Origin of the sequence: Aeromonas sp. V90_14 (genome assembly GCF_029967615.1) — a bacterium.
Taxonomy (GTDB): domain Bacteria; phylum Pseudomonadota; class Gammaproteobacteria; order Enterobacterales; family Aeromonadaceae; genus Aeromonas; species Aeromonas hydrophila.
This window is the reverse complement of the sequence record NZ_JASCAS010000004.1, coordinates 57,057-110,599: the sequence shown is the minus strand read 5'-3', so window position 1 is coordinate 110,599 and position 53,543 is coordinate 57,057. Positions and strand designations below refer to the sequence as shown.

The window sequence follows — 53,543 nt, the reverse complement described above, 5'->3', positions numbered from 1 at the left end:
TTGATATCCATCGGACTGCTGCCCACTTCGCTCGGGCCACGGCGTTGGTGAGCGAGACACTGATGCGCCGGGATATCCCCCAGGATGGGGCACCTCACCTTGTTGCCCATCAGTGCCCCCTCCACCAGGGTCTGTACCCTTGCCATATCACCGGGATACTTTTCGTTGCAGACCTGGCTGATGGTGGTGCGAGAGAGCCCGAGCTTCTCGGCTACCTGGGCCAGCGAACTGGCCGCCACTTCGGCCTGCAACACCTCAAGCCACGTTTCCATGTGCCTCCTCCTCCCGTTGGAACGGGTATAACTGCTGCTGGTTTTGATCCCAGCAACCATGGTCACGACACAGCGGGGCATAACGGCCTGTATCCCTGACCAGCTGATAACGTCCTGTCAGGCCGTGTCTGGCAGGTACAGGCAGCAAACTGTCAACTTTGAACAGCACCTTGACGTAACCGGCTTTCACCAACCTATCGGTGTAAAACCAGGCTTGTTTCTGACCCGTCTCTGCCGTCAACATCAGGTCTGTCAGGGTGAAGAAGCGGCTGATCTTCATGGTGTTCCACATTTTCTGTTGATTGGTTTTGCGCTTGTTCCGGCATTTAGGCCGCTTCTGGCCACTGCTTTTGCCAATCGGTGGCACGTATTGGGCGCTAACCACTTTGAAATAGGCCGGGCGGGATACCACGCCGTCCGGGTGTTTAATGAGGTGGCCAGCGGCCAACCAGTCACGCACGACCTTGTAGATATGTGCCTCCGACATTCCCGTCACGGCGATCACGTCCTTGATCAGAAACGTCTCTTGCTGGCACATCCATTCCCAGGCTTGCAACGTCATTAGCGTTGCTTTTGTATCAACCACTGGAATCCCTCCCGTGCTTTGTTTTTATTGGCTGTAGCCTGACGGCTAGCGGCTGCGACGCACGTCATGGAGCAGCTCGCTGGCGTCAACGTCCTCCAGCCGGATAATCCGGGCATCAGAGGCCATCGCCATTTTTTCAATCTTGTCGAGGGCCGAGACGATGGTGCGCACCACGCCGTTGGAACGCTTGCGGATCAGATCCAGCAGTGCATCGTCGATCTCCACATCCACCTCCAGCATTTCGCTGGCAATCAGGGACACGTCATCGAGATCGGCCGGTTTGAATTCGATCCACTGGGAGATGCGGTTAAACAGCTGCTTGCGCTGGCTGATGCGGCGGGCAATCTCTTCCATCCCGACCAGGATCAAGGGTTGTTCGGTGGCATCGTAGATATCGCGCAGGGTCTCCATGATGCGGGCATTGCCGACCACGTAATCGGCCTCGTCCACGAAGATGGCCAGCTCTTCGGCGCGCACAGATTCGATGATGCTATCGACCTGAGCGCGCAGGTTGTGGCGCTGGGGAATGCCGATTTCTTTGGCTATCTGCTCCAGCAGGCTGGTCACCGTGTCGGCCTTGTAGCAGCGGACATAGATGCCGTTCACTTCGTCCTGGTTGAACAGCCATTCCACGGCGGTGGTCTTGCCAAAGCCGGAGGGGCCGTGGATCAGGCCAATGCCCGGCACGATGCTGGAGCGGTTGAGCAAGTTGTCGAGCAGCTGCTCGGTCTTGATCATGTTTTTGACTTCAACGATCTTGTGTTTCATAGTGGGTTTGTCCTTTGTTTTTGGGCCTTTTCGGGCTACTCGCTAACCTTTGCCTGGGTGCGGCGGGTAGCCCGAACTTCATCCAGATGGCGGTTAATGCGTTTTGCCATCAGCTTGTGGCTGTAGAGGTATCGGGTCAGCCACTCCTTCTCCCGCTCTGTCAGCGGGGTATCCAGCTCCCGCTCTGCCAGATAGATGGCTTGCTCGTACTCGGTCTTGAGTGCTCTCGATTCCTGCCCTGCGGTAGCTTGCGCCCGCAGCGCTTTCGCTTCTCGTCTGGCTTCTATGGCGGCCAGCTCTGCCGCATTGAAACGGGCGGGTTCAGCGGGTGTTGAGACCCCGGTGAGCGCGGCCAATGCCGGGTTATCGAGGGTGAGATCACGACGGCTGAACGCTTCAATACCCTTGGCCTGGTCGACGAAGTGGCGCACCACATCCTGATGGAGCTGGTCGATGCCAAAGGTTTTGGCAAGGTTGCGCATCTCGCGGCGAAAACTGGCCAACGCCTTGGCATCGGCTTTTTTGGCCGCCCGGAAGGCATCGGGGCTGATGCCATTGCCCAGCAGGTCGATGTTGATGGCCTCGATCCGCTCGTTCCAATCGCCAGTGCGGTACAAGATGGCGCGGCCCACATCGCACGGATCGAGAAAGACGCTGACCCGCTGGCTCTTCCAGTTGTGCTCCAACAGTTCGGGGGCGCTGTATTTGAGACCACCGGCCTTGATAAAACCTTTGGAGACGGTCGCCTCACCGATATGGTTGAGCAGCAGATCCAGCGCAGCTTCATCGGGAATGGCGCGGCGCTGGTAACGAGCCAGCTGGTACTTTTCATTGGGACTGACCCCGAGGGCACTGTGCTTGCGGTTGTGGTAACGGGCATCGAGCCAGTTATCGAGCAGGGTTTGCAGTTCGGCGGCCGTCATGGCCAGCTCGTAAATCTCTTTTTGTGCATCCGGTTTGCGCTTCTCCTCCAGCCGCTGGGCAAAGCTCTTGCGCGCCTCGATCACCTGACGGTCTGCCACGCAGTGGCCGATATAGGAGGGCAACAGCTCGATCAGGCCGTGGCTCAAGGTGCGGAAAAAGCGCTCGATATGGGGTTTCTCCCACCCTGAATAGGCGTTGGAGCGGCTGACGTTCATACCAAGCAGAGTGCAGATGGACATGACCCGCTGGCTCACGTAATCAGAGCCGTTATCAGTGCGCATCACGCCGTTATCGTTGAGCGTGCCCCAGGCCAGCAGGGTCTTGCGCAGCAACAGGCAGATCCCCTCGCTCGATGAGCTCTTGGCTACAAGCAGACGGACGCGGCGGGTATACACATCGATCACCGCGATGATGCTGTGACGACCATCCACCAGCATCGCATCGACCGGAGTGCTATCGAACTCCCAGACGTCGTTGGGCTGGGCCATCCAGGGGTACATCTCCTCGATCGCGCTGCGGTATTTGTTGTTGTAGGCATCCGGGTTGGTGGTATAGGCAAACGCCACCTTGTTCTCTGCCAACCATTTCACCATCCAGCGACGCAAGGAGGATTGGCTGGGGATCTGCCATCCCAGCTGATTCATTTCGCTGTATTGGCTGGCCAGTTCGTGCAGTGCCCCCCACTTGTTGGCCAAATGGGGCTTGGTGGTGACCAAGGCGGTGAGAAACTGGGCCAGATCCGGGCTCTGTTCGACGGTTGATGGCCGCTCCCGCTGATAGTTGCCAGCCAGGGCTGCGGGGCCTTCATCCGCCAGCGCACTTTGCCAGCGGCGCAGGGTGATCAGACTGAATGGCTTTTGCCTTTCATAAACGCTGACAGGCAGGGCGAGAGTGCGGGCACGGTATGCCTCGATAAAGGCACGGCGACCCACCTCCCCTTGCTGGCAAGCGTAATAGGGGGCCAGGAAGATATCGGCAGCCTGCAGGATGAGCAGTCTGGCATCGACCTTCTGGCGAGGCCCCTCCCCCAATGTCAGCAATTTGCGGCCTGCCTCCGGTTTGACCGGCACCTCACGCGCCAGCAACTTGGCCATGGCCTTGCCACCCGCTGCATGGTCGGTCACTGCATGGCCTTGTGCGGCCACCGCTTGTTCTGCCAGGTAACGACGGGTTTCAATCGGCAGTGAGCCAATGTGGTATTCAGCCCCTTTGCCTTTCTCGCGCTTGCGGCTTTGCCACTCTTCACGCTCGGCCTTTTTGCGCACACCATCGGGGTAAGCGGGCATGCCGACCAATCCGGCCAGCGCCTGGGCGGTGTACCAGGTGCTCATTGGTCACCTCCCAGAAGATCGATCCCCAGCGACTCGGACAGCAGGGCCATGATGGCGCGGCTTTCCCGACGCTTGGGGCTAATCCCTCTGGCCGGAGCATAGTGTTTGATGCAACGCTGTACGGCTCGGGGGTGCAACCCTTTAGCGCGGGCCCAAGCAGCTTGGGAATATCCGCATTTTATGAGCTCAGCCCTGATCCACTCTGGTGTTTTCCCTGACATACTCACCCCGTTTCGGTATCATCAAGTGTCGCAGTGCGTATCTTTGTCATTCATAAAAGAATGATTTTATGTCGCAATGCGTCATATATGAATGATTGATCACCCCAAAAAGATTGACAAGTCTTTTTGTGCGGAATTTTTTGTCTATCGACTCACCAGCATCAGCTACTAGCCGAGAATTCCTTGTATGTCAGAGCGTTATGAAGAAAAACCACAAGCAGTACAAAAAGACGGTGAGGTATCTTTTCTGACGGCGGGAATGGATACTTTGAGTGACCGTCTGGATGAGCTGCGCGGGAGCTTGAGCTACAAGGCATTTGCCGAACTGGTGGGGATGAGTGAGTCGGGGATGCGCAAATACTTCCCCCCGTTTAATTCACTACCCACCATCGACAAGGCGCTGCGCATCGCGCGGACGTTCAATGTGAACCTGGAGTGGCTGGCCACCGGTCTGGGCCCGAAACACCCCGATGGAACGGCCGAGCAGATGGTGCAACGTGAGGAGTTTGATGAGGAGTACGCGCTGATTGATGGCTACCATGTCACCGTCAGTACCGGCCATGGTGCGTTTAATGATGATCATGAGGTTAAACGCAAGCTGGCCTTTCGCCGCAAGTGGCTCACGTTTCGCAAGTTAAACCCGGATAACCTGGTGGTGGTCTTCGCCAAAGGCGACAGCATGGAGCCCACCATCCACTCTGGTGACTCTATCCTGGTCGATATCAGCAAAAATCAGATCGAAGACGGATCCATCTTCGTGCTGCGCCTGGGGGAAGAGCTCTACGCCAAGCGCCTGCAGAAAAACTTCGATGGCGGGATCACCATCATCAGCGACAACCGCGATGATTACCCCCTGCAGGTCGTTCCAGCCAACCAGCTGGAGAACCTGGCCGTGATCGGCAAGGTAGTCTGGGCCGGGCACGACTTTTTTTAACTATAACTATCTGATTTTGTGATACCCCGCAGCTGATATTATCTGGCCAGTGATTGTTTAAATGGCTCTAGGCAGCAATCACTACATTTTTCATTTTCAGTGCATCGACTCGCTGCCTGACTCTAAAGTTTTCATTTTGCGGTTAAACGGCTTGGTTTAACCGCATCACGCCACAAGCCCCGCCATTCCTGAGTTTGTCCCGCCATCTCCCACTTGTTTTCACCAGCTCCCGGTTTTTCATTCTTGGTGATGGGTTACACAAACAGCATCAGCGGCACCGAGATCTGGCCGAGCAGAGAGGCGCTGGTCACCAGGTATTCGGGCAGCGGAATGTGCAGATTGGCCACCAGCAGGCCCGCCAGGGCGGCCCACAGCACAGGGCTTTTCAGCCAGAGCCAGCGGGAGGTGTTGGCCGAGAGGATGAACATGCCCACCGAGAAGTGAAGCAGGTTGGAGAGCACGAAGAGGATGATGATGGCACCCAGCTGCTGCTCGCCAAAGGCCAGCACCATCAGCGGAATGCCGAGGTTGCCGGTGTTGCGAAACATGGCGGGCAGGATCAGGGCCGGTCGGCTGATGCTGCTAAGCCTGAGCAGGGAGAGCAGCAACCCCGGCAGCAGGATCACCAGGGCCCCCGCCGCGATGAGCGAGAGGTGGGCCATCAGATCCAGCGGATATTTGACCAGCGCCGAGAACACCAGCGCCGGGGTAAACAGCTCGATATTGGCCCGGTTGACGTAACCCAGCGCGCCGCCCGGACGCAACCGGCCGTAGAGGGCGCCGAGCCCCACCACCGCAAACACCGGAATGACGATATTGAGCAGCGCGCTGAACATGGGCGAGTCCTTTACAGTTCGCGGGCGGGGGTTCCCATCAGCAGCAAAGGATCCAGGGTCACTTCCTGGCGGCCGTTGCTCACCCAGAGCTGGCCATCGGAGATGGTGCAGGTGAGCTGCATGGTGCGCTCCACCATCTCGGTCAGCGGCAGGGTCTGGCTGTCGGAGAGCTCAATCACGGTGAGGTTGTCGTGCAGGCCGAGTTTGCCCTGGTTCTGCTTCCACCAGACGCTGGTGCCACGGCCGCCGTAGAGGTAGAGCACCACATGACGGGAGCGGTTGCACGCCTTCTTGAGACGGCGCTCGTCAGGCTGACCGAGTTCGATCCAGAGTTCAATCTCGTCGGAATAGTTCTTGCGCCAGAGTTCCGGCTCGTCATCGGCAGAGAGGCCCTTGGTGAACTCCAGCCGCTCGGCGGCATGCCAGGCGAAGGCGGCCAGCCGGATCATCATCCGCTCGTCGGTCTCGGAGGGGTGACGGGCCAGGGTGAGAGAGAAGTCCTGATACAGATTGCGATCCATGTCGGACAGGCTGAGCTGAGCCTTGAATACGGTTGCCTTGAGAGCCATAGAAAACCTTGAATACCTTGGGAAGCGGGCCGAAACGAAAAACTGCGCGCCAGTGTAATCAAAATCGGCGGCCGGTTCGACCTCAAGCAGCACACATTTGGCCCCTGGAGCGCAGATAACTGCCTGCCAAGGCTCAAAAAACAAATGCCAGTCCGAAGACTGGCATTTGGCGGTATGAACGAAAGAAGCGGATCACTTCTCGGCGGACTTGACCCCGAAGGCATTGAGCAGCAGGCAGCAGGTCACTGCCACCGCCACAAACCCGCTCAGGAAGATAAAGGGCATGGCCCCGTATCCCAATACAGTCCAGATGGTTTGTTCAAGCAGACTCATTATGTGTCCTTCATCCAGTGAAATGGGTGTCCCTTTCGTGACGGGGTTATCCCCCCGTTCCTGATGATGCTATTTGACCCCAACCAGCGCCTGAGTCCTATGCCACCAAAGTAATAAATAGGGGGCTAGTTTGAGTTGGATCAACAATTTATCCCTTGCCGAGGAAAAATATGGACGGGATTCAACCAGTTGTCAGCCTACTGCCCCCGCATTTTCCATCTCGGCGCCAAAAAGAAGGAGGCGACCCCGGGGTCGCCTCCTTGTCGGTTGGCCAGTTGCCGCGAGCGGCGCATCCTCAATAGAAGCGCTGCTGCTCCGCCGCCATCGCCTTGAGGCGATCGCAAGGGGCGAAGCGGTCGCCATGGCGCTTCTGGTAGTGCTCAAGGCGCCCCACCAGGTGCTCGATGCCGAGGCTGTCCATGTAGCGGAACGGGCCGCCCAGGAACGGCGGGAAGCCGATGCCGAAGATGGCGCCGATGTCGCCGTCGCGAGCCGAGGCCACCACGCCGCTGTCCAGCGCCATGGCCGCTTCGTTGAGCATCATCAGCACGCAGCGCTCGGCCAGCTCCGCCTTGGCCAGCTTGGCCTGGGGCGAGATGCCGAGCACGCCGTAGACGCTCTCGTCCACTGTCTTCTTGCCCTCTTTGCCGGTGAGCTTGCTGCGCGGGGCCGCCTTGCCGTAGAGGTAGAAGCCCTTGCCGTTCTTGCGCCCCTTGCGATCGTTTTGCAGCAGCTTGTCAAAAGCGGCCGGGGCCTGGAACTGCTCGCCCCCCAGCTCTTTTTCGAGGATCGGGGAGATCTTGGCACCCACGTCGATGCCCACCTCGTCCAGCAAGGTGATGGGGCCCACCGGGAAGCCGAAATCGAGCAGGGCGCCGTCCAGCACCTCCACCGGTTCCCCTTCCAGCACCAGGCGCGCCGCCTCGTTCATGTAGGGGGCCAGGATGCGGTTGACATAGAAGCCCGCCTCGTCCTTGACCACGATGGGGGTCTTGCCCTGAGCACGAGCAAACGCCAGAGTGGTGGCGACCGTCTCGGCACTGGTGCCGGCGTGGGGGATGATCTCCGCCAGCGGCATCTTGTCCACCGGGCTGAAGTAGTGCAGCCCCACCACCCGCTCCGGGTGCGCCGCCGCCGAGGCGATCTGGTGGATCGGCAGAGATGAGGTGTTGGAGGCAAACACGGTGTGCTCGCCGCACTCGCGCTCCACGTCCTTCACCATCTGGTGCTTGAGGGAAAGATCTTCGAACACTGCTTCCACCACCATGTCGACCCGGTGGAAACCGGAGTAGTCGAGGGCGCCGGTGAGCAGGCTCATCTGCTTCTCAAGCTCGCTGCGCAGCAGTTGGCGACGCTTGAGCTTCTTGGCCAGAATGTCGTAGCTGTAGCGCATGGCATTGCCGATGCCGCTGCTGGCCACGTCCTTGATCCGCACCGGCACGCCCGCCTTGGTGGCGGTGACGAAGGCGATGCCGCCCCCCATCAGACCACCGCCCAGCACGGCGGCATGACCCACCTTGCGCGGTTCGGCCCCCTGATAGGTGACCTCCTTCTTCATCTCGGTGGTGGCAAAGAAGATGGAGCGCAGAGCGGCGGATTCGCTGGTCATCACCAGCTCGCCAAAGTGGCGGGATTCGGCGGCAAGACCGGCCTGCATCCCCTCTTCCACCCCGATGCGCACCACTTCCAGGATCAGATCCGGGGCCGGGTAGTTGCCGCGGGTCTTCGCCTTCACCCCTTTGCGGGCCTGATCGAACAGCACCTTGCGGCCCAGCTTGTTGGTTTCCAGCAGTTTGCCCTGCAGATCCCGCTTCAGCTCGTGACGGGGCTTGCCCTTCTTGGCCAACTTGATGGCGGCGTCCAGCAGGATGGAGGGCGGCACCACGTCGTCCACCAGCCCCAGTTTCTTGGCCTGCTTGGCCCGTACCTGCTTGCCGGTCAGCATCAGATCGAGCGCCTTGGCCACCCCGATGAGGCGCGGCAGACGCTGGGTCCCGCCGGAGCCCGGCAGCAAGCCCAGTTGCACCTCGGGCAGGCCGAGCACCGTCTTGCCGTGATCGGTGACCACCCGGCCATGGCAGGCCAGTGCCAGCTCCAGCCCACCGCCGAGGCAGGGGCCGTGAATGGCGGCGATCACCGGAATGGGCAGCGACTCGATCTCGGCGAAGATCACCTGCCCTTCCCGCGACAGCGTCTCGGCATCCTTGGCGCTGCTACAGGCCGCCAGCATGCTGATGTCGGCGCCGGCGATGAAGGAGTCCTTCTTGCCAGAGACCACCACCAGGCCGATCAGCTCTTTATTGGCTTTCACCTCGGCCAGCACCGCGCGGATCTCCTCCACGAAGGCGGCCTTGAGGGTATTCATGCTCTCGCCCGGCACATCCATGGTGAGAATGCCGATGCCATCCTGGCGCACTGCCAGGGAAAAAGTCTTCTCGCTCATCACTCTACCTCCAACACCATGGCCACGCCGAGACCACCCGCCGCACAGGCGGTGTTAAGCCCCAATCCCCCACCCCGGCGCCGCAGCTCATGCAGGGTCTGGGTGATCATGCGCGCACCGGTCGCGGCAAAGGGGTGACCAAAGGCCAGCGAGCCACCGAGGACGTTGAATTTGTCCATGTCCACCTCGCCGATGGCCTGATCGCGACCCAGCTTGCTCTGGGCAAATTCTTTGCTGGCAAACATCTTGAGGTTGGCCAGGGTCTGGGCGGCAAAAGCCTCGTGCATGTCGATCAGGGTCAGGTCGGCCAGCGTGATGCCGGCGCGATCCAGCGCCAGCGGGGTGGCGTAGGAGGGGCCCATCAGCATGTCCTGCCACACGTCGATGGCAGAAAATGCGAAACTGCGGATATAGCCGAGCGGCTCGAGGCCCAGCTCGCGGGCCCGCCCTTCGCGCATCAGCAGCACGGCGGCGGCGCCGTCGGTGAGCGGGGTGGCGTTGGCAGCGGTAACGGAGCCGTGTACCCGGTCAAACACCGGCTTGAGCTTGGCGTAGCTCGCCAGATCCGAGCTTTCGCGGATGTTGTTGTCTCGCTCCAGCGGCGCCTTGTAGGGAGGCACGTGGGCGGTAAACACCTCGCCACTGAGTTTGCCATCGGCCCAGGCCTGCGCGGCCAGGGTGTGGGAGCGGTGCGCCAGCGCATCTTGCGCCTCGCGGCTGATCTGGTGGCTCTTGGCCATCTGCTCGGCGGTCTGCCCCATGGAGAGGCCGGTGGAGTACTCGGCCACGGCGGGCGGCACCGGCAGCAGATCCTTGACCCGCAACTGACGCAGGATATTGAAACGCTGCTGCAGATTGCGCGCCTTGTTGAGATCCACCAGGGCGCGGGCCAGCTTCTTGCTCACCCCGATGGGCAGCACGGAGGAGGAGTCGGCGCCGCCGGCGATGGCGATGTCCACCGTGCCGGCCATGATGGATTCGGTGACGTTGGCGACGGCCTGGAAACTGGTGGCGCAGGCGCGCGACACGCTATAGGCATCGGTGCTGACGCTCATGCCGGTGCCGAGCACGATCTCGCGGGCAATGTTGGGGGCTTCCGGCATCTGTACCACCTGGCCGAACACCAGCTGGTCGATGAGCTTGGGATCGAGATCGGTGCGAGCGAGCATCTCGCTCACCACCAGCTTGCCCAGATCCACCGCAGGCACGCCGTGAAAGGCGGTGGCCTGCTTGGCAAAGGGAGTGCGCAAACCCGCCACGACGGCAATCCGTTCGCCCTGGCGAGTCGTCAGTTTCAATGGCTCTTTCATCCTGGCTCCTTGGTTAAACGAGAAGACTAAAGGGAGAGGTCTGACCTCATTGCGCCACATCTTAACAATCCACTCACAAATTTCATACGGCTGATTGAAACTAAATTGCCGCCATCTAGGCCCCCTCCCTCGCCCTTGTGCGCCAACTGGAGTATAAAAAGATCAACTTCTATGAAAACAACGGGTTTATTGCATGGCAGCGGCCGAGTTCAGAGCGCTTGGGGACTATCTGGGTAGTCAAATTCTGGGACAGGGCCCCCTCATCGAGGGGCTGCTGATCGCCCTGTTATGTGAAGGACATGTGTTGATCGAGGGGGCCCCCGGTCTTGCCAAGACCCGGGCCGTCAAGGCGCTGGCCGGCGCGGTGGAGGGGCGCTTTGCCCGCATCCAGTTCACCCCAGACCTGCTGCCCGCCGATCTCACCGGCAGCGAGGTGTTTCATCCCCAGGATGCCAGCTTCGTGTTTCAGCCCGGCCCTCTCTTCAACCACCTGGTGCTGGCAGACGAGATCAACCGGGCGCCGGCCAAGGTGCAGTCCGCCCTCTTGGAGGCGATGGCCGAGCATCAGATCACCGTGGGCAAGAAGAGCTGGCGCCTGCCGCCCCTCTTTATGGTGGCCGCCACGCAAAACCCCATAGAACAGGAAGGGACCTATCCCCTGCCGGAGGCCCAGCTCGATCGCTTCTTGCTCAAGCTGCTGGTGGACTACCCGAGCCCCGCCATGGAGCTGGCCATCCTCCAGCTCAACGCCCGCGGCGACACCCTGCCGACGCCACCGCTCACCCTGAGCCAGGCCGATCTGCTGGCGGCCCGCAGCGCGGTGCAGGCCGTGCAGATGCAGGGGCGCCTCGAGCACTATCTGGTGCAGCTGGTCTGTGCCACCCGGCCGGGCAGCGGCCTGTGTCCGGAACTCGAACCCCTGGTCGCGGTGGGCGCCAGCCCCAGGGCCAGCATAGGTCTGGCCAGAGCGGCTCGCGCCAGGGCCTGGCTGGCCGGACGGGATTTCGTGCTGCCCGAAGACATTCAGCAACTGGCGCCGGCCGTGCTGCGCCATCGCCTCATTCCCAGTTATCAGGCGCTGGCGGACAACCTCGACAACGAGGCGCTCATCACCCTGCTGCTGGATGCGATCCCATGCCCCTGAGCCCGCTCGTTTCCTCTGTGCGGGCCCTGTTGCCATGACACACGCCGTCAATCCCCTCGCCCATCCCGATATCACCCTGACGCTTGCCAGGCTGCTGGCGATCAGGCTGTGGGCCCGGCAAGGGCCGCGTTCGCGCATTCAACCGGTGGCGCAAGGGCGGCTTGGCCGCATGCCGGGGCTCACCTTTCGCGAGCTGCGCGCCTATCAGGCCGGCGACGAGGTGCGCCACATCGACTGGCGGGTGACCGCCCGCCTTGGTCGCCCCTATACCCGACTCTACAGCGAAGAGCAGGATCAGGCCCACTGGCTGCTGCTCGATCTCTCTCCGGCCATGTACTTTGGCTCTTGCCACCAGCTCAAGGCGCGTCTGGGCTGCGAGCTGGCCGCCGCCCTGCTCTGGCAAGGGGAAAAGCAGGCCAATACTCTGATCTGCCACGGCGTGGAGCCGCATCTTCAACACCAGCGCGGCCCCCTGGTGCCCTTGCTGGAGGCCCTCTGCCACCACTACCGGCTGGGGTTGGCGCGCACGCCGCCCCCCCACGCCCTGGCCCATACCCTGGCCCGGCTTAACCTGCCCCACGGCGCCAGACTGACTCTCATCACCGATCACAGCCCCCTCGACGAGGCGCTCTGCCGCCAGTTGCAACTGCTCGGCCGGCGCCACGACCTGCATTGCTGGCAAATTCGGGATCCGCTGGAGGCAGTCCTGCCCGCCCAGGGGCGCCTGGCGGTGCGCGCCGGCCAGCAGAGCGGCTGGCTCGAGGCCGGCGAACCGGGGTTCGCCTGGCGCTATCAAGAAGCTGCCGAACAGCTGGCCCGCCAGAGCCATCAGCAACTGCTGCCGCTGGTGCAGCGCCTCTACCGGCTCGACAACGGCCAGCCGCTGCAACGCCAGTGGCAGGAGGGGGCATGCCGCCAATTCTGAGCTGGCTCGCCAGCGCCGTGCCAGGCAGCAGCGTCCCCACTTCCTCGCTGGCGGCCCAGCTGCGCGACATTCACCCCGGCCCCCCGCTGCAGCTGGCCTCTGATCCCCGCCTGCTGGGCTGGTGGTGGCTACTGATCGCCCTGCTGGTCGGCGCCATGATCATCCTCGGCGTGCAGAGCCTGCTGCGTTATCGCCGCTGGCGGCGGCAGCTCGACTGGCAGGCCCCCGATCTGGTGCCCCAACTGCAAGATGTATTGCGCGAGGCCGTGCTGCCCCGTTGGCCCGAGGCGGCCGTACTGCAAGGAGAACCTTGGCTCGTCTTTCTTGATTCTCTGGGGCTCGATGCTCTGGGGAACAGCCGCTTTCGCGAGCTGGCCCCGCATTGGTCTGCCTGGCTCTACGGTGGTCAAATCCCGGATGCGCAGCAGCGCCAGACGCTGCGCCGGGCCTACCTCGCCTGGGGACGTCACTGCATCTGCCCGCCAGCCTGGTTGCTGGACCTGCGCACCCGCTGGCAGCGGGGGCGAACTCGCACCAGGGATGCGCACGCCGGGAGACGGCCATGATCCTCGCCTGGCCCTGGTTTGCCCTGGCGCTGGTGTTGCCGCTGCTGGTGCGCTTTGGTCTGCCGCCCCGCCACCGCAGCGCACATGATCCTGGCGTATTGACCCATGCCGGCTTTCCCCTGCTGCGCCCCCATGCCGGCCAGCCCCTGTGGCGAATGGCGCTGTGCTGGTGCGCCCTGGTGCTGGCGCTCTGCCGCCCCCAGTGGCAGGAGCCGCCTCAGGTGAGCTATCAGAGCAGCCGGGATCTCATCCTGGCGGTGGATCTTTCCGACAGCATGCGCACCCAGGACATGCTGGATCAAGGGGAGCAAAAAGACCGGCTCAGCGCGGTGCGCCAGCAGATAGACAGGCTCATCGCCGCCCGCCCCGGCGATCGCATCGCCCTCATCGTGTTCGCCGATCACGCCTATCTGCTCTCGCCCCTGACCCAGGAGACCGACGCCCTGCTCGGCCTGACCCGCGAGCTCGATTTCGAGCTGGTGGGACGCACCACCGCCCTCGGCGAGGCCATCCTGCTTGCTCGCCAGCACAAGGCCCCCGAACGCTCTACCGCCCTGTTGCTGGTCACCGACGGACGCAATACCGCCGGCAGCGCCGATCCCCTGCGCGAGGCCAAACAGGCCGCCGCCGCAGGTATTCGCCTCTATACCCTGGGCGTGGGCGCCGATCCGGATACCTTTGCCGAGGCGATGGCCCCCGCGCAGGCCCCGGCCCAGAGCGACCCCAGCGCCGAGCTGGACGAAGCCCTCTTGCAGCAGCTGGCCGAGGTGGGCCATGGCCGTTACTTTCGGGCGCGCACCCAGGGGGATCTCGAGGCCATCAATCAGGCGCTGGATACTCTGGAGCCCGTCGCCACCGCGCAGACCCGCTATCGTCCCAACCAGGAGCTCTACCCCTGGCCGCTGGCGCTGGCCTGGCTGCTGCTGAGCTGGCCCGCCCGGTTGCGCTGGCCGGCGCGGCTGAGCAGCAAAGCCACTGTGCCTGACAGCCCGTCCCGAGGCGCCCCATGATGGAGCTCACCCTGCTGCGCCCGCTCTGGTTGCTGGCCCTGCTGCCCTGGCTATGGCAGGGATGGCGCCGTCGTCGCCAGGCGCCGCTGCTGGCCCCCGCCATGCAGGCCTATCTGCTGCCGGGGCAGCGGCGCCACTTTCCCTGGCTCTGGCTGGCCTGCCTGCCGCTGATCCTGGCCTTGAGCGGCCCGGCGCTGCGCCAGCAGAGCCAGAGCATTCCGAGCCCGGCCCTCGACATCTGGCTGCTGGATCTCTCCCGCTCCATGCTGGCCACCGATCTGCTGCCGGACCGGGCCACCCGGGTGCGGGTGTTGCTGCAGGATCTGCTGGCTGACCGAGCGCAGCAGGAAGCGGCCCATCCCATCGCCCTCATCCTGTTTGCCGGGGATGCCTACCTTGCCATGCCATCGACCCGGGATCACCAGGCCCTCGCCCTGCTGCTGCCCGACCTGCGCCCGGCCATCATGCCAAGGCAAGGCAGCGCGCCCGAGCGCGCGGTGGCGCTGGCGCTCAAGCAGATCCCCGCCGGCCAGCAGGCCCGCTTGCTGTTGATCACCGATGACCTGACCGCCCGTCAGGCTGAGCGGATCAAGGCGGTGTGGCCCTGCCAGGGCAGCCTCTTTTGCCACGCCCAGGTGCAAGCGCGCCTCGACGTCTTGCTGGTCAACAGCGGCCAGGCCAGTCGCCTGCCCGCCACCATGGGCGGTGGCTTCGGCCGTACCCTGCCGGCCCCCGACGTGGCCACCCTGCAACAGCTGGCCGGCGATCTCGGCGGTCAACTGCAGTGGCTGCAACAGGGGGCGCCACGCTTTGCCCCCCTGCCCATGAGCCAGAGCACAGGCACGCACCAGGCCATGGATCTCGGCCCCTGGCTGCTGCTGCCCCTGCTGCCGCTGGCGCTGCTGGCCCGTATCGGCACCCTCTGGCTGGTGCTGGTGGGGGCGCTGCTGCTCGCCCCCCCCTCCCTGCAAGCCAGCCCGGCGCCAACGGCGATGCCGCCTGCTGCCCATGACAATCAGGCCTGGCAGGCCTTCTCGCAGAAGCGCTATCAGGAGGCCGCCCGCACCTTTGCGGATCCCGTCTGGCAGGGCAATGCCTGGTATCGGGTTGGCGACTACGCCAAGGCGGCCGCCGCCTATGGCCGGGCCAGCACGGCCACTGCCCACTACAACCGGGGCAATGCCCTGGTGCAGCTCGGTCAGCTGGCGGCCGCCGAGCAGGCCTATCTGGCGGCGCTGGCACTGGAACCCAGCCATCAGGATGCGCGCTACAACCTGACCTTGCTGCGCGCCCAGCCGCCCGAGGCAACCCCACAGGCGCAGGATCCCAAGCCCATCGATGCCCCCGAGCAGGCCGCTACCCCGGACGCTCCTCTGCCTCCGTCACCTCCCGTCCTGCTGCTGGAGCAGCGGCTGCGCAAGGAAGACCAGCGCAGGCGCGAGCAGGAGGCCGACCGTGGCCTCGCCCCTGGCAACCTGAAAGGAGAGGATCCCTGGTGAGCCGCCTCTTCACTCGTTGCCATACCCTGTGCCTGTTGCTGCTCTGGCTGATGACGGCGCAGGTTTTTGCCGCCCCGCCCCGGGCCGAGCTGCTGCCAGGGGCCGATCGCCGCGACTGGTTGCTGATCATCGAAGCGGACGGCGAGCGCCAGAGCAGTGAGCTTGCCATCACCCCTCTGCTGCGCCAGTTTGCGGTGGGCAAGGTGACCATGAGCCGGATCAGCGCCCCGCAGCAGAGCCTGACCCGGTGGCAGATCCCCCTGCACCTGCTGGATACCAGCCCGCAGCAGGTGCCGGCCCTGCCACTGGGGGCGGAGCAGACTCCATCCATCCCCTTTCCGCCACGCAGCGAAGCCGGCAACCTGGCGCCAACGCCTGCCATCTCCCCCATCGAACTGCAGGCCCGGGTGCTGCAACAGGGGCCGCTCTACCCCGGCCAGCCGTTTGTCTATCAGCTCAGCCTCTGGCTGCCGGCCAACATGGAGGCTCCCAACCTCACCGAGCCGGCCAGCGATGCCTTCACCATTCGCCGCCTCGGCAACGATCAGTGGCAGCCACCGGCAAGCCCCGGTCTGCCCGGCCGCCTGACCCGCAGCTGGCTGCTGCAGGCCAAAGAAGCGGGGCGCCATCCACTGGAATCCCCCCGCTTTCAGGGGCGCCTGCCGCAAGATGACGGTGGCAGTGACCCGCTCTCGGCCCGGGCGGCCACCCTGTTCGTGCAGATCGACGAGCCCCCGCTGCAACCGGTGGCGAGCCAGCTCACCCTGGGTCAGCGGCTGGATCCCCCGACGGCGGCCAGAGCGGGTGAGCCGGTGATCCGTACCCTGACCCTCACCCTGGAGGGGGGTGATGGCAACCGCCTCAATCTGGCACGCCTGCTCGGCTCATCCGGCCTGCCCGCCGGCATCAGGGCCAGGCCAGATGGGGAGCAGCAGCAGGAGCGCTATCTCGCCAAGGGGACGCTGCGCTTCGAGCGCGAGTGGCGCCAGGCCTTGACCGTGGACGAACCCGGTGACTACCTGCTGCCCGCCATCGAGCTGGCCTGGTTCAACACCCAGCGCGGGCGCATCGAATACGCTCGGCTGCCCGCCACGCCCCTGCACATCGCAGCAAGCACGCAGTCGCCGCCGGCGCAGGATGGGCCGAACGACGAGAGCCTGCTGTGGGTCATCTGGGCTCTGCTGCTGCGCGCCTGCTGGCGCCACGGGCCGCGCTGGCACGCCTTCTATCGCCTGCAACAGGCGCTGTGTCGGGCAGATGCCGAGCAGATCCGGGCCCGCTTGCTGGCGTGGGCCCGCCTGCGCTGGTCACTGCCCCATCCCCGCCTCGATACCCTGCCCTGTCGTCGCGATCCCGCCCTGGTGCCCCACTTTGCCGCCCTGGAGCGCGCGTGTTTTGCCGCCGCTTCCCCTGCTGAGAGCCACCCGCAAACCTGGGCGGACTTTGCCAGCGCCCTATGCGGCCACGAAACTTTTGCGATAGCCTATGGCCTCAGGCAACTGGCCAGGATCGGTTGATCCCGGCCTTCATTCAAATAAGGAAGCCCAGCGATGGCTTTAGGTTTTTTCAGAAAAAAAGGTGCCACGGTCGGAAAGGATCCCACGGCCTCCCCGGTCTATGGAGGCATGGCAGACAAACAAACCAAATACGAAGCCTTGGTACATGCCCTGCACGGGGACATCTACCGTTACGCCTACTGGCTGTGCCGGGATCCGCAAGTGGCGGAAGATCTGGTGCAGGAGACCTTTCTGCGCGCCTGGAAGAGCATCGACTCCCTGCTCGACGACAAGGCCGCCAAGGCCTGGCTCATCACCATACTGCGGCGGGAAAATGCACGCCGGTTCGAGCGCAAGCAGTTTGACCTCGTCGATCTCGACGAGCATCCCCAGAGCGATCAGGAGGCACTGCACAGCGAGCAGGAGATGGAGAACGAGTGGCTCAGACGCCACATCGCCCGCCTGCCGGCCGAATATCAGGAACCCCTGCTGCTGCAGGTGCTGGGGGGCTTTAGCGGCGACGAGATCGCCGCGCAGCTGGGGCTCAACAAGAACACCGTCATGACTCGCCTGTTTCGGGCCCGCAACCAGATAAAAGAGGCCATGGAGTCAACGACCCAACAGAGAGGACACACCAATGGATGAGCTGGAATTTCGCCGTCGGGCCATAGCCCATCCACAGGAGCAGGATCCCGCGTTTCTCGAGCAGGCCCAGCGCTCCCCCGCCAACCGCAAGCATCTGGACGAGATGAAGCAGCTCGATCGCAGCCTGCAGCAAGCCATGGAGGTCGAGGTGCCGGCCGGGCTGGCCGAGCGCATCCTGCTCAGACAGGCGCTGGAAGCCGATCAGCCGCAGGTGGTTCCCCTGCCGGTGCGCCCGCGCAGCAACTGGCGTGCGCTGGCCATGGCGGCCTCGGTCGCCTTCCTGCTCGGCATGAGCACTCGCTGGCTGAGCTGGCCGCTGGCCGCTCCCGACGAGCTCTCGCTGGCCCAGGTCGCCATGGCCCACGTCTATGGCGAGGAGCCCTTCATCAAGGATGTGGACGAGCAGGTGAGCCTGCGCACCATCAACGCCAAGATGGAGAAATATGGCGCGACCTTGATGGGCATGCAGGGGCTGAAGATCACCTATGTCAACCACTGCTCCTTCTATCAGGGGCCGGCGCTGCACATGGTATTGCAGGGCAAGATGGGCCCGGTCACCCTGTTCTTGGTACCCAAGCATGTGCCACTCACCCTGCAGCCCACCTTTGAAGATGGCCAGCTCAAGGGCGAGATCCTGCAACTCAAGGGGGCCAACATGGTGCTGATCGGTGAGATGGAAGAGCCGCTGGCGCCGGTGGCAGAGCAGCTGGAATCCCGGCTGCACTGGTCGATTTAACAGGCATTAACCCAATCTTGACTCGCCTCGAACCGGGTCAAGCCAACGGGCAGACCAATCAGGTTGGCTGCCCGTTTATCTCCTTTCCCGTCACGATTCTCCCCTATTCGCCACTCATTCCCTGCAAATACCCAAAAATATTTTTGTGATGCAGATCGCCGTATGTGAGTGTTTTTCATCCAATTAATGGTAAAAGAGACTATTTAAGCGGCGAATTCAAACAAATGATTAACACTCTGGAAACTTTTATGTATTCTGCTGTCACTGGTCTGATTTCTTACCTCCTACCAGATCCATAGAATCACGCCAGAATTGAATGGGAAGAAGCTGAAATAACAACAGATCTTGTCACATACAGAGGCAAAATAGCCCTGATGCCGACGGAAAATCTGCCTACAAGAGAGAACACTATGACAACTGCCTTTTTCAAAAAGAGCCTGATCGCTGCCGCCGTTACCCTGGCCAGTACCCAAACCTTCGCCGCCGCGTTCCAATTGAACGAACACTCAGCCTCCGGCCTGGGTCGTGCGTATGCAGGGGAAGCCGCCGTGGCGGACAACGCCTCCGTGTTGTCCCGCAACCCGGCAGCCATGACCCAGTTTGACAAGATGGCGTTCTCTGTCTCCGGTACCTATATCAAGCCGGACGTGGATGTAAATGGTGACATCTATGCAGGCTCCGCCAAGATGGCCGGTGCCAGCGAAAGCGGCATCGCGCCGAGCGCCTTCGTGCCTGCCACCTACTTCATCCAGCCGCTGAACGACCAGTGGGCCTGGGGTATCGGCCTGTTCTCCAACTACGGTCTGTCGACCGAGTACACCGAGAACTTCAACGGTGGCTCCATTGCCGGCAACACCGAACTGCTCACCTTCAACATCAACCCGAACATCGCCTACCGCGTCAACCAGCACTTCAGCGTCGGCGCCGGTCTGAACCTGGTCTATGCCAAGGCTGAACTGAACCGCCGCGCCGGTGTGCTGGCCGCCGTGCCGCCGCTGAGTGGCGTGCCGGGTATCGGCAAGGACACCATCGTCAGCCACCTGAAGGGCGACGACTGGGGTTACGGCTGGAACGTGGGCACCATGTATGAAGTGAACGAGAACAACCGCTTCGCGCTGACCTATCGCTCTCAGGTAGACCTGAAGTTCAAGGGTGACTACCAGGGCACCTCTTCCGGCTTCAAGACCGTCGGTGGCGAACTGCCGCTGGATCTGCCAGCCCAGGCCGAGTTCGCCGGTTACCACCGTCTGAACCAGCAGTTTGCCGTGCACTACTCCGTCAACTGGACCGACTGGAGCGCCTTCCAGGAGCTCAAGGCCACCAGCGGTCAGTGCAGCAGCACTGACGGTGCCGGCGTCTGCCTCTACAAGCCTGAGAAATTCAAGGATTCTACCCGCTACTCTCTGGGCGGTACCTGGTACGTCAACCCGTCCTGGGAAGCCCGTATCGGCTTTGCCTACGACAACACCCCGATCGAGCCGGAATACCGCAGCCTGAGCATCCCGGACTCCGACCGCGTATGGTATAGCGCTGGCGCCACCTACCACATCGACAAGGACATGAGCGTCGACTTCGGCATGGCCTATCTGGACGGCAAGAAAGTGGACGTCAACGAGAAGCTGGTCGAAAGCAACGAAGCCCTGCGCTGGAAAGGCACCTCCCACGGCAACGCCTTCCTCGCTTCCGCTCAGTTCAACATGAAGTTCTGATAATCAGCGAATTGACCAGAGCGCCTGCGGGCGCTCTTTTTTTATTCCGAATTCATGTTTCAGCGTACATCTGTAGTAAACAACTGTACGCTTTTCTTTTTTTATCAAGCTATTAGCAGTACATCCCCCAGCATTTAATCCCGTTTTCATCCCCTCGCCCCCACGCCCGTTGCCTTACTGGTCATACCATATAAAATCCTGCCTCCAACCATAAGAACGTTCGAACTCCAGGTTCATTTTCAAGGACAATGCAATGCACTCCATCATGAAGCCGTCTCTCATCGCCCTGCTGGTGCTGTCGAGCCAGGCCCAGGCGGCAGGTTTTCAGCTGGCCGAGCAATCCGCCACCGGCATGGGCCGCGCCTTCGCCGGCGAAGCCGCCATCGCCGACAATGCCAGCGTGCTCTCCCGCAACGCCGCCGCCATGACCCGTTTCGATACCATGGCCTTCTCCGGTGGCTTCATCTATGTGCGCCCCGACGTCAACATCGAGGGTACCACCCGGGTGCCGACTCCCAAGGGGCCGGTCAGCCTGGATGCGGCGGCCCACGACATCGCCGATGATGCCTGGGTGCCCAACGCCTACCTCATCGTGCCGCTCAACGACCAGTGGCGCCTGGGGCTGGCTGCCACCTCCTATTACGGGCTCGGCGTCAAGATGCCGGACAACTACAATGCCGGCCACTTCGGCAATGTCTCCGACATCAAGACCGTGGATCTGGGTGCGTCGCTGGCCTACCGCGTCAACCGCGTCTGGTCCGTCGGCGCTGGCCTCTCCGCCATTCAGGGCGAAGGGGAAGTGGGTGGCACCTTCCCGTCCAACAACCAGATCGCCAAGCACCTGAAAGGGGATGGCTGGGCCATGGGCTGGAACCTGGGCACCCTGCTGGAGCTGTCGGAGGCGACCCGCATCGGCCTATCCTACCGCCACGACGTCACCCTGAAGCTCTCCGGCGACGCCATCGGCATCGATCAGAACGGGCAGCCCTTCACCGATACCGGCAGCCTGGATCTGCCGCTGCCCGCCACCGCCGAGCTGGCCCTGTTCCATCAGCTGACGCCGGCGCTGGCGCTGCATTCGAGCATCAACTGGACCAACTGGAGCAAGTTCGTGCAGCTGGAATCCGAGCTCGATCACCACGGCGTCATGCACATCAAGGACGAGCACTGGGAAGACAGCTGGCGCTACGCGCTGGGCCTGACCTACCAGCTGGCCCCCCAATGGCAACTGCGCTCCGGCCTTGCCTATGATCGCAGCCCGGTCCCGGCGGATCGCCGCACCATCTCCATCCCCGACTCGGATCGGGTCTGGTACAGCGCCGGGGTGGGTTATCAGATCGATCGCAACCTTTCGCTGGATCTGGGGGTGACGCTGATCGACGGCAAGAAGGTGGACGTGAGCGAGACCATGCAGCTCAAACCCGGCATACCGCAAACCACCTCCACCTTCCAGGGCACCTCGGAAGGGGACGCCTGGCTGGCCGGTCTGCAGCTCAATTACCTGTTCTGACGCGGGCGGGCACCCTTGCCCGCCCATTCAAGCACTATGCCAGTTATTGACCGTTTCTGGCCTCCAAGCGCTGGCATAGTGGGCGGCTTCACAATAAAATCAATCCAGTACACACGCTGGAGAGATGCATGTATTCATACGTAGCAAGGCAGCCCATCCTGGATCGGGAGTTGAAGACCCACGCCTATGAGCTGCTGTTTCGCGACAGTCTGGATAACGTGTTTCCTCCCATCTCTTCCCAGCAAGCCACCGCCAGACTGGTGGTCGAACAGTTCCTGCAACAGAACATCGATCAGCTGCTCGGCGGTCGCCCCTGCTTCATCAACTTCCCTCACTCCCTCCTGCTGGAAGGGCTGGCCGAATGCCTGCCGCCGGAGAAGGTGGTGATCGAGATCCTGGAAGATGCCGATCCCGACGATGCGCTGCTGGCCAAGGTGAAGCAGTTGCACGGGCTGGGCTATCAGCTCGCTCTCGATGACTTCACCATGTCGCCGGACTGGGAGCGCTTCCTCCCCTACATCCACATCATCAAGTTCGATCTGCGCGCCACGTCGCTGCTGCAGATCAAGGTGTTCATCCAGCAGCATCAGCAGCTCAAGCTCACCTATCTTGCGGAGAAGGTGGAAGACAAGGCGGAGTTTGAACGGGTCAAGCGCCTTGGCATTGACCTGTTCCAGGGCTTCTTCTTCAGCCGGCCCGAAATGGTCAAGCAGGCGACCATGGAGCCGGCCCAGGTGGTGGTGATGCAGCTGCTCAACGTGGTCAACCAGCCCGAACCCGACCTCAACCGCATCGAGCAGCTACTGAGTCAGGACATCTCCCTGTCCCTCAAGCTGCTGCGTTATGTCAACCACCTCAAGAGCCACGCCAACCCCATCTCCTCCTTTCGCCAAGCCGCCGTCTATCTCGGCCACACCCAGCTCAAACGCTTCGTGACCCTGGTGGCTGCCACCAGCGCCGGCCACGGCAAGAGTGCCGAGCTCTATCAGATGTCGATGATCCGGGCCCGTTTCTGCGAGCTGCTGGCCCACACCCATGCACCAACTCAGGAAGCCCAGCAAGCCTTCATCACCGGCCTCTTCTCCCTGCTCGATGTGTTGATGGAACAGCCGATGGACAAGCTGCTCGGCACCATTCCACTGATCGAGGAGATCCGGGTCGCCCTGCTGGAACGCAAAGGCAACCTGGGGTTCTATCTATCGTTTTGCGAAGATTACGAGAGCGCGAACTGGCAGCGGATCACTGCCAGAACGGCCCGGCTCGGGCTCAATGAAGAGAAGGTCAGCCAGCTCTATCTGACCGCCACCGCCTGGGTCAACCAGCAGCTCCAGGCGATGGCGGAGACAGATTAACCCAGCTCGATGGCGACCGCCGTCGCCTCCCCGCCGCCGATACACAGACTGGCCACCCCACGTTTGAGACCGCGCTCGCGCAAGGCATGGATCAGGGTCACTAGGATCCTGGCACCACTCGCCCCCAGCGGATGACCGAGCGCGCAGGCGCCACCGTTCACATTGACCTTGTCATGAGGCAACTGGCAACCGGCCATCGCCAGCAGGCTGACCATGGCAAACGCCTCGTTGACCTCGAACAGATCCACTTCCTCCACCCGCCAACCCACCTTGGCCAGCAGGTCCTTGATGGCCCCGATCGGCGCGCTGGTAAACTCGGCGGGCAGGGCCGCGTGGCTCTGATAACCCACCAGTCGCGCCAGCACCGGCAGCCCCAGCTGCGCGGCAGTGTCGGAACGCATCAGGATCAGCGCCGCCGCCCCGTCCGAAATGGAGCTGGCATTGGCTGCCGTGATGGTGCCCGTCTTGCTGAAGGCCGGCTTGAGCTGGGGGATCTTTTCGGGCTTGGCCTTGGCAGGCTGCTCATCCTCGGCCAGCAGCAGGGTATCTCCGGCCCTCACCGGCGCCAGCTCCGCCGCAAAGGCCCCGCTGCGCTGGGCTGCCAGCGCCCGCTCCAGCGATGCGATGGCAAAGGCATCCATGTCGGCACGGGTCAACCCGGCGCGATCGGCGCTCAGCTGGGCATAATGCCCCATCAGCTGACCTTCGTAGGCATCCTGCAGTCCGTCGAGGAACATGTGATCGAGCACGCTCTGGTGCCCCATCCGAAAACCGCTGCGCGCCTTGTCGAGCAGATAGGGGGCGCGGCTCATGCTCTCCATCCCACCGGCGATCACCACGTTCGTATCGCCGAGCCGCAACCCATCGGCCGCCAGCATCACCGCCTTCATGCCGGAACCGCACACCTTGTTGACCGTGGTGCAGGGGATACTGTCCGGCAAGCCTGCCTTCAGTACCGCCTGGCGGGCGGGTGCTTGGCCAACCCCGGCGCTCAGCACGTTGCCCAGATAGGCTTCATCGATCTGCTCCCCCTTGAGCCCAGCTTCTGCCATGGCCGCGGTAATGGCACAGGCGCCAAGCTCGGGAGCCGTCAGGTTGGCCAGGGCCCCCTGGAAGGCCCCCATGGGGGTACGTTTGGCCGCAACAATCACGATATCCATCAATTGCACTCTCCTTGTTACATTGGAATAACATATGCTGCCACCGCTGAGGGAACAAGACTTGCGGGGCAGTTGACGTTTGGGTAAGGTGCCAGCCAGGATTGACAGCCAAGATAGCGCCATGAACCGAACCAAGGATGACACGCGGACCTACAGCATCAGCGAACTGGCCCGTGAATTTGATGTTACGACCCGAAGTATTCGTTTTTATGAAGATCAGGGACTTTTGAATCCTGCCCGGCAGGGACAGACCCGGATCTACAGTCGGCAGGACAGAGTGCGGCTCAAGCTGACCCTGCGCGGCAAGCGACTGGGCTTCAGCCTGGCGGATATCCGCGATCTGTTCGATCTCTACGATGCGGACAAGAGCAGCCGTACCCAGCTGCAGACCATGCTGGGGCTGGTGGCCGACAAACGGGAGACCCTGCAGCAGCAGCTCGAAGACATCAAGATGGTGCTGCTGGAGCTGGACGCCGCCGAGCAGCGCTGCCAGCAGGCACTCGCTCAGCTCGGCTGACGGTCACAACAACAAGCATAAAGAAAGGGGCCCGCGGGCCCCTTGTTCATTGCAGCTGGATTATTTGTTCCAGCGGTCCGGATCGTAATCCGGGCTGTAGCGGTCGACGATGACGGCGCAGGCCGCATCACCGGTGATGTTGAGGGCGGTACGGATCATGTCGAACAAACGATCCAGCGCAAACAACAGCGGCAGCCCTTCGATGGGGATCCCGGCTGCCAGCAGCACGGCGACCACCAGGAAGCTCGGGCCCGGCACGCCGGCCTGGCCGATGGCCCCCAGGGTGGCGGTCACTATGATGGCGGCCCAGGCACCCATGGAGAGATCGATCTGGTAGACCTGGGCGAAGAAGATGGCGACCAGGCCGTAATAGATGGCGTTGCCGCTCATGTTGATGGTGGCGCCCAGCGGCAGCACGAAAGAGGCCGTGGCATTGGTCACCTTCAGCTCCTCCTCGCAGGTCTCCATGTTGACCGGCAGGGTCGCCATGGAAGAGGCGGTGGAGAAGGCGACGATCTGCGGCTTCTTCATGGCAGACAGGTACTTGCGCACCGGCGTGTTGGAGAAGAGCACGATCAGCAGCGGATAGACCACGAAGGCGAAGATCAGGATGGCGGCCAGATAGACCACGAACAGCTTGAGCACCAGGGTCAGTACATCGAAACCGTAGGTGCCGATGGCATCGGCCATCAGGCCGAACACGCCGAGCGGCGCGATCAGCATCACCTTGTTGATCATCCAGACGAAGGCATCCACCAGGGTGTTGAGGCCATCCACCAGCGGCTTGGCCCGCTCGCGGGGTTGCTTGGCCAGGGCGATGCCGAGGAACATGCAGAACACCAGGATCTGCAGGATGTTGGCTTCGTTGAGCGACTGGAAGACGTTGGTCGGGATCATCCCGAGCAGGGTGGCGACCGCATCGGGCAGAGCGCCCTTGTCGGCATAGTCACCGGAGAACATGGAGGCCATGGAGCCGAACTCGACCCCGACACCGGGCTTGAAGATCTGCCCCATCACCAGGGCCAGCAGTACCGCCAGCGCCGAGGTACCGAGGAAGAAGGCCAGCGTGGTGACGCCAATCTTGCCCGCCGCCGGGCTGGCGCCGAGGTTGGCCGCCCCCGACAGGATGGCCACCGCCACCAGCGGGATCACCAGCATCTTGATCAGCTGGATGAAGAGAGTACCGAGCGGCGCAAATACGGTGGCTTGTTCACCCATGAACGCCCCTACCAGTGCCCCCAGCACCATGGCGACCACTACCTGGAAGCCAACGTTCTTAATGAGTCCTTTTGTTAACACAGAATGTTCCTTTAAGTAGCAAATATTCGCACTTTCCCAGTGCAATCAACCAAACAGGGGATGAACAGCTGTCCATTCCCCTGAGCGCGCGCTTTATCTCATATTTATTCGCTGTTTTAAATCGTCAAATCGTTAACGGGAGTTATTGATAAGTTTGCAACAAAGTAAAGATTCAAAAGGCTCACGGCGATTTTTCCCGCTTTATTCATGACAACTGGCAAAAGATTGTGCTACTTTGGCTGGGCAAACGTGCATACAGGGATGAAAACATGCTGAAAGTTAACGAGTATTTTGATGGAAATGTAAAATCCATCGGTTTCGAGCAAAAAGGCGACAAAGCCACCGTGGGTGTGATGGAAGCCGGTCACTACCAGTTCAATACCGCCGCCCCCGAGCGGATGACGGTGGTCAAGGGTGCGCTCACCATCCAGCTGGCCGACGAAGATGAATGGCATACCTATGAGCAGGGTCAATCCTTCGACGTGGCCGGCCACTCCTCCTTCAAGCTGGAAGTGAAAACCCCCACCGCCTATCTGTGCGAGTTTCTCGATTAAACCGCCGGCAACCCTTGCCTGAACACGCACAAAGGAGCAGCCCCCGGGCCGCTCCTTCTTTATTTGGCGCAAACTGCCCTCCTCTTTGCAGCCCATCCTTGCTTTCATTTGCGTGCCGCCATCACACCCCTCGGTTTTCCCGCTTTCCATCGACTACAAAAAATTTACAATATTTAGACGAAACCCATAATCGGAGTGGTGTCATGATCAGTGTCTTCGACCTGTTTTCCATCGGGATCGGTCCTTCTTCTTCTCATACCGTGGGGCCGATGCGCGCCTCCTACGCCTTTGTCACCGCGCTCAAGCAGCAAGGAGTGCTGCCCAGCACCGAACGGGTAGAAGTGGAGTGCTACGGTTCGCTCGGCCAGACCGGCAAGGGCCATGGCACCGGCAAGGCCATCATCCTGGGACTGGCCGGTTTCGAACCCGAGTCGGTGGACATCGAAGCCATCCCCGCTTTTTTGACCGAGGTGGAGCGCAGCCAGTCGCTGCTGCTGGCGGGTGAACAGCCGAGCCAGTTTGCCCGCAGCGGCGCCATCATCTTCAACCGGCGCAAGACCCTGCCCGCCCACTCCAACGGCATGACCCTGCGCGCCTTCGCCGGGGAACAGCTGCTGTTTAGCCAGACCTACTACTCCATCGGTGGCGGTTTCATCATCGAGGAGAGCCACTTCGCCAACGCCAAGGAGGAGGCCGCCCGCTTCGATGCGGCCCACCCCATCCCCTACCCGTTCGAGAGCGGCGCCCAGTTGCTGGCCCACTGCCAGGAGAGCGGCCTCTCCATCTCCGGCGTGATGCTGGCCAACGAGAAGGTGTTTCGCACCGAAGCCGAGATCAAGGCGGGCCTGCGCAAGATCTGGCAGGCCATGCAGGGCTGCGTCGAGCGTGGCTGCCGCAGCGAGGGGGTCCTGCCCGGCGGCCTCAAGGTGAAACGGCGAGCCCCGGCGCTCTATCGCCAGCTCAGCTGCGAGACCAATTTCAACAAGGATCCGCTGATGGTGATGGAGTGGGTGGATCTGTTCGCGCTGGCCGTCAACGAGGAGAACGCCGCCGGCGGCCGGGTGGTGACCGCCCCCACCAACGGCGCCGCCGGCATCATCCCCGCCGTGCTGCACTACTACGATCGCTTCGTGCGCAAGGTGGATGACGAGCTGCTGCTGAGCTACTTCCTCGCCGCCGCCGCCATCGGCATCCTCTACAAGAAGAACGCATCGCTCTCCGGCGCCGAGGTGGGCTGCCAGGGCGAGGTGGGCGTCGCCTGCTCCATGGCGGCGGGGGCGCTGACCGAGATCCTGGGCGGCAGCCCGGCGATTGTCGAAAACGCCGCCGAAATAGGCATGGAACACAACCTGGGGCTCACCTGCGATCCGGTGGGTGGTCAGGTGCAGGTGCCCTGCATCGAGCGCAACGCCATGGGCGCGGTCAAGGCGATCAACGCCGCGCGCCTGGCCCTGCGCGGTACCGGCGAGCACAAGGTGTCGCTGGACAAGGTGATCAAGACCATGTGGGAAACCGGCAACGACATGAAGACCAAATACAAGGAAACCGCCCGCGGTGGCCTGGCAGTTAACATTACCGAGTGTTAAAAATCGGTAACTTGCTCCATTTGGTTCCTAAATACCCGGCATTGTCGGGTATTTTTATGGGCAAACGCTTAACAAAATGGATAAGCATCAAAATAAATTTTATACTCGCCCGCTCTGATTCAACAAAAATAGATCTATTTCAACTTTTTTTGGGCTTTGAGCCGTTACACTGTGGTTATCTGGTTCATTGACCTCGGCGACGACGCCCTCGTCCCATGGATCACCCCGTTTCTGCGAGTGGGCATGGCGCCCCCTTCTATCCTGAGGTAATTGTTACATGATCAGCGTTTTTGATATCTTCAAAATCGGTGTTGGCCCCTCCTCTTCCCACACTGTCGGCCCGATGAAAGCAGCCAAACAGTTCGTGGATGAACTGCGTGCAGGCGGCAAGATCCGTGACATCACCCGGATCCAGGTCGATGTCTACGGCTCACTCTCCTGGACCGGCAAAGGTCACCACACCGATACCGCTATCATCATGGGTCTGGCGGGCAACCTGCCGGAAAATGTCGACATCGACGGCATCCCCGAGTTCATCTCCCGCGTCGAGCAGACCGGTCGTCTGCCCATCGGCCTGCACTGCCATACCGTCAGCTTCCCGCGCGACGCCATGGTGTTCCATGACGAAGCCCTGCCGCTGCATGAAAACGGCATGAAGCTGACCGCCTTCATCGAAGACGCAGCCGTCTACAGCAAGACCTACTACTCCATCGGCGGTGGCTTCATCGTTGATGAAGAGAACTTCGGCAAGGCCGACAGCGGCGACATGTCCGTCAGCTACCCGTTCAAGAGCGCGGCCGAGCTTATCGCCCACTGCAGCCAGACCGGCCTCTCCATCTCCGCCCTGATGATGGAGAACGAGAAGTGCTTCAATACCCCGGAAGAGATCTACAAGAAGCTTGGCAAGATCTGGACCACCATGCGTGAAGGGATCGAGCGCGGCTGCCGCACCGAAGGCGTTCTCGCCGGCCCGCTGCGCGTACCGCGCCGCGCCGCACCGCTCTATCGTCAGCTGACCACCAACGAGAACCTCTCCAACGACCCGATGAACATCGTGGACTGGGTCAACATGTTCGCCCTGGCGGTTAGCGAAGAGAACGCGGCCGGTGGCCGTGTAGTGACTGCGCCGACCAACGGTGCCGCCGGCATCATCCCGGCCGTGCTGGCCTACTACGACAAGTTCATCCAGCCGGTTGGCCGCGACGACTACACCCGCTTCTATCTGGCTGCGGCTGCCGTCGGCATGCTCTACAAGATGAACGCCTCCATCTCCGGCGCCGAAGTGGGCTGTCAGGGTGAAGTGGGCGTCTCCTGCTCCATGGCCGCCGCCGGTCTGACCGAGTTGATGGGCGGTAGCCCCGAGCACGTCTGTGAAGCCGCCGAGATCGGCATGGAACACAACCTGGGTCTGACCTGTGACCCGGTCGCCGGTCAGGTGCAGGTGCCCTGCATCGAGCGCAACGCCATCGCTGCCATGAAGGCGGTCAACGCCTCCCGCATGGCGCTGCGTCGCACCTCCAAGCCGCGCGTCTCGCTGGACAAGGTGATCGAGACCATGTACATCACCGGCAAGGACATGGACTCCAAGTACCGTGAAACCTCCCGCGGTGGCCTGGCCATCAAGGTGATGCAAGTCGCCTGCGAATAAGTCGGCGTGGCAACAATAAAAACGGCGGGAATTCCCGCCGTTTTTATTGTCTGTCATTTGGATATTGCGCCCCGCCTCGCCCGGCGAGTTCGCCGTATCCGATCGTTATTCCCACGCTGGCTGCTTGCCCACCGCGGCAAATCTGGCGGCACCATTATCGATTATTCCACGATACGATCGGCCAGGGTGCCCACCGCCACCACGAAATAGTGGGAGCGATTCCAGTCGCGCAGCACCCGATAATTGGGATAGGCGAGATAGGCAGCCCCACCCTCCCCATCGGGCTGCACCAGCGAGGCCTGCAGCGACGCCTGCGGCAAGTCTGCCCCATCCACTTTGCGCACTCCGAGGGCCTGCCATGCCGACAGCGCCCGGGTCTCCTCCAGCCCGATCAGCGCAGGATCCAGCCCTGCCGGCCCCCTCACCCGACGACCCCAGGTTTCATCCCCGTGCCAGCCGTTCTGATGCAGATAATTGGCTGCCGAACCAAACACATCCGCCAGATTCCCCCACAGATCCTGCTTGCCGTCCCCGTCCTGATCGACCGCATATTTGAGGTAGGACGAGGGCATGAACTGCACCTGCCCCATGGCGCCGGCCCAGGATCCCTTGAGATCGGCTGGCGCCATTTTCTGCTGCTCCAGAATGCGCAGGGCGTCGAACAACTGCCCTTTGAAGAAGGCTTCGCGGCGCCCCTCCCAGGCCAGGGTCGCCAGCGACGACACCAGCGGATATTTGCCGGTCAATTTGCCGAAATTGGTTTCAATGCCCCACAGCGCGACAATAAAACGAGGTTGCACATCATATTCCGCTCCTATTTTTGTGAGCAGCGGCAAATACTGACGATATAGCCGTTTGGCTTGATTGACTTTCCATTGCGGCACGGCGCGAGGAATATAAGTGGCGAGGGTCTGTTTAAATTCCGGCTGATTTTTATCGTGCCGGATGGCGACCTCGATCAGGTGAATATCGGCGAAGGCGGTGGTGACCGTCGCCGGCGAGATCCCGGCGGCCAGGGCCTCTTGTTTGAGGCCCGTCACATAATGTTCAAAATCGGGGCTGGCCTGCAGCGGGTAACTGATGATCCCGCTTATCAATAACAGAGCCAGCCGACCCTTCATTCCCGTTCGGCCTTTAATTGGGCCTTGTGTTGTTCCAGCAGGTTTTCCGGTGGCGGTGGCACCTGCAGATAGAAGCCCTGGCTCTGCAGCGCCTCCATCACCCGGCTGGTGGAGGCGATCCCCAAGGGCTTGGCTGGGTCCAGTTTGGTCATCAATACAAGTTCAGGACGGCCGAATGCACTCATCAGCACCTCGGGTACGCGGGAAAAATCCTCTCTTCTTTCAACAAAAAGATAGGTCTCGGCTTTTTTGCGACTTTTATAGACTGCACACAACATGGAAATTGATATAATCCAACCGGTTTATTGCCTCTGAGGATGGCAAACTATAACATCGGGAATTGAATAACAATAACGGATTACCGTCTCTGTCTCGGGGAAGATTCATGGTTGAGCGCGATAACGAATTGAAAGGGACCACCTTCACTATTTCTGTGTTGCATATCAGCGATGGCAAACCTGAGCGGATCCGCCAGTTGCTGGCGGCCAAAGTGGCTCAGGCGCCCCAGTTTTTTAATTGTGCCCCCCTCGTCATCAATGTGGAACGGCTCACCGATATCCCCGACTTCGAACAGCTCAAGGAGCTGGTGGAATCGGAAGACTTCGTGCTGGTCGGGATCACGGGGGCCCAGAGCGAGGTGATGAAGACGGCCGCCAAGGCGGCCGGACTGGCGGTGATGGCCTCCGGCAAGAGCCGCAAGGCCGAGCCGCAACCCCAGCCAGAGCCGGCCCCAGCCCCGGCCCCCATCGTCGAGGTGAAAGCCGTGCCGGCTCCGCTGGTCGCGAGCAAGGTGCATGTGGGCCCGGTGCGATCCGGCCAGCAGCTCTATGCCGCCGGCACCTCGCTGGTGGTGCTGGGTTCGGTCAGTCCGGGCGCCGAAGTGATCGCCGACGACAGTATTCATATTTATGGCACTCTGCGCGGCAGGGCCATTGCCGGTGCCAAGGGCAACCCCCAGGCACGGATCTATTGCCAGCAATTGCAGGCCGAGCTGCTCTCCATCGCAGGCACATTCCAGCTGAGCGATGCATTGCCGGCCGGCCTCATCCAGCAGCCGGTTCATGTCCGGCTGGATAACGAACAACTCCGTATAGACCGTATCAAATAGAGTTACAAGGAAGCGAGAATGGCGCGAATCATAGTCGTTACATCGGGTAAAGGTGGCGTTGGCAAGACCACAACCAGCGCGGCCCTGAGTACCGGTTTAGCTCAGCGTGGCCACAAGACCGTGGTCATCGATTTTGACATTGGTCTGAGAAATCTGGACCTCATCATGGGCTGCGAACGGCGCGTGGTGTATGACTTCGTCAACGTCATCAATGGCGAGGCCAACCTCAACCAGGCCCTCATCAAGGACAAGCGCTGCGAAAACCTGTTCATCCTGCCCGCCTCCCAGACCCGGGACAAGGACGCCCTCACCCGTGAAGGGGTCGAGAAGATCCTGGATCAGCTGACCGAGATGAAGTTCGACTACATCGTCTGCGACTCCCCGGCGGGGATCGAGGCGGGTGCCCTGATGGCGCTCTACTTCGCCGACGAGGCCATCGTCACCACCAACCCGGAAGTCTCGTCCGTGCGCGACTCGGACCGGATCCTCGGCATCCTGGCCTCCAAGTCCCGCCGCGCCGAGCGTGGCGAAGACCCGATCAAGGAACACCTGCTGCTCACCCGCTACTGCCCGACTCGCGTCAACCGTGGCGACATGCTGAGCGTGCAGGACGTGCAGGAGATCCTGGCCATCAAACTGCTCGGGGTGATCCCGGAGTCCCAGGCGGTGCTGCGTGCCTCCAACTCGGGGGAACCCGTCATCCTGGACAAGGAGTCCGATGCCGGTCAGGCCTATGAGGATGCCGTTGCCCGTCTGCTGGGCGACACCAAGGATTTTCGTTTTCTGGAAGAAGAAAAGAAGGGCTTCTTTAGCCGACTGTTCGGGAGTTAAGCATGTCATTATTGGATTATTTTCGTTCCAACAAGAAACAGAGCACCGCACAACTGGCCAAAGAGCGGTTGCAGATCATCGTGGCTCACGAGCGTTCATCCAGAGGGGGGCCGGATTACCTGCCCCAGCTCAAGCAGGATATTCTCGACGTGATCCGTAAATATGTGCAGATAGACCCTGACAAGATCACGGTCCAGCTGGACAAGAAGAGTGATGAGTTGTCCGTGCTGGAGCTCAACATCACCTTCGCCGATGACAAGAAGGGATGAGCTGACGCCCTATGCGTGACCCCTTCCCCCAATGAAGACCGGATCCTGTGCCAGGATCCGGTTTTTTATTGCCACGGCGCCGCCAGCCGTACTCGCCAAGCAAGCAGGGGCCAGCTAGAATACCGCGCGCCACCGGCCGGCCTTGCCGACGGGGTTTTTCTTTTATTTTCAGCTGGAACAGACCGCTTATGTCTTTGAACGACGAAATGCACAGCGTCGAGGAACTGCTCGACACCGCTCTGGAACTCTTCATGGAGCTGGCCTCCGACAACCTGCCGGAGCAAGAGATTGCCCGCTTCAATCAGGAGTTCAACGATCGCGGCCTGCTGGCGGAAACCGATCCGGCCGATGACTGGGAAGCGGACGTGGGATTCGAAGTCAGCGACGCCGACTATGCCGAAGTCTGGATCGGGCTTGGCAACGAACAGGAAGAGTACGAGCACCTGTTCGCCCGCATGCTGCTCTCCCGCCGTGTTGACGAGAAGTTCTGCCACATCGAATGGCTGCCCCAATAATTCCGGATCCCGATGATCCCAGCCACTACGTCTGGGAGCCAGAGCAGGAGCCCGACCCCGTACGTCCAGCCCTCGCCAGACGCCTGCTGAGCGGGCTCGGCAAACTGCTGCTGGCGGCACTGCTCAGCACCATCGTCTCGGTGGCCTTGCTGCGCTTCATCGATCCACCCATGTGGACCTGGCGCCTCGAGCGGGCGCTGTTTCCACCGGCCAAGGTAGCCGAGGTCAAGCACGACTGGGTGCCGCTCGAGCAGATCTCCCGCGAGCTGCAACTGGCGGTGATCGCCGCCGAAGATCAACGCTTTGCCGAGCACAACGGCTTCGATATGGATGCCATCAGCTCGGCGCTCAAGCACAATCAGCACAGTGAGCGGGTGCGCGGCGCCAGCACCCTCAGCCAGCAGACCGCCAAGAATCTCTTCATGTGGAGCGATCGCAGCTTCCTGCGCAAGGGGATCGAGGCCTGGTTCACCCTGCTGATGGAGCTGGGCTGGGACAAGTCCCGCATCCTCGAGATGTACCTGAATATTGTGGAGTTCGGGCCCGGCATCTACGGCGCCGAGGCCGCTGCCAGGCACTACTTCGGCAAACCGGCCGCCCGCCTGACCCGCTACGAGGCCTCCCTGCTGGCCGCCGCCCTGCCCAATCCCTGGCGCTATCGGGTCAAGCCTCCCTCGCCCTACGTTCAGCAGCGCTCGGCCTGGATCCGCCGTCAGATGGGCCAGCTCGGTCAGATCACCCTCAACAAGGTGCATCAGGCCGATTGACCAGCTGGCCGCCAAGGCTTAACTACTGGCGGCCGGGTCGTCTGCCGGCGGGCCCAGATGGCCGCCGATGGTGCCCCGATGCAGCGGCAGATAGTGCCACCACCAGGCCTCTCGCCGCCGTTTGATCTGCTGTCGCCTTGTCCGTCGTTTCATGGCACCTCTCCCTTGGCCATCCCCCTTCAACCATACCCCTTTGCCGACGCCCTTGCCCAGACCCGGCGCACCATGGCCACTGGTCTGGCCGCCACCGCCAATAATTGCTACAGTAGCGAACCTCGATGTATCTGGAGTGATTTCATGGAACAACGTACCCCGGATCAACTGGTCGAATGGGCCTATGATCAGTTTCTTGAGCAGGCCGCAGACATGCTGGCCCCCGAACAAATCGTCGACATCACCCTGGAGTTCGAACAGCGTGGCGCCGTCGAGGCGACCCTGCCCAACGCCGACTGGTCAGCCGAACTCGGTGTGCCGGTCGACATGGAGCGCTGGGTCGAGGTGTGGGTCGGCTTGCTGGATCATCAGGAGGAGTTTGAGGTGATTTTCGCCACCTTCCTGCTGCCCCGCCATCTCAATGAGCACGATGTCCACGTGCGCTGGCACCGCCAGCAACAGGCATGAAAAAGGCGCCCTCGGCGCCTTTCTCTTTTCTGTAAAGCCCCTCAGGGGCGGGCCGCAATGGCCTTGACCAGACAGCGGCGGCACCAGCAGGCGCTGGCCTCCCCCATGGGCAGGGCCGGCAACTGGCTGCACCAGCACTCGGCGATGGTCGTGCCGGCTGACACGGCGCAAAATGCCGGCTCACCGCAGCCGGGGCAGCGGTGGGTGCTGGTTGAACCGTCCAGCTGCGCCATGACCGCCAGCTGGGCATCACTGTCCATGGCGGACCAGCGACCTATCTCGGTCAGGGTACGGCCACAGCCGAGACAAAGGCCGTCTTTTGCCTGGCAATGGCCAATGCAGGGGCTCGGCACTTATTCGCCATCCGGCGCGTTATCGGCAGCCACGAGTGTGATGCAGTTGTCCTCGAGCACAATCTTGCCCTGCTTGTAGAGGCCGCCGATGGCCTTCTTGAAGGTGCCCTTACTCATGCCGAGCAGCTTGTAGATGAGCTCGGGTTCGCTCTTGTCACCCACCGCCAGGCTGCCGCCCTGCTTCTTGAGACGGGCCAGGATCAGCTCGCCGGCATCGTCCATCCGCGCCATGCCCGGCTTTTGCAGGGTCAGGTCCAGCTTGCCGTCGTCACGCACCTGCTTGACCCAGGCGGTCAGTGGCCGACCCGTGGTCACCCGGCCAAACACCTCGTTCTTGAACAGCATGCCAGCGTATTCGCCGTTGACGATCGCCTTGATGCCGAGCGGCGTGCGCTCGCCGGGCAGGGCAGTCACTTCGTCACCCGCCTTGAAGGGGGGCTTGTCGGTGCGCAGGAAGCGCTCGAGGCGGCTGGTGCCTACCATGCGGCCCTCGTGATCGAGCATCAGCCGCACCAGATAGACGTGGCCCACCTGCATCGGCTTGTTCTGCTCACGGGTCGGCACGAACAGATCTTTTTTCATGCCCCAGTCGAGGAAGGCGCCGATCTTGTTGGCATTGACCACCTTGAGGCCGACGATGTCGTCCACCATGGCAAACGGCTTGTCGGTGGTGATCACCGGCTCGCAGTCGGCATCCAGATAGAGGAAGACCTTGACCTCACTGCCCTCGGCCACCCCTTCCGGCAGTTGGCGTTTGGGCAGCAGCAGCTCGCCATATTCGTCGGCCGCAAGCCAGGCGCCGCGCTCTTCGAGCTCGACTACGGTAAGGGTGTTCATCTTGCCAATCTGTAGCATGGTGTTCTCTTCTTTCATTGTCCGGATGGCCAATTTTTCATTGTCCGTATGGGCGCGCATGTTACCCCAAGAGCGGTAACAGGGCCTAGTCCCTTGCCCTGTTCGCGGGTGATTTTCAGGGCCTTTTGGCCGCTTTACGGCGATATAATCGCCAGTCAGCCGCCCTTTAGCTGCAAATAACCCCACTTTTGGGTAGACTTCGCCGCTGTCAAAATCCAGAGGAACTGTCGATGAATCCATCCACTCGTACCCGTCATCTCAATCAATGGATCCAGACCCACAGTGGGCAGGACATGACCTACCCGGCGCTGCACGGCTTTTTGTGCGCCCGCCTGGTCGGGCCGGATGCCCCTGACTGGCAGGCCCCGCTGGCCGGTCTGTTGCCCCATGACGCCGAGCTGGATGAGAAGAGCCGCGACGCGCTGTACCATCTGATCGCCGAGCTGGAAGCCCAGGCCGATGAGGCCCAGCTCGCTCTGCCGAGCCAGTGCCGCCTCTCCACCGAGAGCCCGGAGCAGGTCTTCGAGCAGAGTCACCCGCTCGGTCAGTGGTGCTACGGCTTCAGCCAGGGCTTTGCCACCTGGCCCAAGCCCAAGGATCTGAACGACCCGACCACCCAGTACCGTTTCAGCCTGGCCGCCGAGCTGAGCCTGTTTCGCGACAAGCCCATGGCGCAGATGCTGCACTCGGCCGCTGGCAGCGACCTCCCCTTCATGGAGTTTTGCAAGCGCCAGCGCCAGAACATGAAGACCGCCCTCAACCAGCTGCTGCAACTGGACGAGTATCAGGCCGTGCCGAGTACGGAGCAGACGCTGGACAGCCAGCAGGCCGAGCAGTGGCAGCAGTGGTTCGAACTGGCCGACGCCAGTCGCGATCCGCACAGCCGCCTCGGCTGGTTTGACAAGGTGATCGCCGACGCCGAGCCGCTGTTCGACGCTGCTTTCTGGCAGCAGATTGCCGGCCATGGCTGGAGTGCCCACGAAGCGCGCCCGCTGCTGGCCGCCCGGGCCGGACGGGCCGACTGTCTGCTGCGCCTCGGCCAGCTGGAACAGGCGCGCAGCGAATATCTGGCGCTGCTCGAGCTGTGCGTGGCCGACGAGCTGGGTTGCCGCTATCCCCTCTCCAGCCTCTATGCCCTGCAAGGGGAGTGGCAGGCGCTGCAGGCCCTGCTGGTGCGCTTTGATGAAGCCTCCAGCTGGCTGCTCTACAACAAGGCGCTGATGACGTTTGTCTGCGCGGGGGCCGAGGCTGCGCAGCCGCTGCTGAGCGCCGCCATCAAGGCCAACGCCCATGTGCCGGCCTGTCTGCTGGGCCAGCGCAAGCTGCCCAAACAGGAGCCCCACAGCTGGCAGGCGGGCAGTCGCGACGAGGCGGCGCTCTACACCCTGCAAAGCCGCGAGGCCTGGCTCAAGCACAACGCCTTGATCTGGCTGCGCAAAGGCTGAGCCGCAGCCACAAAACCAGCCTCGAACAGACCCGGTTGCGGCGGATGACGTGCGCAACCGCACATTTCTCTGGTGCATGTTCAGACAAACGGCCTTGTGTTACGTATCATCAAGGCCAAAGTATCAAGAGAAACTGCACCCGATGCAGCCGTCACAGCAGGATGTCATATGTCAAAGATCATAGAGCTGCTTGCCCACTATCCCCCCTATCAGCTGGTTCACGCCGCCGAGATGGTGCGCGACACCTTTGAGCAGTTTTACCAGCAGCGCTATCAGCTGACGGTGCCCCAATGGCGCCTGATGATGGTGCTCGGCCCCAACTACCCCATCAGCCAGAAAGAGTTGGTCGAGGCGAGCGGGATGGACAAGGTGCGGATCTCCCGCGAAATTCACCGGCTGGTGGAGAAAGGGATCCTGTTCACCGAGAGCAGCGAACACGACAAGCGGGTCAGCCTGGTCTCCTTCACTCAGGCGGGGCTCACCCTGTTCCAGCAGCTCAAGACCGAAGCGGGCAGCTGGCAGCATACCCTCACCGACTACCTGCCGGCCGAGGCGCGTCAATCCATTCGTCTGCACCTGCAAAGCGTCAGCGACGCCATCGAACAACTTCACCTGCTGGATAGCGAGCGACCCTCATGAACCTGAACAACTTTGCCACCATGGACGTCAACATGCTGCTGAGCCTGGTCAACATGCAGCTGCGTGATCGCTTCGATGATCTCGATGATCTCTGCAAGGCGCAGGATCTCGACAAGGCGGCGCTGGTCGCCAGGCTGGCCAGCGGCGATTTCCACTATCAGGAAGATCAGAAGCAGTTCAGATAGGGATCCGGATCACAACCCGGCCCATGCCGCTAGCTCCGGCGGCAAAAGCTGCTATGGTGATGGCTACCCCGGTCAACTGACCTGCGGCAAGAGGTATGGATACATCTTGCTGTCACAGACCGCGGTTAGCCTTCTACTTACCAGCCGCAGCCAAGGATGACCCATGATGTTCCTGACCCGCCCGACCAGCCTGATCACCCTCTGTGCCCTGCTGATGATCAGCCTCTTCTCACCGCGCCTGCCCGACAGCGCCGAGCAGTGGCTCACCACCCTGCTGCTGGGCTCCCTGGTAGCGGTCTGCCTGATGGTCGGCAGCGGCTGTCGCCGCTTTCTGCGGGATTGACCTGTCCGGCCTCATTCGCCACAAGACCCCAAAACAGACAACGCAGCCCGAGGGCTGCGTTGTCGCTTTCTGACGTCTGGCAAAGTGCCGTCTTGATCAGAGTGCCAGCGTCTCCAGCTGGCCTTTGGCCTGCTCGATGCCCTTGGCCTGGGCATCCGGGCCCATGCCCATGCCTTCGGCGTAGATGAAGTCCACCTCCTTGATGCCGATGAAGCCCAGCACGGTGCGCATGTAGGGGGTCACCAGATCGGTGGCGCTGCCGACGTGCATGCCGCCGCGGGGGCTGATCACCAGGGCGCGGGTGTTTTCCACCAGGCCGACCGGACCGGTTTCGGTGTAACGGAAGGTAACGCCGGCGCGGGCCACCAGATCGATCCAGTTCTTCAGCTGGGTCGGGATGTTGAAGTTGTACATGGGGGCGGCAATCACCACCAGATCGCTTGCCTTCAATTCGGCAACCAGCTCGTCGGACTGGGCCAGCACGGCCAGTTGACGCTCATTGAGGTTCTCACCACCGCGCAGGCCCATGGCCAGCTCGCCATCCAGTACCGGCAGGTTCAGGGACGCCAGATCACGCACGGTGACGGTGTCGGACGGATGGTCGGCCAGGAAGCCGTCGATCAGGGCGTTGGATTGGGAATATTGACCCAGGATGCTGGACTTGAGTACGAGGATGTTGGCCATGGTGAAACTCCATTTGGTTGTCGGTTGAACAGCGGTGCTGTCGATGGAGGTCACTCTAAACATTGGGCTTCTATACAGATAGCGAAAATAGATGCTCAACTTATTCAAAATATTTGATGTTAGCTCACTCTCTCGCCAGCCTCCGCTCCCTCGCCCCGCCAAGGCTTGGCAGAACAAACGATTGCCGTTATGATCCGCCGCACTTTTTTCAGCGTTCCGGATCCCATGACACCCTCGCGCAGGCACTCTCCCTTTGCCGGTGCAGTCTGGATGATGGTAGCGGGCCTCTGCTTCGCCGCCGTCAACAGCCTGAGCCAGTATGTCAGCTTCAAGCTCGGCCTTCCTTCGACCCAGGTCGCCTTCCATCAATATCTGATTGCCCTGGTCTGCCTGCTGCCCTGGCTCATTCGTCACGGTCTGCGCCAGTCGCTGATGACCAACCAGCTGCGGCTGCACCTGCTGCGGGTCGCCCTGGCGGTGGTCGGCATCCAGTTCTGGCTGTGGGCGCTGGCGGTGCCCGTGCCCATCTGGCAAGGCATCGCGCTGCTGATGACGTCGCCGCTGTTTGCCACCCTGGGGTCGGCGCTCTTTCTCAAAGAGCAGGTGAGCCGGGCCCGCATTCTGGCGACCCTGGCCGGCTTTGTCGGCGCCATGCTGATCCTGGCCCCCTGGACCGACGATTTCAGCTGGGCCTCGCTGCTGCCGGTGGCGGCGGCCCTGTTCTGGGCCGGCTACTCCTTGCTGGTGCGCTATCAGGCGGCGAGCGAGTCGTCCCACACCATCGTCGTCTACCTGCTCATCTTCAGCACCCCGTTCAACGCCATGCTGGCGCTGCCGGAGTGGCAGTGGCCGAGCGAAACCCAGTGGCTGCTGGTGGCTGCCTCCGGCGTGCTGTCGGCACTGGCCCAGATGTCCATCGCCCGTGCCTACAGCGTGGCCGAGGCTTCGTTCGTGCAACCCTTTGATTTTGCCAAGCTGCCCATGAACGTGCTGGCCGGCTGGCTGGTGTTTGGCTGGGCGCCGCCCGGCCGATTGTGGCTCGGGGCCGCCATCATCATCGGCGCCATCACCCTGCTCACCCATCTGGAGCAGCGCGCCCACAAATCCGTTTCCTGAGGTACGCCATGCGTGCCTCTTTTTTTGCCCGCTATTCGCGCAATAGCGGCCATCAACCATCACTCACGACATCAGGAGAGATCACATGTTTGGAACCGCTACCCGCCCCGGCGCCACCCGCACCCTGCTGCTGGGCTCCGGCGAACTTGGCAAGGAGGTCGCCATCGAGCTGCAACGCTTCGGCATCGAGGTGATCGCCGCCGACCGCTATGCCGATGCCCCCGCCATGCAGGTGGCGCACAGAGCCCATGTGCTGGACATGCTGGACGGCGCCGCCCTGCGCGCCCTGGTCAACGAGGTCAAACCCGACCTCATCATCCCCGAGCTTGAAGCCATCGCCACCGATACCCTGGCCGCTCTCGAGCAAGAAGGCGTCAAGGTAGTGCCCAATGCCCGCGCCACCCAGCTCACCATGAACCGGGAGGGGATCCGCCGCCTCGCCGCCGAGACGCTGGGCTTGCCCACCTCCCCCTACCGCTTTGCCCAGAGCAAGGAGGAGTTCGTCGCCGCCGTTGACACCATCGGTCTGCCCTGCGTGGTGAAGCCGGTGATGAGCTCGTCCGGCAAGGGACAGAGCGTGCTGCGGGACCTCGCCAACCTTGACGAGAGCTGGACCCATGCCCAGGAGGGGGGTCGCGCCGGCCGTGGCAAGGTGATCGTCGAGGGCTTCGTCCCCTTCGAGTACGAGATCACCCTGCTCACGGTGCGCGCCGTCGATGGCATCCACTTCTGCCAGCCCATCGGTCATCGGCAGGAAGATGGCGACTACCGCGAATCCTGGCAGCCGCAGGCCATGAGCGAGCTGGCGCTGGCCCGTTCCAAAGCCGTGGCGGCCAAGGTGGTCGAGGCGCTCGGTGGTTACGGTCTGTTCGGGGTCGAGCTCTTCATCAAGGGTGACGAGGTGTGGTTCAGCGAGGTCTCGCCGCGCCCGCACGACACCGGCATGGTGACCCTCATCTCTCAGGATCTCTCCGAGTTCGCCCTGCACGTGCGCGCCATTCTGGGGCTGCCCATCGGCACCATCACCCAGTACGGGCCGAGCGCCTCCGCCGTGGTGCTGCGCGAAGGTCACAGTCAGGACATCCGCTATCAGGGGATTGGCGAGGCATTGGCGCTGGTACCGGGTGCCCAGTTGCGGCTATTTGGCAAGCCGGAGATCGCCGGTCGCCGCCGACTCGGCGTGGCGCTGGCCCGAGCTGCAGATTGCCCCACCGCTGTCGAGCAGGCCAAAGCCGTGGCCGCCGGGGTGGACGTGCTCTTCTGACCACTATTTTTTGTCTCGCACAAACAAACGTTTGCCTGCGTGATCCGGCGCAAGGGGCATGGCAATGCCCCTTTTGCATTGAGGCGCCTCGCTTATAATCCCCCCTTCACCTATGTCAGGAGTACAAGATGTTAACTGCCGTGATCTTCGATATGGATGGTGTTCTGATCGACTCGGAACCCTTTTGGCAACGGGCCCAGATGGCCGTGTTCTCCGAGCTGGGTCATCCCCACACGGTGGAAGATTGCGAATCGACCATCGGCGTGCGCATCGATCAGCTGGTGGCCCACTGGTATCGACTGCGCCCCTGGAGCGGCCCCAGCCAGGAAGAGGTGGTGCAGCGCATCCTGGATCGGGTCAACGCGCTGATCCTCTCCGAAGGTCAGGCCAAGGCCGGCGTGCTGGAGGCACTCGATCTCATCGAGGCCCAGGGCCTAAAGGTGGGTCTGGCGACCTCCTCCCCCTTTGCCATGGTGGAGGCGGTGCTCGGCAAGCTCGGCATTCGCGATCGCTTCCTGGCGGTTCACTCCGCCGAGGTGGAGCGCTTCGGCAAGCCACACCCGGATGTCTATATCCACGCCGCCGAGAAGCTGGGAGTGGAGCCGGTGCATTGCCTGGCCATAGAAGACAGCTTCACCGGCCTGCTGGCGGCCAAGGCGGCCTCCATGGCCGCGCTGATCGTGCCGGACCCCGCGCTGGTGGGCGATCCCCGTCTGGCCATTGCCGATCATCAGCTACGCTCGCTCACCGAGCTGGATGCCGAGATGCTGGCCAACTGGGTCAAGTAAACAGCACGCAGGCGCTGCCGGACTGACCTCCTGCCTCCCTTGATCCCGGTCATAAACGTGCGCTTGCTCGCGGTCAGGACAGTGCGAACCAACTAGAATCAGGGGAGAGAGGCGGCCCACGGGCCCGAGGAGGTCATCATGATCGAGTACACCAGCAAGCGCATCGTCTGCCCCCACTGTGGCCATCATACCCGGGTCGAGCTGGATGCCAGCCAGGGGGATCAGGAGTTCTACGAGGATTGCATGGCCTGCTGCAACCCCATCCACCTGCGACTGCACCGGGATGAGGCGCGCGACTGTCTGCAACTGTTTGTGGACGCAGACGATGAACAGATGTTCTGACTGCGAGTGAACCCACCCACAAGATCGCCAAGGGCCTGCATGATGCAGGCCCTTTTCTATGGCAAATCCCTGAGGGCGCGTGGGTCAGCTTACCCCGGCTGACGGGCCGCCAGTACCCGCTCCACCGTGTCAACGATGGCCTGGGTCTGGGGGTCAATCTCGATGTTGGTGTGCCAGCCGGCTTTGACCCAACCCAGGTTGGTGCGAGCCAGCGTCTCGGGAATGAGATTGACGCAGAACTCGTTGCTGCGCACTTCTCCCACGGTGAGGCTGATGCCGTCGATGCCGATGTAACCCTTGGTCAGCACGTATTTCATCAGCGTTGGGGCGAGGCGATACCACACCTGCCGGTTGTTGGGAGTGTCGATGACCGAGACAACCTGTGCGGTGCCCATAATGTGGCCGGACATGGCGTGGCCGCCAATCTCGTCGCCAAAGCGGGCCGCCCGCTCCACGTTGACCTTGTCCCCCGGCTGCAGCTGGCCGAGGTTGGTGAGGCGCAGGGTCTCCTGCATCAGATCGAAGCTGACCAGCTCCCCCTCGACCCGGGTGACGGTCAGGCAGCAGCCATTGTGGGCCACGGAGGCGCCCAGCGCCAGCCCCTCGCCCCAGGCCGGGTTCGGCATGCGGATCAGGTGGGTGCGAAAGTTGGGCAGCTCGTCGATGGCCACCAGTTCGGCGGTCCCCTGTACTATGCCGGTGAACATGTCTCGTCTCCTGCTACGAAAAAGGGCAGGGTAACCTCGCCACGGGCCCCAGACAAGCGCACTGGCTGACAAGCGGGCGGCCGATCGCTATAGTGACGGCATTCAAACCAGCGCTGACAAGGAAATAAAAATGCAGGTATATCAATGCTGTGAGGCCATTCGCATCGCCTACAACCAGATTGGCTCCGGGGAACAGGGTTATGTGCCACAGGCCATTGCCGCCACCATCAGGGCGCTCAACGCCGTGGCATCGGACGAGCGGGTGCCGGCGGATCTGCGCGAACAGGCCGCCTACGCCGCCGCCAACCTGCTGATCAGCGATCACGAAGACGCCTGATCCGGCCCTTGCGCCAAACGTTTCGTCCCGGATGAATTTCAGGCTAGAATGACCCCCCCGCACTTTGCATTCCCGTTTCGGGAGTGCAAAGGCTCTTCCCGCTACCCGCTCTTTTTACGCTTTATCTGATCCACTCGGAGGTGTCAGTGCAACGTTATTGGTCCGAGGCGAGGCAACTCGTTCGTCTAGCCAGTCCCATTCTGGTGGCCCAGGTGGCCCAGGTCGCCATGAGCTTCGTCGATACCGTGATGGCAGGCCAGGTCAGCGCCGTGGATCTGGCCGCGGTGTCGGTGGCCTCCAGTTTCTGGCTGCCGATCATCTTGCTGACCCAGGGCATCATCATGGCGCTCACCCCCATCGTCTCCCAGCTCAACGGGGCCCGCAAGCGGGACGAGGTACGTCCCGCCGTGCATCAGGGCTTCTGGCTGGCGCTGATGGTGATCCCGATCGCCATGCTGGCGCTCTATTTCAGCCCGTTGGCGCTGCACCTGATGAAGGTGGATCCCGTCATGGCCGCCAAGACCACCGGCTTCTTGCACGCCATCATGTGGGGCCTGCCCGCCTTCGTGCTGTTCCAGGTGCTGCGCAACTTCAGCGAGGGGCTATCCCACACCATGCCGACCATGGTGATCGGCTTCGTGGGGCTGGCGGTCAATATTCCCGCCAACTATGTCTTCATCCACGGCCACCTCGGCATGCCCAAGCTCGGCGGGGTGGGTTGTGGCGTGGCCACCGCCATCGTGCTGTGGGCCATGCTGCTGGCGATGATCGTCTATGTGAAGCTCTCCTCCCACTTCAAGGAGATCAACCTCTTCTCCCGGCTCGCCCGCCCCAATGGCAGCCGGATTTGGCGCCTGTTCCGTTTGGGCTTTCCCATCGCCATGGCCATCTTCTGCGAGGTGACCCTGTTTACCGTGGTGGCGCTGATGCTGGCCCCCTTCGGTGCAGAGACGGTGGCGAGCCACCAGATAGCCCTCAACTTCTCCAGCCTGGTGTTTATGCTGCCCTTGTCGATTGGGGTGGGTGTCACCATCCGGGTCGGCCACAGCATCGGCGAGGGTCAGCCCGAGCACGCCCGCGTCGCCGCCCGCACCGGCCTGATGCTGGGCATGGCGGTGGCTGCCGGTACCGCCGCCCTCACCGTGCTGCTGCGCGAGCATATCGCCAGTATCTACACCGACGACCTGCAGGTGATCACCCTTGCGGCCATACTGCTGTTCTTCGCCGCCATCTATCAGATCTCCGACTCGGTACAGGTAGTGGCCGCAGCCGCCCTGCGCGGTTACAAGGACACCAAGGCGATCTTCTACGTCACCATCGTCGCCTACTGGGGACTGGGGCTGCCCACCGGCATGATCCTGGGGCTGACCGACTGGCTGGTGCCGCGCATGGGGCCGCAGGGCTTCTGGATCGGTTTCATCGTCGGCCTCACCGGCGCCGCCCTGATGCTGGGTGCCCGCCTGCGTCATATCTATGGCCGCTTTGCCAGCCCGGAGGCCTGCAGCGCCCTCTCCAAGGCGCAATAGGACAAACTCGCCTGCAAAATCAACAGGCTGCGCAAGAACTGGGCAAACAGTCTGCTTTGTGCATGCGCCCTGTTGACAGCCTTGGGGGGCATGGGTAGTATGCCGACCACGCCAGCAGTGCTGGCGTGGTGAAACGGGTTTCTGACCCGGTTTGCAAAGTGGGTTTATAGCTCAGTTGGTTAGAGCACTACCTTGACATGGTAGGGGTCGTTGGTTCGAATCCAATTAAACCCACCACTTTTCCTTGATGCGTCCTTAGCTCAGCTGGTTAGAGCACCACCTTGACATGGTGGGGGTCGGTGGTTCGAATCCACTAGGACGCACCATCATGGAAACCTGTTATGCGTCCTTAGCTCAGCTGGTTAGAGCATCACCTTGACATGGTGGGGGTCGGTGGTTCGAATCCACTAGGACGCACCATAACAGCTTGAATATATTGCAGATGTGGATTTATAGCTCAATTGGTTAGAACAGTACTTTGACATGGCATAGGCGATGTCGTTGGTTCGAATCCGGTTGAACACAGATGTGGGTTTATAGCTCAGTTGGTTAGAGCACTACCTTGACATGGTAGGGGTCGTTGGTTCGAATCCAATTAAACCCACCACTCCCCTGCAATCAGATAAAGTCGCCTTGCGCACCCTGCGTCCTTAGCTCAGCTGGTTAGAGCATCACCTTGACATGGTGGGGGTCGGTGGTTCGAATCCACTAGGACGCACCAGATTAGAAAAGCCCGCTCCTCGAGCGGGCTTTTTGCATTTCCCCTGCTGACTCCTCATCCGCACGGCGGCACCCGCCACATGCTCAATCGTGCCTGGCAGGTCAACCTCTCCCCGCTCCACGCCGCTCAGAAGAGATCGAGCTGCTGGCCGCAGATCCGCTCGAACGACTCGCCGATAAAGGGGAGGATCGCATCGGCAATGGGCCTTAACTGCTTGTCGATGTAGTGCTCGTAGTCGATGGCGCTGCGCCGGTATTCCAGCGGCTCGGGGCCATTGAGGGTCATCAGGTAGGCGATGGAGCCCCGATGCTGGTAGCGCTGGGGTAGGCCACGGCGCAGGTTCTCCTCGTCCGCCAGGCGCGCCGCCCGCACATGGGGTGGCACGTTCTTCTGGTACTCCTCGAGTTTCTGGCGCAGCCGCTTGCGATAGACCAACAGCTCATCGTGCTGGCCGGCCCGGGTCTCGTCCACCATGGTGCGCACATAGCCGCTGGGATCCTGGTCGTGAAACACCATTTCATAGAGGCGGGTCTGAAACGCCTTGGCAAGGGGCGTCCAGTCGGTGCGCACCGATTCGAGCCCCTTGAACACCAGCTGCTCCTCTTCATCTGCCTGATGGCCCGCCACCAGCCCCGCATAGCGCTTCTTGCTCCCCTTCTCCAGCCCGCGGATGGTGGGCATCAGGAAGCGGCGATAGTGGGTCTCGTACTGGATCTCCAGATGGCTCGGCAAATCGAACTCGCGCTTGATCAGTGCGGCCCAGTTGTCGTTGATCATCTTCGCCAGCCGCCGGCCAATCTCGTCCGCCTGCTCGGGGCTGGCATCCCGCCCTAGGTGCACGAAGGTGGAGTCGGTGTCGCCATAGATCACCTCGAAGCCCTCCCCTTCGATCCACTCCCGGGTCTGCTGCATGATGCCGTGACCGCGCAAGGTGATGGAGGAGGCAAGCCTCGGGTCGTAGAAGCGGCAGCCCCCCGAGCCCAGCACCCCGTAGAAGGAGTTCATGATGATCTTGATGGCCTGCGAGAGCGCCTTGTTGCTGGCGGCCTTGGCCCGATCCCGCGCCGCCCACAGGGTGGCGATGAGATCCGGCAGGAAGTGGCGCTCGCGGGAGAACAGGGCGCCGCGAAAGCCCGCAATGGCGTGCTCGGGGTGCTGCAGCCCCTCGATGAGCCCCATGGGATCGATGCAGAAGGTGCGAATGATGCTGGGATAGAGGCTCTTGAAGTCGAGCACCAGCACGTGGCGATAGAGGCCCGGTTTGGAGTCCATCACATAGCCGCCGGGGCTCGCCAGCCCGCCGTCGGCCGGCAAATTGGGCGCCACGTAGCCGCCGCGATGCAGCCGCGGCAGATAGAGATTGGTAAACGCCGCCACCGAGCCCCCGACCCGGTCCAGCTCGAGGCCGGTGAGGGAGGCGCGCTCGATGGCAAAGGGGATGAGGTGGCAGAAATCGAAGATCTCCCATACCAGCCTGCAATCCTCCAGGTTGTAGCGGGCCAGCGCCTCCTTGTCGGAGTGGAACAGCTCGGTGATCTTCTCCCCCCGGTTGGCCACGTCCTCGATATCCTTGCCGCGGCCGAGCAGCTCGCTCGCCACCGCATCCAGGCTGTAGCTCGGGAACTGCCAGGTGGCGCTTTTGAGGGTGTCGATGCCATCGAGCACCATGCGCCCGGGGATGATGACGCTGCCGCTCTGGGGATCATTGCGCGACGATCGCCAGAAGCAGAGCTCGTGACCGCGCCCCAGCCGCAGCCGCCGCTTGTTGAGCTCGGCGCGGCGCAGCAGCAGGCGAAAGTCGAAGTTGACCACGTTCCAGCCGATGATCAGATCCGGGTCGTGCCGCACAAACCAGCGCTCCAGCGCACTCAGCAGGGCGCTCTCGTCCGCGACCCACTCGACCTGGGTACTCCAGCTGTCAGCATCCGCCTCCGGCGTACCGATCATGATGACCCGCGCATCCTCTTCGCTGTAGAGCCCCACCGAGAAGAGCGCCCCGTCCATGGCGCACTCCACGTCCAGCGACACCCAGGAGAGGGTCGGCGTCACCGCCTGCGGTGCGCAGCGTGCCTCGTTCACCTCCCAGTAGCCGTGCTTGCCCCCTTTCTTGAGGGTGCGCCCCTCGAAGCGCATACCGGCGGTGATGAAACGCTCCATCAGGTAGCGCTCCGGCAGCCGGATATCCGCCTCGAAGTGCTCCAGCCCGCGGATGAGCAGCAGCTCGATGGCGCGGTGAAAGGCGCTCAAGGTGGCAAAGTAGCAACCCACCACGGCGCGGCCATCGAAGGTGTGCATCGGCAGGCGGCGAAACCGCCCGCTCACCCCCGCCCCCTTGAACAGCTCGGCGGCTTCTTCCATATGGCTCTGGGGCAGGAAGAAGACCGGCTCCTGCCCCGGCACCACCAGTCGTACCGGCCCCTGCGCGCTCCAGAGCCACATTACGATCTCGGTGTGTTCGCCATGCCCGTTGCGACCACGCACATCCCGCCCGTGACGGGTCAGGATGAAGCCATCGAGTGGCAGAGTAACGGGAGGAACAGGCTGGATCTCGGTCATGCAGGCTACTGGGGTCAACGCTGGGATGGAACCATTGTACGTTCATACAGTGCTTTGCTGCAATTGCCACGCCAGCCGCCATGGCCACGCCAGGCTGCGAGTCGCGCCGCAAACTGGTAAGCTCGGCCAGACTGGCAGCCACTGCCGGTGGCGGCTTTATTCGCCGCGCCATTCATCCAACACCCCATTCTTCACCCGACATCAGGAGGTCACGTGGCGCTCTACTCTCTGCTGGATCAGCTGGCCATTCCCTATCAGCGCATCGATCACGCCCCCGTCTTCACCTGCGAGGAGGCCAGTCGGCTGCTGCCCAAGCTGCCCGCCGCCAAGACCAAGAACCTCTTTTTGCGTGACCCGAAGAGCGAGCGACTGTTTCTGGTGGTGACGCCGGAAGAGAGCCGGGTCGATCTCAAGGCACTGGCTGCCGCCCTTGGGGTCAAGCGGCTGAGCTTTGGCTCGCCCGAGCGCCTGGAAGCCGTGCTTGGCCTCACCCCTGGGTCGGTCACCCTGCTCGCCATGGTGCGCGACAGGGAAAAAGCGGTGGAACTGGTGGTGGACGAGGCCATCTGGCAGGCCGAGCGGGTGCAGTGCCACCCGCTGGTCAACACAGCCACCCTCATCATCACGCTGGACGATGTGCGCCGCCTGCTGGCCCATCTCGGCCGGGAGGCCACCGTCATGGCGCTGCCGGTGCAGCCAACCTGACACTCCCCAGACGGGTGGCGCGATCGACAAACCCCGTTTCGAATCCTTGATGAATCGCGTCAGCTGCCGCCATCGATCCGGTTGTGGCCAGGATCGGGATCCAGCAGCTCAAGCCATTGATAATGGGTCGGATTCATGTTGTGATCCGGCACTGTCATGGCGACCCTCAGGGTCGAGACACAGTGACCGGCAGGACGAGCCCAGAGAGACCCCTAGATGCAAAATCTGTTTTCCTCAGCGCAATTGTTGAGCCTGGTGCTGTTCGTCACGCTGTCGCACGTCGGGGTCGCGGCCATTTTCGCCTATGTGTGGCATACCCAGCGCCGCATCCGGGCCCTGCTCTACTGGTCGGCCAGCGAGCTGGCCATCGCCGCTGCCTTTGGTTGTCTGCTGCTGCGCACCCTCACGGGGGATAGCTCCCTTGCCAACATCCTGCTCACCAACCTGCTGATCATCGCTACCCCGCTGCTCTATGAACGGGGGCTGCGCCACTTTTTCCGGCGCGAGGCCGACCGTTTCGGCTGGCTCTGCCCGCTCCTCGCCCTCGCCGGCTTCCTGCTGTTTGCCGTTACCGCCGCGCAGCTGCCACCGGATGACATACACAGCCGGATCGTGGTGCTCTCCGGGGCCATCTCACTGCAGATATGCCTGCTGCTGTGGCAGCTCTGGCGCTATCAGCGGCTGGCGCCCGCCTACCGGGTGTTGCGCTTCGCCATCCTGCTGCTCGCCCTGCAACTGGCCCTGCAACTGGTCAGGATGGCCAAGCATCAGTGGTGGCCGGAGTCGGCCGCCTCCAGCCTGACCGATCCCCTGCTCGGCCCGGTGATCCTGCTCAGCCTGCTCTTTACCATCGCCCGCAGCTTCATTTTGCTGAGCCTGGTGCACACCCGCCAGCAGCAGGCGCTGCTTGCCACCCAGCGCGAGCTGGAGCGACGCGCCAACCTGGATGCCCTGACCGGGCTGGACAGTCGCCACCATTTCGAGCAGCAGCTGGCGGCGCGCGCCTGTCGCAGTGCCCGCCCCTGGCAGTTACTGCTGATCGACCTGGACAACTTCAAGCAGATCAACGACCGCCACGGTCACCCCGCCGGCGACGCCATGTTGCGGGCGGTGGGCCGGGTGATCCGGGAGAGCCTGCCGCCGGCGGGGCTGGCCGGGCGCCTTGGCGGCGACGAGCTGGCGCTGCTGGTGATGGAGACATCGCAGACACTGCCGGCCTGCTGCCAGACCCTGCAGCAACGGGTCGCAGATGCCACCCGGCCGCTGGCCGGCGGCCCCATCAGCCTCAGCATCGGACTGACCTCGCTGCAGCAGGGCGAGAGCTTCGAGCAGGCCTATCCGCGCGCGGATCGGGCACTCTATGCCGCCAAGCAGGCTGGCCGCCAGCGCGCCTGCATCCAGGAGCCGCACCACAGCGAGCCCAGGCCGCTGTGGCCCCTGGCCACCCAGACCTGATGCAACCCCCCATCGAGTGCCGGGCCGCTCGGCTGACCGACGCCCCCGCCTACCGCCGCTACGTTGCCGAATGTGGCGCCGCCGGGTTGCCGCTCTATCAGGTGGCGCAATTCGACCCGGATCAGTGGCTGCAGGAGTTGCTCGCCCATGCTGATGGGCTGCATCTGCCACCGGGCTACCCACCTACCACCACCTATTTTGCCCTCGAGGGGGAAGAGATCCTCGCCACCTTGCGCCTGCGTCACGGCGACAACTCCGCCACCCGCCAGTGGCTCGGCCATATCGGTTACGAGACCCGCCCCTCCCGCCGGGGTCAAGGCGTCGCCCGCACCCTGCTCGGCTGGCTGCAGCGCCATGTGCTGAGCGAGCCCGTGCTCATCAGCTGTGACGAGGCAAATGCCGCCTCGCTCAAGGTCATTGCCGCCGCCGGCGGGCAATGGCTGGATCGCCGCTACCATGCCGGCGATCGCTGCTGGCTCCGGTTTTACCGGCTGGCACCGACCAAGGGGCCAGGACCGAGCGGCAGACAATAAAAAAGAGCGCCACAGGCGCTCTTTTTTCACTGGCCACGGCCACCCGCAGCAAGATCAGTAGCTGTCTTCCTCTTCGGCCTTCATCCTGGCCTGACGGGCCAACGCCTCCTCCTGGGCGCTCTCGATCTCGTGCAGCACTGAGTCGAGATCCACCTGCTCGCGGCTCTCCTCGAACAAGCCGGTCAGCTCGCTGTCCGGGGTCAGCTTGCCATCTTCATACAGGGCCCACATCTCCCGGGCGTAGCGGGTTTTGAGCAGCTCGGGGGCATACATGCCGTAGTAGTTGCGCATGTTGTTGACGTCGCGCTCCAGCATGGCCCTGGCCTGGTTGTTGGCGGCGGCATCCACCACCTGGGGCAGGTCAATGATGACCGGGCCTTGGCTGTCCACCAGCACGTTGAACTCGGAGAGATCGCCATGGATGAGGCCGGCGCAGAGCATGCGCACCACATAACGGATCACCTTGGCATGGTCGATGACCGCCTGCTCGGCAGAGAGCGCCACGTCATTGAGACGGGGGGCGACATTGCCCTCTTCGTCGGTGATGAGCTCCATCAACAGCACGCCATCGAGGCAGACATAGGGCCTGGGCACCCGCACTCCGGCCGCCGCCAGCTTGAACAGGGCATCGACTTCGGTGTTCTGCCACACCTCTTCGTGCTGCTTGCGACCGTATTTGGAGCCTTTCTCCATGGCGCGGGCATCGCGACTGCCGCGCACCTTGCGCCCTTCCTGATAGACCACGGCCTGCTTGAAGCTGCGCTTGGACGCCTCTTTATAGACTTTGGCGCAGCGGATCTCGTCGCCGCAGCGCACCACATAGACGTCGGCCTCTTTGCCGCTCATCAGCCGGCTGATGACGTCATCGACCAGGCCGTCATCAACCAGAGGTTGGATTCGATTTGGAATTTTCATGGCCGCCCTTTTACCCTATTTGCGCATCAGAAGATAGCCCCTCCCGGGCCACTTGCCTATCCCTGTTTCCTGACGGCACCCGGCGTGCCGGCAACCGCGATGATCCCGGTGCGATAACCCGCGCCGCCGGGTCGGCCGGCCTCACTCCCCGGGAGGGAGATCGCCACGGATCCGCTTAATGCCCTCTTCGTAGAACCCATCCGAACCTTGCTGGTGCTCCATGGTCTCGAAGATCTTGAGAAACCACATGTACTGCTCGGGATGCTGGCGCAGCTGCTGCTCCACCATGCCGTTCATGGCACAGACATCGGCCACCAGATCCGCACCGGGATAGGGGTCGAAAGGCGGCTCGATCTCCAGCCGGTAGCAGCCCTCCTCCTCGTCATAGCAGGCAAGAATGGGCACCGCCCTGGCGCCGGTCAGTTTCACCAGCTTGGGCAGGGCCGGCAGGGTCGCCTTGGGATGGCCGAAGAAAGGCACGAAGATGCTGGCCTCGCGGCCGTGATCCTGATCCGGCAGGTAGAAGAAGCTGGCGCCACTGCGGATCGCCTTGATGGCCGGCTTGATGCCGACGCTGCGCTCATATACCTTGCCGCCCTTGGCCCGCTCGCGGTTGATGTACCAGTCAAACACCTGATCTTTCGGGCTCTTCATCATGGTGCACATGGTCAGCCCCCGAATGGCGAAGTAGCGGCCGATCATGTCCACCGCCCAGGTGTGGGGCACCACCAGGATCACCGGCCGGCCGGCGGCCCGCTCTGCCTCGATATGCTCCCAGCCACGCACCTTGACGCGGCTGGCCAGATGAGCGGCGCTGCGCAGGGTCAGCTCGGCAAAGCCCATGAAGGTCTTGAGACCAACCCGGATCGATTTGAGCAGCAGGGCCTGACGGCCTGCCTCGTCCAGCTCGGGAAAACAGATCTTGAGGTTGGTCTCGGCAATGTAGGCCTGCTTCTTTG

55 protein-coding genes, 5 tRNA genes and 1 pseudogene (2 of these 61 cut by a window edge) are annotated in these 53,543 nt (G+C 62.4%); 40 read left to right on the top strand and 21 right to left on the bottom strand.

Going from position 1 to position 53,543, the window contains the following annotated elements; translation table 11 throughout:
* From QLG02_RS05430 to QLG02_RS05415, 4 genes are all read right to left on the bottom strand, one after another.
* Positions 1 to 272, bottom strand: partial view of a transcriptional regulator gene (locus tag QLG02_RS05430; RefSeq protein WP_005353402.1) — the start only. 280 nt of this gene lie to the left of the window's left edge; the window shows 272 of its 552 coding nt (coding positions 1–272); it begins with the start codon at positions 270 to 272; the stop codon falls past the left edge of the window.
* A complete protein-coding gene (locus QLG02_RS05425) occupies positions 256 to 834 on the bottom strand; it encodes a hypothetical protein (RefSeq protein WP_060389271.1) in 579 nt (192 codons plus the stop codon). The genes QLG02_RS05430 and QLG02_RS05425 overlap by 17 nt, the downstream gene beginning before the upstream one ends.
* Positions 835 to 903: 69 nt before the next feature.
* The gene (locus QLG02_RS05420; RefSeq protein WP_029300291.1) at positions 904 to 1,626 is read right to left on the bottom strand and encodes an ATP-binding protein; all 723 of its coding nucleotides are present in this window, start codon (positions 1,624 to 1,626) and stop codon (positions 904 to 906) included.
* Between the two features lie 35 nt (positions 1,627 to 1,661).
* A complete protein-coding gene (locus tag QLG02_RS05415) occupies positions 1,662 to 3,881 on the bottom strand; it encodes a DNA-binding protein (protein WP_215782969.1) in 2,220 nt (739 codons plus the stop codon).
* 408 nt (positions 3,882 to 4,289) lie between these two features.
* Here QLG02_RS05415 and QLG02_RS05410 point away from each other — a divergent pair, with 408 nt between their 5' ends.
* Positions 4,290 to 5,036 carry a helix-turn-helix transcriptional regulator gene (locus tag QLG02_RS05410; protein WP_282464709.1) on the top strand — a complete coding sequence of 249 codons (747 nt, stop codon included), beginning with the start codon at positions 4,290 to 4,292 and terminating at the stop codon, positions 5,034 to 5,036.
* Positions 5,037 to 5,296: 260 nt separating this feature from the next.
* Here the strand turns inward: QLG02_RS05410 and QLG02_RS05405 are convergent.
* The 5 genes and pseudogenes from QLG02_RS05405 to fadI all read right to left on the bottom strand — a co-directional run.
* Positions 5,297 to 5,872, bottom strand: a pseudogene (locus tag QLG02_RS05405) (AEC family transporter); the annotation flags it as partial.
* A gap of 11 nt (positions 5,873 to 5,883) precedes the next feature.
* Positions 5,884 to 6,441, bottom strand: coding sequence for a YaeQ family protein (locus QLG02_RS05400; RefSeq protein ID WP_282464708.1), 558 nt, complete (start codon positions 6,439 to 6,441; stop codon positions 5,884 to 5,886).
* A 192-nt stretch (positions 6,442 to 6,633) separates the two neighbouring features.
* Positions 6,634 to 6,774 carry a TIGR02808 family protein gene (locus QLG02_RS05395; protein WP_005301193.1) on the bottom strand — a complete coding sequence of 47 codons (141 nt, stop codon included), beginning with the start codon at positions 6,772 to 6,774 and terminating at the stop codon, positions 6,634 to 6,636.
* Positions 6,775 to 7,069: 295 nt separating this feature from the next.
* The gene (gene fadJ / locus QLG02_RS05390; protein ID WP_282464707.1) at positions 7,070 to 9,217 is read right to left on the bottom strand and encodes a fatty acid oxidation complex subunit alpha FadJ; all 2,148 of its coding nucleotides are present in this window, start codon (positions 9,215 to 9,217) and stop codon (positions 7,070 to 7,072) included.
* Complete coding sequence (gene fadI / locus QLG02_RS05385) at positions 9,217 to 10,527, bottom strand: acetyl-CoA C-acyltransferase FadI (protein ID WP_024945337.1); 1,311 nt, start codon at positions 10,525 to 10,527, stop codon at positions 9,217 to 9,219. The genes fadJ and fadI overlap by 1 nt, the downstream gene beginning before the upstream one ends.
* 193 nt (positions 10,528 to 10,720) lie before the next feature.
* Between fadI and QLG02_RS05380 the strand changes: the two genes are divergently transcribed.
* The 11 genes from QLG02_RS05380 to QLG02_RS05330 all read left to right on the top strand — a co-directional run bounded on the left by QLG02_RS05380 (position 10,721) and on the right by QLG02_RS05330 (position 23,119).
* Positions 10,721 to 11,671, top strand: coding sequence for an AAA family ATPase (locus QLG02_RS05380; RefSeq protein ID WP_029302946.1), 951 nt, complete (start codon positions 10,721 to 10,723; stop codon positions 11,669 to 11,671).
* Positions 11,672 to 11,705: 34 nt separating this feature from the next.
* A complete protein-coding gene (locus QLG02_RS05375) occupies positions 11,706 to 12,596 on the top strand; it encodes a DUF58 domain-containing protein (RefSeq protein ID WP_282464706.1) in 891 nt (296 codons plus the stop codon).
* Complete coding sequence (locus QLG02_RS05370; protein WP_282464705.1) at positions 12,581 to 13,162, top strand: DUF4381 domain-containing protein; 582 nt, start codon at positions 12,581 to 12,583, stop codon at positions 13,160 to 13,162. The genes QLG02_RS05375 and QLG02_RS05370 overlap by 16 nt, the downstream gene beginning before the upstream one ends.
* Positions 13,159 to 14,172 (top strand): VWA domain-containing protein, encoded by a 1,014-nt coding sequence (locus QLG02_RS05365; RefSeq protein WP_282464704.1) that lies wholly within the window; start codon positions 13,159 to 13,161, stop codon positions 14,170 to 14,172. Before QLG02_RS05370 ends, QLG02_RS05365 begins: the two co-directional genes overlap by 4 nt.
* Positions 14,172 to 15,671 (top strand): tetratricopeptide repeat protein, encoded by a 1,500-nt coding sequence (locus QLG02_RS05360; protein WP_282464735.1) that lies wholly within the window; start codon positions 14,172 to 14,174, stop codon positions 15,669 to 15,671. The genes QLG02_RS05365 and QLG02_RS05360 overlap by 1 nt, the downstream gene beginning before the upstream one ends.
* Entirely contained in the window at positions 15,668 to 17,188 is a 1,521-nt protein-coding gene (locus tag QLG02_RS05355) for a hypothetical protein (protein WP_282464703.1), read from the top strand. Before QLG02_RS05360 ends, QLG02_RS05355 begins: the two co-directional genes overlap by 4 nt.
* 33 nt (positions 17,189 to 17,221) lie before the next feature.
* Positions 17,222 to 17,812 (top strand): sigma-70 family RNA polymerase sigma factor, encoded by a 591-nt coding sequence (locus QLG02_RS05350; protein WP_080722146.1) that lies wholly within the window; start codon positions 17,222 to 17,224, stop codon positions 17,810 to 17,812.
* Positions 17,805 to 18,548: a DUF3379 domain-containing protein gene (locus QLG02_RS05345; protein ID WP_282464702.1), complete on the top strand. Its 744-nt coding sequence runs from the start codon at positions 17,805 to 17,807 to the stop codon at positions 18,546 to 18,548. The genes QLG02_RS05350 and QLG02_RS05345 overlap by 8 nt, the downstream gene beginning before the upstream one ends.
* Before the next feature lie 410 nt (positions 18,549 to 18,958).
* Positions 18,959 to 20,257, top strand: a complete 1,299-nt coding sequence (locus QLG02_RS05340) for an outer membrane protein transport protein (RefSeq protein ID WP_085735028.1) — start codon at positions 18,959 to 18,961, stop codon at positions 20,255 to 20,257.
* A gap of 253 nt (positions 20,258 to 20,510) precedes the next feature.
* Positions 20,511 to 21,767, top strand: a complete 1,257-nt coding sequence (locus tag QLG02_RS05335) for an OmpP1/FadL family transporter (RefSeq protein ID WP_039214403.1) — start codon at positions 20,511 to 20,513, stop codon at positions 21,765 to 21,767.
* Between the two features lie 128 nt (positions 21,768 to 21,895).
* The gene (locus tag QLG02_RS05330) at positions 21,896 to 23,119 is read left to right on the top strand and encodes an EAL domain-containing protein (protein ID WP_282464701.1); all 1,224 of its coding nucleotides are present in this window, start codon (positions 21,896 to 21,898) and stop codon (positions 23,117 to 23,119) included.
* Here the strand turns inward: QLG02_RS05330 and QLG02_RS05325 are convergent.
* A complete protein-coding gene (locus QLG02_RS05325) occupies positions 23,116 to 24,279 on the bottom strand; it encodes an acetyl-CoA C-acyltransferase (RefSeq protein ID WP_076360686.1) in 1,164 nt (387 codons plus the stop codon). The genes QLG02_RS05330 and QLG02_RS05325 overlap by 4 nt on opposite strands.
* Before the next feature lie 121 nt (positions 24,280 to 24,400).
* Here QLG02_RS05325 and QLG02_RS05320 point away from each other — a divergent pair, with 121 nt between their 5' ends.
* The gene (locus QLG02_RS05320) at positions 24,401 to 24,796 is read left to right on the top strand and encodes a MerR family DNA-binding transcriptional regulator (protein WP_016350830.1); all 396 of its coding nucleotides are present in this window, start codon (positions 24,401 to 24,403) and stop codon (positions 24,794 to 24,796) included.
* 60 nt (positions 24,797 to 24,856) lie between these two features.
* On the opposite strand, the gene QLG02_RS05315 is transcribed toward QLG02_RS05320, so the two are convergent.
* Complete coding sequence (locus QLG02_RS05315) at positions 24,857 to 26,095, bottom strand: dicarboxylate/amino acid:cation symporter (protein WP_011705999.1); 1,239 nt, start codon at positions 26,093 to 26,095, stop codon at positions 24,857 to 24,859.
* Between the two features lie 269 nt (positions 26,096 to 26,364).
* Here QLG02_RS05315 and QLG02_RS05310 point away from each other — a divergent pair, with 269 nt between their 5' ends.
* From QLG02_RS05310 to QLG02_RS05300, 3 genes are all read left to right on the top strand, one after another.
* Positions 26,365 to 26,649, top strand: a complete 285-nt coding sequence (locus QLG02_RS05310; protein ID WP_010633884.1) for a pyrimidine/purine nucleoside phosphorylase — start codon at positions 26,365 to 26,367, stop codon at positions 26,647 to 26,649.
* Between the two features lie 203 nt (positions 26,650 to 26,852).
* Entirely contained in the window at positions 26,853 to 28,235 is a 1,383-nt protein-coding gene (locus tag QLG02_RS05305) for an L-serine ammonia-lyase (RefSeq protein ID WP_017408289.1), read from the top strand.
* A 277-nt stretch (positions 28,236 to 28,512) separates the two neighbouring features.
* Positions 28,513 to 29,883 carry an L-serine ammonia-lyase gene (locus tag QLG02_RS05300; protein WP_011705996.1) on the top strand — a complete coding sequence of 457 codons (1,371 nt, stop codon included), beginning with the start codon at positions 28,513 to 28,515 and terminating at the stop codon, positions 29,881 to 29,883.
* 161 nt (positions 29,884 to 30,044) lie between these two features.
* Here the strand turns inward: QLG02_RS05300 and QLG02_RS05295 are convergent, their stop codons facing one another.
* Positions 30,045 to 31,004, bottom strand: coding sequence for a lytic murein transglycosylase (locus QLG02_RS05295; RefSeq protein ID WP_282464700.1), 960 nt, complete (start codon positions 31,002 to 31,004; stop codon positions 30,045 to 30,047).
* The gene (locus QLG02_RS05290; protein WP_011705994.1) at positions 31,001 to 31,282 is read right to left on the bottom strand and encodes a YcgL domain-containing protein; all 282 of its coding nucleotides are present in this window, start codon (positions 31,280 to 31,282) and stop codon (positions 31,001 to 31,003) included. The genes QLG02_RS05295 and QLG02_RS05290 overlap by 4 nt, the downstream gene beginning before the upstream one ends.
* A gap of 107 nt (positions 31,283 to 31,389) precedes the next feature.
* On the opposite strand from QLG02_RS05290, the gene minC reads away from it, so the two are divergent.
* From minC to mtgA, 5 genes are all read left to right on the top strand, one after another.
* The gene (gene minC, locus QLG02_RS05285) at positions 31,390 to 32,112 is read left to right on the top strand and encodes a septum site-determining protein MinC (RefSeq protein ID WP_282464699.1); all 723 of its coding nucleotides are present in this window, start codon (positions 31,390 to 31,392) and stop codon (positions 32,110 to 32,112) included.
* Positions 32,113 to 32,130: 18 nt separating this feature from the next.
* Positions 32,131 to 32,943 carry a septum site-determining protein MinD gene (gene minD / locus QLG02_RS05280; RefSeq protein ID WP_011705992.1) on the top strand — a complete coding sequence of 271 codons (813 nt, stop codon included), beginning with the start codon at positions 32,131 to 32,133 and terminating at the stop codon, positions 32,941 to 32,943.
* Between the two features lie 2 nt (positions 32,944 to 32,945).
* Positions 32,946 to 33,212, top strand: coding sequence for a cell division topological specificity factor MinE (minE, locus tag QLG02_RS05275; RefSeq protein WP_011705991.1), 267 nt, complete (start codon positions 32,946 to 32,948; stop codon positions 33,210 to 33,212).
* Positions 33,213 to 33,400: 188 nt separating this feature from the next.
* The gene (locus QLG02_RS05270; protein ID WP_016350836.1) at positions 33,401 to 33,727 is read left to right on the top strand and encodes an HI1450 family dsDNA-mimic protein; all 327 of its coding nucleotides are present in this window, start codon (positions 33,401 to 33,403) and stop codon (positions 33,725 to 33,727) included.
* Positions 33,712 to 34,494 (top strand): monofunctional biosynthetic peptidoglycan transglycosylase, encoded by a 783-nt coding sequence (gene mtgA, locus QLG02_RS05265; protein WP_282464698.1) that lies wholly within the window; start codon positions 33,712 to 33,714, stop codon positions 34,492 to 34,494. Before QLG02_RS05270 ends, mtgA begins: the two co-directional genes overlap by 16 nt.
* An 18-nt stretch (positions 34,495 to 34,512) precedes the next feature.
* Here mtgA and QLG02_RS05260 read toward each other — a convergent pair whose 3' ends face one another.
* On the bottom strand, positions 34,513 to 34,647 hold the full coding sequence (locus QLG02_RS05260; protein ID WP_256123504.1) for a hypothetical protein: 135 nt from the start codon (positions 34,645 to 34,647) through the stop codon (positions 34,513 to 34,515).
* Between the two features lie 144 nt (positions 34,648 to 34,791).
* On the opposite strand from QLG02_RS05260, the gene QLG02_RS05255 reads away from it, so the two are divergent.
* On the top strand, positions 34,792 to 35,115 hold the full coding sequence (locus QLG02_RS05255) for an HI1450 family dsDNA-mimic protein (RefSeq protein WP_016350838.1): 324 nt from the start codon (positions 34,792 to 34,794) through the stop codon (positions 35,113 to 35,115).
* Between the two features lie 41 nt (positions 35,116 to 35,156).
* Here QLG02_RS05255 and QLG02_RS05250 read toward each other — a convergent pair whose 3' ends face one another.
* Entirely contained in the window at positions 35,157 to 35,468 is a 312-nt protein-coding gene (locus QLG02_RS05250; RefSeq protein WP_282464697.1) for a DUF1289 domain-containing protein, read from the bottom strand.
* A complete protein-coding gene (locus QLG02_RS05245) occupies positions 35,469 to 36,341 on the bottom strand; it encodes a S1-like domain-containing RNA-binding protein (RefSeq protein WP_039214397.1) in 873 nt (290 codons plus the stop codon). It abuts the gene before it with no gap.
* A 212-nt stretch (positions 36,342 to 36,553) separates the two neighbouring features.
* Between QLG02_RS05245 and QLG02_RS05240 the strand changes: the two genes are divergently transcribed.
* The 4 genes from QLG02_RS05240 to QLG02_RS05225 all read left to right on the top strand — a co-directional run bounded on the left by QLG02_RS05240 (position 36,554) and on the right by QLG02_RS05225 (position 38,935).
* Entirely contained in the window at positions 36,554 to 37,768 is a 1,215-nt protein-coding gene (locus tag QLG02_RS05240; protein ID WP_282464696.1) for a UPF0149 family protein, read from the top strand.
* Between the two features lie 168 nt (positions 37,769 to 37,936).
* Positions 37,937 to 38,407, top strand: coding sequence for a MarR family winged helix-turn-helix transcriptional regulator (locus QLG02_RS05235; protein WP_016350842.1), 471 nt, complete (start codon positions 37,937 to 37,939; stop codon positions 38,405 to 38,407).
* The gene (locus tag QLG02_RS05230) at positions 38,404 to 38,592 is read left to right on the top strand and encodes a DUF4250 domain-containing protein (protein WP_016350843.1); all 189 of its coding nucleotides are present in this window, start codon (positions 38,404 to 38,406) and stop codon (positions 38,590 to 38,592) included. Before QLG02_RS05235 ends, QLG02_RS05230 begins: the two co-directional genes overlap by 4 nt.
* 163 nt (positions 38,593 to 38,755) lie before the next feature.
* Positions 38,756 to 38,935: a hypothetical protein gene (locus QLG02_RS05225; protein WP_017408281.1), complete on the top strand. Its 180-nt coding sequence runs from the start codon at positions 38,756 to 38,758 to the stop codon at positions 38,933 to 38,935.
* 96 nt (positions 38,936 to 39,031) lie between these two features.
* On the opposite strand, the gene QLG02_RS05220 is transcribed toward QLG02_RS05225, so the two are convergent.
* Entirely contained in the window at positions 39,032 to 39,619 is a 588-nt protein-coding gene (locus QLG02_RS05220; protein ID WP_029302932.1) for an FMN-dependent NADH-azoreductase, read from the bottom strand.
* 225 nt (positions 39,620 to 39,844) lie between these two features.
* Between QLG02_RS05220 and QLG02_RS05215 the strand changes: the two genes are divergently transcribed.
* The 4 genes from QLG02_RS05215 to QLG02_RS05200 all read left to right on the top strand — a co-directional run bounded on the left by QLG02_RS05215 (position 39,845) and on the right by QLG02_RS05200 (position 43,129).
* Positions 39,845 to 40,735: a DMT family transporter gene (locus tag QLG02_RS05215; RefSeq protein WP_042006472.1), complete on the top strand. Its 891-nt coding sequence runs from the start codon at positions 39,845 to 39,847 to the stop codon at positions 40,733 to 40,735.
* 85 nt (positions 40,736 to 40,820) lie between these two features.
* Positions 40,821 to 41,999 (top strand): formate-dependent phosphoribosylglycinamide formyltransferase, encoded by a 1,179-nt coding sequence (purT, locus tag QLG02_RS05210; protein ID WP_282464695.1) that lies wholly within the window; start codon positions 40,821 to 40,823, stop codon positions 41,997 to 41,999.
* A 128-nt stretch (positions 42,000 to 42,127) separates the two neighbouring features.
* Positions 42,128 to 42,787, top strand: a complete 660-nt coding sequence (gene hxpB / locus QLG02_RS05205; RefSeq protein ID WP_282464694.1) for a hexitol phosphatase HxpB — start codon at positions 42,128 to 42,130, stop codon at positions 42,785 to 42,787.
* 138 nt (positions 42,788 to 42,925) lie between these two features.
* Complete coding sequence (locus tag QLG02_RS05200; protein WP_005301298.1) at positions 42,926 to 43,129, top strand: CPXCG motif-containing cysteine-rich protein; 204 nt, start codon at positions 42,926 to 42,928, stop codon at positions 43,127 to 43,129.
* 89 nt (positions 43,130 to 43,218) lie between these two features.
* Here QLG02_RS05200 and QLG02_RS05195 read toward each other — a convergent pair whose 3' ends face one another.
* Positions 43,219 to 43,836, bottom strand: a complete 618-nt coding sequence (locus QLG02_RS05195; protein WP_282464693.1) for a riboflavin synthase subunit alpha — start codon at positions 43,834 to 43,836, stop codon at positions 43,219 to 43,221.
* 130 nt (positions 43,837 to 43,966) lie between these two features.
* Between QLG02_RS05195 and QLG02_RS05190 the strand changes: the two genes are divergently transcribed.
* The 7 genes from QLG02_RS05190 (at position 43,967) to QLG02_RS05160 (ending at position 46,420) form a co-directional block, all read left to right on the top strand.
* Positions 43,967 to 44,173: a YaeP family protein gene (locus tag QLG02_RS05190; protein WP_005301307.1), complete on the top strand. Its 207-nt coding sequence runs from the start codon at positions 43,967 to 43,969 to the stop codon at positions 44,171 to 44,173.
* Between the two features lie 146 nt (positions 44,174 to 44,319).
* Positions 44,320 to 45,699 carry an MATE family efflux transporter gene (locus tag QLG02_RS05185; RefSeq protein ID WP_011705975.1) on the top strand — a complete coding sequence of 460 codons (1,380 nt, stop codon included), beginning with the start codon at positions 44,320 to 44,322 and terminating at the stop codon, positions 45,697 to 45,699.
* Between the two features lie 160 nt (positions 45,700 to 45,859).
* Positions 45,860 to 45,936, top strand: a tRNA-Val gene (locus tag QLG02_RS05180).
* 12 nt (positions 45,937 to 45,948) lie between these two features.
* Positions 45,949 to 46,025: transfer RNA gene (locus QLG02_RS05175), tRNA-Val, on the top strand.
* A 17-nt stretch (positions 46,026 to 46,042) separates the two neighbouring features.
* Positions 46,043 to 46,119, top strand: a tRNA-Val gene (locus tag QLG02_RS05170).
* A gap of 110 nt (positions 46,120 to 46,229) precedes the next feature.
* Positions 46,230 to 46,306, top strand: a tRNA-Val gene (locus tag QLG02_RS05165).
* Between the two features lie 37 nt (positions 46,307 to 46,343).
* Positions 46,344 to 46,420 (top strand) — tRNA-Val (locus tag QLG02_RS05160).
* Positions 46,421 to 46,546: 126 nt separating this feature from the next.
* Here the strand turns inward: QLG02_RS05160 and QLG02_RS05155 are convergent.
* Positions 46,547 to 48,976 carry a DNA polymerase II gene (locus tag QLG02_RS05155; RefSeq protein ID WP_282464692.1) on the bottom strand — a complete coding sequence of 810 codons (2,430 nt, stop codon included), beginning with the start codon at positions 48,974 to 48,976 and terminating at the stop codon, positions 46,547 to 46,549.
* Positions 48,977 to 49,189: 213 nt separating this feature from the next.
* Here QLG02_RS05155 and QLG02_RS05150 point away from each other — a divergent pair, with 213 nt between their 5' ends.
* From QLG02_RS05150 to QLG02_RS05140, 3 genes are all read left to right on the top strand, one after another.
* Positions 49,190 to 49,681 carry a prolyl-tRNA synthetase associated domain-containing protein gene (locus QLG02_RS05150; RefSeq protein ID WP_282464691.1) on the top strand — a complete coding sequence of 164 codons (492 nt, stop codon included), beginning with the start codon at positions 49,190 to 49,192 and terminating at the stop codon, positions 49,679 to 49,681.
* A gap of 216 nt (positions 49,682 to 49,897) precedes the next feature.
* Positions 49,898 to 51,136 (top strand): GGDEF domain-containing protein, encoded by a 1,239-nt coding sequence (locus QLG02_RS05145; protein WP_282464690.1) that lies wholly within the window; start codon positions 49,898 to 49,900, stop codon positions 51,134 to 51,136.
* Positions 51,136 to 51,669 carry a GNAT family N-acetyltransferase gene (locus tag QLG02_RS05140; protein ID WP_282464689.1) on the top strand — a complete coding sequence of 178 codons (534 nt, stop codon included), beginning with the start codon at positions 51,136 to 51,138 and terminating at the stop codon, positions 51,667 to 51,669. The genes QLG02_RS05145 and QLG02_RS05140 overlap by 1 nt, the downstream gene beginning before the upstream one ends.
* 54 nt (positions 51,670 to 51,723) lie before the next feature.
* Here the strand turns inward: QLG02_RS05140 and QLG02_RS05135 are convergent, their stop codons facing one another.
* Both QLG02_RS05135 and QLG02_RS05130 read right to left on the bottom strand, forming a co-directional pair.
* Positions 51,724 to 52,584, bottom strand: a complete 861-nt coding sequence (locus tag QLG02_RS05135) for a PA4780 family RIO1-like protein kinase (protein ID WP_274278378.1) — start codon at positions 52,582 to 52,584, stop codon at positions 51,724 to 51,726.
* A 141-nt stretch (positions 52,585 to 52,725) separates the two neighbouring features.
* Positions 52,726 to 53,543, bottom strand: partial view of a lipid A biosynthesis acyltransferase gene (locus tag QLG02_RS05130; RefSeq protein ID WP_026080120.1) — the 3' portion only. 178 nt of this gene lie beyond the right edge of the window; 818 of the gene's 996 nt are visible here — the last part of the coding sequence; its start codon lies beyond the right edge, outside the window; the stop codon is at positions 52,726 to 52,728.

What these genes read in the sequence shown, in the direction of transcription:
- QLG02_RS05425 (WP_060389271.1), bottom strand. Translation starts at nt 834, where the DNA reads ATGACGTTGCAAGCCTGGGAATGGATGTGCCAGCAAGAGACGTTTCTG.
- QLG02_RS05420 (WP_029300291.1), bottom strand. Translation starts at nt 1,626, where the DNA reads ATGAAACACAAGATCGTTGAAGTCAAAAACATGATCAAGACCGAGCAG.
- QLG02_RS05415 (WP_215782969.1), bottom strand. Translation starts at nt 3,881, where the DNA reads ATGAGCACCTGGTACACCGCCCAGGCGCTGGCCGGATTGGTCGGCATG.
- QLG02_RS05410 (WP_282464709.1), top strand. Translation starts at nt 4,290, where the DNA reads ATGTCAGAGCGTTATGAAGAAAAACCACAAGCAGTACAAAAAGACGGT.
- QLG02_RS05400 (WP_282464708.1), bottom strand. Translation starts at nt 6,441, where the DNA reads ATGGCTCTCAAGGCAACCGTATTCAAGGCTCAGCTCAGCCTGTCCGAC.
- QLG02_RS05395 (WP_005301193.1), bottom strand. Translation starts at nt 6,774, where the DNA reads ATGAGTCTGCTTGAACAAACCATCTGGACTGTATTGGGATACGGGGCC.
- fadJ (WP_282464707.1), bottom strand. Translation starts at nt 9,217, where the DNA reads ATGAGCGAGAAGACTTTTTCCCTGGCAGTGCGCCAGGATGGCATCGGC.
- fadI (WP_024945337.1), bottom strand. Translation starts at nt 10,527, where the DNA reads ATGAAAGAGCCATTGAAACTGACGACTCGCCAGGGCGAACGGATTGCC.
- QLG02_RS05380 (WP_029302946.1), top strand. Translation starts at nt 10,721, where the DNA reads ATGGCAGCGGCCGAGTTCAGAGCGCTTGGGGACTATCTGGGTAGTCAA.
- QLG02_RS05375 (WP_282464706.1), top strand. Translation starts at nt 11,706, where the DNA reads ATGACACACGCCGTCAATCCCCTCGCCCATCCCGATATCACCCTGACG.
- QLG02_RS05370 (WP_282464705.1), top strand. Translation starts at nt 12,581, where the DNA reads ATGCCGCCAATTCTGAGCTGGCTCGCCAGCGCCGTGCCAGGCAGCAGC.
- QLG02_RS05365 (WP_282464704.1), top strand. Translation starts at nt 13,159, where the DNA reads ATGATCCTCGCCTGGCCCTGGTTTGCCCTGGCGCTGGTGTTGCCGCTG.
- QLG02_RS05360 (WP_282464735.1), top strand. Translation starts at nt 14,172, where the DNA reads ATGGAGCTCACCCTGCTGCGCCCGCTCTGGTTGCTGGCCCTGCTGCCC.
- QLG02_RS05350 (WP_080722146.1), top strand. Translation starts at nt 17,222, where the DNA reads ATGGCTTTAGGTTTTTTCAGAAAAAAAGGTGCCACGGTCGGAAAGGAT.
- QLG02_RS05345 (WP_282464702.1), top strand. Translation starts at nt 17,805, where the DNA reads ATGGATGAGCTGGAATTTCGCCGTCGGGCCATAGCCCATCCACAGGAG.
- QLG02_RS05340 (WP_085735028.1), top strand. Translation starts at nt 18,959, where the DNA reads ATGACAACTGCCTTTTTCAAAAAGAGCCTGATCGCTGCCGCCGTTACC.
- QLG02_RS05335 (WP_039214403.1), top strand. Translation starts at nt 20,511, where the DNA reads ATGCACTCCATCATGAAGCCGTCTCTCATCGCCCTGCTGGTGCTGTCG.
- QLG02_RS05330 (WP_282464701.1), top strand. Translation starts at nt 21,896, where the DNA reads ATGTATTCATACGTAGCAAGGCAGCCCATCCTGGATCGGGAGTTGAAG.
- QLG02_RS05325 (WP_076360686.1), bottom strand. Translation starts at nt 24,279, where the DNA reads ATGGATATCGTGATTGTTGCGGCCAAACGTACCCCCATGGGGGCCTTC.
- QLG02_RS05320 (WP_016350830.1), top strand. Translation starts at nt 24,401, where the DNA reads ATGAACCGAACCAAGGATGACACGCGGACCTACAGCATCAGCGAACTG.
- QLG02_RS05310 (WP_010633884.1), top strand. Translation starts at nt 26,365, where the DNA reads ATGCTGAAAGTTAACGAGTATTTTGATGGAAATGTAAAATCCATCGGT.
- QLG02_RS05305 (WP_017408289.1), top strand. Translation starts at nt 26,853, where the DNA reads ATGATCAGTGTCTTCGACCTGTTTTCCATCGGGATCGGTCCTTCTTCT.
- QLG02_RS05300 (WP_011705996.1), top strand. Translation starts at nt 28,513, where the DNA reads ATGATCAGCGTTTTTGATATCTTCAAAATCGGTGTTGGCCCCTCCTCT.
- QLG02_RS05295 (WP_282464700.1), bottom strand. Translation starts at nt 31,004, where the DNA reads ATGAAGGGTCGGCTGGCTCTGTTATTGATAAGCGGGATCATCAGTTAC.
- QLG02_RS05290 (WP_011705994.1), bottom strand. Translation starts at nt 31,282, where the DNA reads ATGTTGTGTGCAGTCTATAAAAGTCGCAAAAAAGCCGAGACCTATCTT.
- minC (WP_282464699.1), top strand. Translation starts at nt 31,390, where the DNA reads ATGGTTGAGCGCGATAACGAATTGAAAGGGACCACCTTCACTATTTCT.
- minD (WP_011705992.1), top strand. Translation starts at nt 32,131, where the DNA reads ATGGCGCGAATCATAGTCGTTACATCGGGTAAAGGTGGCGTTGGCAAG.
- minE (WP_011705991.1), top strand. Translation starts at nt 32,946, where the DNA reads ATGTCATTATTGGATTATTTTCGTTCCAACAAGAAACAGAGCACCGCA.
- QLG02_RS05270 (WP_016350836.1), top strand. Translation starts at nt 33,401, where the DNA reads ATGTCTTTGAACGACGAAATGCACAGCGTCGAGGAACTGCTCGACACC.
- mtgA (WP_282464698.1), top strand. Translation starts at nt 33,712, where the DNA reads ATGGCTGCCCCAATAATTCCGGATCCCGATGATCCCAGCCACTACGTC.
- QLG02_RS05260 (WP_256123504.1), bottom strand. Translation starts at nt 34,647, where the DNA reads ATGAAACGACGGACAAGGCGACAGCAGATCAAACGGCGGCGAGAGGCC.
- QLG02_RS05255 (WP_016350838.1), top strand. Translation starts at nt 34,792, where the DNA reads ATGGAACAACGTACCCCGGATCAACTGGTCGAATGGGCCTATGATCAG.
- QLG02_RS05245 (WP_039214397.1), bottom strand. Translation starts at nt 36,341, where the DNA reads ATGAAAGAAGAGAACACCATGCTACAGATTGGCAAGATGAACACCCTT.
- QLG02_RS05240 (WP_282464696.1), top strand. Translation starts at nt 36,554, where the DNA reads ATGAATCCATCCACTCGTACCCGTCATCTCAATCAATGGATCCAGACC.
- QLG02_RS05235 (WP_016350842.1), top strand. Translation starts at nt 37,937, where the DNA reads ATGTCAAAGATCATAGAGCTGCTTGCCCACTATCCCCCCTATCAGCTG.
- QLG02_RS05230 (WP_016350843.1), top strand. Translation starts at nt 38,404, where the DNA reads ATGAACCTGAACAACTTTGCCACCATGGACGTCAACATGCTGCTGAGC.
- QLG02_RS05225 (WP_017408281.1), top strand. Translation starts at nt 38,756, where the DNA reads ATGATGTTCCTGACCCGCCCGACCAGCCTGATCACCCTCTGTGCCCTG.
- QLG02_RS05220 (WP_029302932.1), bottom strand. Translation starts at nt 39,619, where the DNA reads ATGGCCAACATCCTCGTACTCAAGTCCAGCATCCTGGGTCAATATTCC.
- QLG02_RS05215 (WP_042006472.1), top strand. Translation starts at nt 39,845, where the DNA reads ATGACACCCTCGCGCAGGCACTCTCCCTTTGCCGGTGCAGTCTGGATG.
- purT (WP_282464695.1), top strand. Translation starts at nt 40,821, where the DNA reads ATGTTTGGAACCGCTACCCGCCCCGGCGCCACCCGCACCCTGCTGCTG.
- hxpB (WP_282464694.1), top strand. Translation starts at nt 42,128, where the DNA reads ATGTTAACTGCCGTGATCTTCGATATGGATGGTGTTCTGATCGACTCG.
- QLG02_RS05200 (WP_005301298.1), top strand. Translation starts at nt 42,926, where the DNA reads ATGATCGAGTACACCAGCAAGCGCATCGTCTGCCCCCACTGTGGCCAT.
- QLG02_RS05195 (WP_282464693.1), bottom strand. Translation starts at nt 43,836, where the DNA reads ATGTTCACCGGCATAGTACAGGGGACCGCCGAACTGGTGGCCATCGAC.
- QLG02_RS05190 (WP_005301307.1), top strand. Translation starts at nt 43,967, where the DNA reads ATGCAGGTATATCAATGCTGTGAGGCCATTCGCATCGCCTACAACCAG.
- QLG02_RS05155 (WP_282464692.1), bottom strand. Translation starts at nt 48,976, where the DNA reads ATGACCGAGATCCAGCCTGTTCCTCCCGTTACTCTGCCACTCGATGGC.
- QLG02_RS05145 (WP_282464690.1), top strand. Translation starts at nt 49,898, where the DNA reads ATGCAAAATCTGTTTTCCTCAGCGCAATTGTTGAGCCTGGTGCTGTTC.
- QLG02_RS05140 (WP_282464689.1), top strand. Translation starts at nt 51,136, where the DNA reads ATGCAACCCCCCATCGAGTGCCGGGCCGCTCGGCTGACCGACGCCCCC.
- QLG02_RS05135 (WP_274278378.1), bottom strand. Translation starts at nt 52,584, where the DNA reads ATGAAAATTCCAAATCGAATCCAACCTCTGGTTGATGACGGCCTGGTC.